This window comes from Streptomyces melanosporofaciens, assembly GCF_900105695.1.
Lineage (GTDB): Bacteria > Actinomycetota > Actinomycetes > Streptomycetales > Streptomycetaceae > Streptomyces > Streptomyces antimycoticus.
This window is the reverse complement of record NZ_FNST01000002.1, coordinates 3886427-3943812: the sequence shown is the minus strand read 5'-3', so window position 1 is coordinate 3943812 and position 57386 is coordinate 3886427. Positions and strand designations below refer to the sequence as shown.

Annotated in this window: 51 protein-coding genes, 1 pseudogene and 1 riboswitch (2 of these 53 running past the window's edge); of the genes and pseudogenes, 17 read left to right on the top strand and 35 right to left on the bottom strand. The window is 70.2% G+C overall.

What is annotated here, in order from left to right:
• Positions 1–597: the 3' portion of a M28 family metallopeptidase gene (locus tag BLV72_RS19620; protein ID WP_093463798.1), read on the top strand. Its footprint begins 345 nt before the window's first position; only the last 597 of its 942 coding nucleotides appear in the window; its start codon lies off the left edge, out of view; the stop codon is at positions 595–597.
• A gap of 59 nt (positions 598–656) precedes the next feature.
• On the opposite strand, the gene BLV72_RS19615 is transcribed toward BLV72_RS19620, so the two are convergent.
• The 6 genes from BLV72_RS19615 to BLV72_RS19590 form a co-directional block, all read right to left on the bottom strand.
• Entirely contained in the window at positions 657–1664 is a 1008-nt protein-coding gene (locus tag BLV72_RS19615; protein ID WP_208905674.1) for an ABC transporter permease, read from the bottom strand.
• Positions 1651–2634, bottom strand: coding sequence for an ABC transporter ATP-binding protein (locus tag BLV72_RS19610; protein ID WP_093463797.1), 984 nt, complete (start codon positions 2632–2634; stop codon positions 1651–1653). The genes BLV72_RS19615 and BLV72_RS19610 overlap by 14 nt, the downstream gene beginning before the upstream one ends.
• A gap of 50 nt (positions 2635–2684) precedes the next feature.
• The gene (locus BLV72_RS19605) at positions 2685–3923 is read right to left on the bottom strand and encodes a LolA family protein (protein WP_093463796.1); all 1239 of its coding nucleotides are present in this window, start codon (positions 3921–3923) and stop codon (positions 2685–2687) included.
• 405 nt (positions 3924–4328) lie between these two features.
• Positions 4329–5339: a polyprenyl synthetase family protein gene (locus tag BLV72_RS19600; RefSeq protein WP_093463794.1), complete on the bottom strand. Its 1011-nt coding sequence runs from the start codon at positions 5337–5339 to the stop codon at positions 4329–4331.
• Positions 5340–5735: 396 nt separating this feature from the next.
• On the bottom strand, positions 5736–6935 hold the full coding sequence (locus BLV72_RS19595; RefSeq protein WP_093463792.1) for an FAD-dependent oxidoreductase: 1200 nt from the start codon (positions 6933–6935) through the stop codon (positions 5736–5738).
• Positions 6936–6958: 23 nt separating this feature from the next.
• Positions 6959–8197 (bottom strand): carboxylate--amine ligase, encoded by a 1239-nt coding sequence (locus BLV72_RS19590; protein WP_244320857.1) that lies wholly within the window; start codon positions 8195–8197, stop codon positions 6959–6961.
• A 222-nt stretch (positions 8198–8419) separates the two neighbouring features.
• On the opposite strand from BLV72_RS19590, the gene fahA reads away from it, so the two are divergent.
• From fahA to BLV72_RS19550, 8 genes and pseudogenes are all read left to right on the top strand, one after another.
• A complete protein-coding gene (gene fahA, locus BLV72_RS19585) occupies positions 8420–9670 on the top strand; it encodes a fumarylacetoacetase (protein WP_093463789.1) in 1251 nt (416 codons plus the stop codon).
• 50 nt (positions 9671–9720) lie between these two features.
• A complete protein-coding gene (locus BLV72_RS19580) occupies positions 9721–10230 on the top strand; it encodes a hypothetical protein (RefSeq protein WP_093463787.1) in 510 nt (169 codons plus the stop codon).
• A 225-nt stretch (positions 10231–10455) separates the two neighbouring features.
• On the top strand, positions 10456–11226 hold the full coding sequence (locus BLV72_RS19575; protein WP_093470439.1) for a GntR family transcriptional regulator: 771 nt from the start codon (positions 10456–10458) through the stop codon (positions 11224–11226).
• Positions 11227–11290: 64 nt separating this feature from the next.
• Positions 11291–11518 carry a 4Fe-4S dicluster domain-containing protein gene (locus BLV72_RS19570; protein WP_014054080.1) on the top strand — a complete coding sequence of 76 codons (228 nt, stop codon included), beginning with the start codon at positions 11291–11293 and terminating at the stop codon, positions 11516–11518.
• 11 nt (positions 11519–11529) lie between these two features.
• Positions 11530–12887 (top strand): annotated as a pseudogene (locus tag BLV72_RS19565) (ABC transporter substrate-binding protein).
• Positions 12884–13786 carry an ABC transporter permease gene (locus tag BLV72_RS19560; RefSeq protein ID WP_244320855.1) on the top strand — a complete coding sequence of 301 codons (903 nt, stop codon included), beginning with the start codon at positions 12884–12886 and terminating at the stop codon, positions 13784–13786. Before BLV72_RS19565 ends, BLV72_RS19560 begins: the two are co-directional and overlap by 4 nt.
• Positions 13783–14574 carry an ABC transporter ATP-binding protein gene (locus tag BLV72_RS19555; RefSeq protein WP_093463785.1) on the top strand — a complete coding sequence of 264 codons (792 nt, stop codon included), beginning with the start codon at positions 13783–13785 and terminating at the stop codon, positions 14572–14574. Before BLV72_RS19560 ends, BLV72_RS19555 begins: the two co-directional genes overlap by 4 nt.
• 70 nt (positions 14575–14644) lie before the next feature.
• Entirely contained in the window at positions 14645–17425 is a 2781-nt protein-coding gene (locus tag BLV72_RS19550; protein WP_093463783.1) for a fumarate reductase/succinate dehydrogenase flavoprotein subunit, read from the top strand.
• Positions 17426–18019: 594 nt separating this feature from the next.
• Here BLV72_RS19550 and nuoN read toward each other — a convergent pair.
• From nuoN to BLV72_RS19480, 15 genes are all read right to left on the bottom strand, one after another.
• On the bottom strand, positions 18020–19672 hold the full coding sequence (gene nuoN / locus BLV72_RS19545) for an NADH-quinone oxidoreductase subunit NuoN (protein ID WP_093463781.1): 1653 nt from the start codon (positions 19670–19672) through the stop codon (positions 18020–18022).
• A complete protein-coding gene (locus BLV72_RS19540; RefSeq protein WP_093463779.1) occupies positions 19669–21333 on the bottom strand; it encodes an NADH-quinone oxidoreductase subunit M in 1665 nt (554 codons plus the stop codon). The genes nuoN and BLV72_RS19540 overlap by 4 nt, the downstream gene beginning before the upstream one ends.
• Before the next feature lie 3 nt (positions 21334–21336).
• A complete protein-coding gene (gene nuoL, locus BLV72_RS19535; RefSeq protein WP_093463777.1) occupies positions 21337–23277 on the bottom strand; it encodes an NADH-quinone oxidoreductase subunit L in 1941 nt (646 codons plus the stop codon).
• A gap of 16 nt (positions 23278–23293) precedes the next feature.
• On the bottom strand, positions 23294–23593 hold the full coding sequence (nuoK, locus tag BLV72_RS19530) for an NADH-quinone oxidoreductase subunit NuoK (protein WP_014054072.1): 300 nt from the start codon (positions 23591–23593) through the stop codon (positions 23294–23296).
• Positions 23590–24510, bottom strand: coding sequence for an NADH-quinone oxidoreductase subunit J (locus BLV72_RS19525; RefSeq protein ID WP_093463775.1), 921 nt, complete (start codon positions 24508–24510; stop codon positions 23590–23592). Before BLV72_RS19525 ends, nuoK begins: the two co-directional genes overlap by 4 nt.
• Positions 24507–25121 (bottom strand): NADH-quinone oxidoreductase subunit NuoI, encoded by a 615-nt coding sequence (gene nuoI, locus BLV72_RS19520; RefSeq protein ID WP_093463773.1) that lies wholly within the window; start codon positions 25119–25121, stop codon positions 24507–24509. Before nuoI ends, BLV72_RS19525 begins: the two co-directional genes overlap by 4 nt.
• Complete coding sequence (gene nuoH, locus BLV72_RS19515; protein ID WP_093470437.1) at positions 25114–26442, bottom strand: NADH-quinone oxidoreductase subunit NuoH; 1329 nt, start codon at positions 26440–26442, stop codon at positions 25114–25116. The genes nuoI and nuoH overlap by 8 nt, the downstream gene beginning before the upstream one ends.
• Before the next feature lie 26 nt (positions 26443–26468).
• Entirely contained in the window at positions 26469–28958 is a 2490-nt protein-coding gene (locus BLV72_RS19510) for an NADH-quinone oxidoreductase subunit G (protein ID WP_093463772.1), read from the bottom strand.
• Complete coding sequence (gene nuoF, locus BLV72_RS19505; RefSeq protein ID WP_093463770.1) at positions 28955–30337, bottom strand: NADH-quinone oxidoreductase subunit NuoF; 1383 nt, start codon at positions 30335–30337, stop codon at positions 28955–28957. The genes BLV72_RS19510 and nuoF overlap by 4 nt, the downstream gene beginning before the upstream one ends.
• Positions 30337–31146, bottom strand: a complete 810-nt coding sequence (gene nuoE, locus BLV72_RS19500; RefSeq protein ID WP_093463769.1) for an NADH-quinone oxidoreductase subunit NuoE — start codon at positions 31144–31146, stop codon at positions 30337–30339. Before nuoE ends, nuoF begins: the two co-directional genes overlap by 1 nt.
• Before the next feature lie 17 nt (positions 31147–31163).
• Positions 31164–31313: a hypothetical protein gene (locus BLV72_RS47990; protein ID WP_167746382.1), complete on the bottom strand. Its 150-nt coding sequence runs from the start codon at positions 31311–31313 to the stop codon at positions 31164–31166.
• On the bottom strand, positions 31310–32644 hold the full coding sequence (locus tag BLV72_RS19495) for an NADH-quinone oxidoreductase subunit D (protein WP_093463767.1): 1335 nt from the start codon (positions 32642–32644) through the stop codon (positions 31310–31312). Before BLV72_RS19495 ends, BLV72_RS47990 begins: the two co-directional genes overlap by 4 nt.
• The gene (locus BLV72_RS19490) at positions 32644–33387 is read right to left on the bottom strand and encodes an NADH-quinone oxidoreductase subunit C (protein ID WP_093463766.1); all 744 of its coding nucleotides are present in this window, start codon (positions 33385–33387) and stop codon (positions 32644–32646) included. The genes BLV72_RS19495 and BLV72_RS19490 overlap by 1 nt, the downstream gene beginning before the upstream one ends.
• 91 nt (positions 33388–33478) lie before the next feature.
• A complete protein-coding gene (locus BLV72_RS19485; protein ID WP_093463764.1) occupies positions 33479–34033 on the bottom strand; it encodes a NuoB/complex I 20 kDa subunit family protein in 555 nt (184 codons plus the stop codon).
• Positions 34034–34065: 32 nt separating this feature from the next.
• Positions 34066–34425, bottom strand: coding sequence for an NADH-quinone oxidoreductase subunit A (locus BLV72_RS19480; protein WP_014054062.1), 360 nt, complete (start codon positions 34423–34425; stop codon positions 34066–34068).
• Positions 34426–35138: 713 nt separating this feature from the next.
• On the opposite strand from BLV72_RS19480, the gene BLV72_RS19475 reads away from it, so the two are divergent.
• Positions 35139–35954, top strand: a complete 816-nt coding sequence (locus BLV72_RS19475; RefSeq protein WP_093463763.1) for a C40 family peptidase — start codon at positions 35139–35141, stop codon at positions 35952–35954.
• Between the two features lie 74 nt (positions 35955–36028).
• On the opposite strand, the gene BLV72_RS19470 is transcribed toward BLV72_RS19475, so the two are convergent.
• Positions 36029–36448, bottom strand: a complete 420-nt coding sequence (locus tag BLV72_RS19470) for a CBS domain-containing protein (RefSeq protein ID WP_014054060.1) — start codon at positions 36446–36448, stop codon at positions 36029–36031.
• Between the two features lie 253 nt (positions 36449–36701).
• Here BLV72_RS19470 and BLV72_RS19465 point away from each other — a divergent pair, with 253 nt between their 5' ends.
• Positions 36702–37484: a VOC family protein gene (locus tag BLV72_RS19465; protein WP_093463761.1), complete on the top strand. Its 783-nt coding sequence runs from the start codon at positions 36702–36704 to the stop codon at positions 37482–37484.
• A 126-nt stretch (positions 37485–37610) separates the two neighbouring features.
• Here the strand turns inward: BLV72_RS19465 and BLV72_RS19460 are convergent, their stop codons facing one another.
• From BLV72_RS19460 to BLV72_RS19435, 6 genes are all read right to left on the bottom strand, one after another.
• The gene (locus BLV72_RS19460) at positions 37611–38921 is read right to left on the bottom strand and encodes a geranylgeranyl reductase family protein (RefSeq protein ID WP_208905673.1); all 1311 of its coding nucleotides are present in this window, start codon (positions 38919–38921) and stop codon (positions 37611–37613) included.
• Positions 38922–39127: 206 nt separating this feature from the next.
• Complete coding sequence (locus BLV72_RS19455; protein WP_093463760.1) at positions 39128–39820, bottom strand: demethylmenaquinone methyltransferase; 693 nt, start codon at positions 39818–39820, stop codon at positions 39128–39130.
• Positions 39821–39874: 54 nt separating this feature from the next.
• Complete coding sequence (locus BLV72_RS19450; protein WP_059145054.1) at positions 39875–40324, bottom strand: imidazolonepropionase-like domain-containing protein; 450 nt, start codon at positions 40322–40324, stop codon at positions 39875–39877.
• Complete coding sequence (gene mqnC, locus BLV72_RS19445) at positions 40324–41523, bottom strand: cyclic dehypoxanthinyl futalosine synthase (RefSeq protein WP_093463758.1); 1200 nt, start codon at positions 41521–41523, stop codon at positions 40324–40326. The genes BLV72_RS19450 and mqnC overlap by 1 nt, the downstream gene beginning before the upstream one ends.
• 105 nt (positions 41524–41628) lie before the next feature.
• Positions 41629–43422, bottom strand: a complete 1794-nt coding sequence (locus BLV72_RS19440; RefSeq protein WP_093463757.1) for a serine/threonine-protein kinase — start codon at positions 43420–43422, stop codon at positions 41629–41631.
• An 80-nt stretch (positions 43423–43502) separates the two neighbouring features.
• Entirely contained in the window at positions 43503–44360 is an 858-nt protein-coding gene (locus tag BLV72_RS19435) for a menaquinone biosynthetic enzyme MqnA/MqnD family protein (RefSeq protein ID WP_280143057.1), read from the bottom strand.
• Positions 44361–44716: 356 nt separating this feature from the next.
• Between BLV72_RS19435 and BLV72_RS19430 the strand changes: the two genes are divergently transcribed.
• Positions 44717–44920, top strand: coding sequence for a cold-shock protein (locus BLV72_RS19430; protein ID WP_030834854.1), 204 nt, complete (start codon positions 44717–44719; stop codon positions 44918–44920).
• A gap of 119 nt (positions 44921–45039) precedes the next feature.
• Here BLV72_RS19430 and BLV72_RS19425 read toward each other — a convergent pair whose 3' ends face one another.
• The gene (locus BLV72_RS19425) at positions 45040–45486 is read right to left on the bottom strand and encodes a cupin domain-containing protein (RefSeq protein ID WP_093463755.1); all 447 of its coding nucleotides are present in this window, start codon (positions 45484–45486) and stop codon (positions 45040–45042) included.
• A gap of 187 nt (positions 45487–45673) precedes the next feature.
• Here BLV72_RS19425 and BLV72_RS19420 point away from each other — a divergent pair, with 187 nt between their 5' ends.
• Both BLV72_RS19420 and BLV72_RS19415 read left to right on the top strand, forming a co-directional pair.
• Positions 45674–46765, top strand: a complete 1092-nt coding sequence (locus tag BLV72_RS19420) for an AraC family transcriptional regulator (protein WP_093463753.1) — start codon at positions 45674–45676, stop codon at positions 46763–46765.
• Between the two features lie 99 nt (positions 46766–46864).
• The gene (locus BLV72_RS19415; protein ID WP_093463752.1) at positions 46865–48034 is read left to right on the top strand and encodes a lipase family protein; all 1170 of its coding nucleotides are present in this window, start codon (positions 46865–46867) and stop codon (positions 48032–48034) included.
• A gap of 30 nt (positions 48035–48064) precedes the next feature.
• Here BLV72_RS19415 and BLV72_RS19410 read toward each other — a convergent pair whose 3' ends face one another.
• Entirely contained in the window at positions 48065–48679 is a 615-nt protein-coding gene (locus BLV72_RS19410; RefSeq protein WP_093463750.1) for a TetR/AcrR family transcriptional regulator, read from the bottom strand.
• Positions 48680–48900: 221 nt separating this feature from the next.
• On the opposite strand from BLV72_RS19410, the gene BLV72_RS19405 reads away from it, so the two are divergent.
• Together BLV72_RS19405 and BLV72_RS19400 are read left to right on the top strand one after the other, a co-directional pair.
• Positions 48901–49917, top strand: a complete 1017-nt coding sequence (locus BLV72_RS19405; protein ID WP_093463749.1) for an alpha/beta hydrolase — start codon at positions 48901–48903, stop codon at positions 49915–49917.
• A gap of 2 nt (positions 49918–49919) precedes the next feature.
• A riboswitch (guanidine-III (ykkC-III) riboswitch) is annotated at positions 49920–49989 on the top strand.
• A 31-nt stretch (positions 49990–50020) separates the two neighbouring features.
• Positions 50021–50356: a DMT family transporter gene (locus BLV72_RS19400; protein WP_093463747.1), complete on the top strand. Its 336-nt coding sequence runs from the start codon at positions 50021–50023 to the stop codon at positions 50354–50356.
• 13 nt (positions 50357–50369) lie between these two features.
• Here the strand turns inward: BLV72_RS19400 and BLV72_RS19395 are convergent, their stop codons facing one another.
• From BLV72_RS19395 to BLV72_RS19375, 4 genes are all read right to left on the bottom strand, one after another.
• Positions 50370–53057 (bottom strand): HD domain-containing protein, encoded by a 2688-nt coding sequence (locus BLV72_RS19395; RefSeq protein ID WP_143059793.1) that lies wholly within the window; start codon positions 53055–53057, stop codon positions 50370–50372.
• 9 nt (positions 53058–53066) lie between these two features.
• Positions 53067–53513 (bottom strand): hypothetical protein, encoded by a 447-nt coding sequence (locus BLV72_RS19390; RefSeq protein WP_244320850.1) that lies wholly within the window; start codon positions 53511–53513, stop codon positions 53067–53069.
• A 789-nt stretch (positions 53514–54302) separates the two neighbouring features.
• Complete coding sequence (locus BLV72_RS19380; RefSeq protein WP_093463743.1) at positions 54303–54635, bottom strand: hypothetical protein; 333 nt, start codon at positions 54633–54635, stop codon at positions 54303–54305.
• 431 nt (positions 54636–55066) lie between these two features.
• Complete coding sequence (locus tag BLV72_RS19375) at positions 55067–56251, bottom strand: helix-turn-helix domain-containing protein (protein ID WP_093463741.1); 1185 nt, start codon at positions 56249–56251, stop codon at positions 55067–55069.
• 132 nt (positions 56252–56383) lie between these two features.
• Between BLV72_RS19375 and BLV72_RS19370 the strand changes: the two genes are divergently transcribed.
• Positions 56384–56947, top strand: coding sequence for a flavoprotein (locus BLV72_RS19370; protein ID WP_093463740.1), 564 nt, complete (start codon positions 56384–56386; stop codon positions 56945–56947).
• 85 nt (positions 56948–57032) lie between these two features.
• On the opposite strand, the gene BLV72_RS19365 is transcribed toward BLV72_RS19370, so the two are convergent.
• On the bottom strand, positions 57033–57386 hold the end of the coding sequence (locus tag BLV72_RS19365; protein ID WP_093463738.1) for a dicarboxylate/amino acid:cation symporter. Its footprint extends 978 nt past the window's final position; 354 of the gene's 1332 nt are visible here — the last part of the coding sequence; its start codon lies beyond the right edge, outside the window; it ends in the stop codon at positions 57033–57035.

The window sequence follows — 57386 nt, the reverse complement described above, 5'->3', positions numbered from 1 at the left end:
TTCTCCGGCGCCCATCTGGACTCGGTCACCGCGGGCCCCGGGATCAACGACAACGGCTCGGGCTCCGCCGGCATCCTGGAGACCGCGCTCACCGTCGCCCGCCAGGGGGCGAAGCCCACCAAGCACCTGCGGTTCGCCTGGTGGGGTGCCGAGGAGCTGGGGATGGTCGGCTCCCGCTACTACGTCAACAACCTGCCGTCAGCCGAGCGGGCGAAGATCGACGGCTATCTCAACTTCGACATGATCGGCTCGCCCAACCCGGGCTACTTCGTCTATGACGACGACCCCGGGATCGAGTCGGTGTTCAAGGCGTTCTTCTCCGCCAAGGGCGTTCCCACCGAGATCGAGACCGAGGGCGACGGCCGCTCGGACCACGCGCCGTTCAAGAACGTGGGCATCCCGGTGGGCGGTCTCTTCAGCGGCGCCGACTACATCAAGACCTCCGCCCAGGCCCAGAAGTGGGGCGGCACCTCCGGTCGGGCGTTCGACAGCTGCTACCACCGCTCCTGCGACACCAGCAGCAACATCAACGACACCGCGCTGGACCGCAACAGCGACGCCATCGCCTACGCGGTGTGGACGCTCGGCGGCGCCTGATCCCGGATGACGCGTCGTGTTCGGCTCGGTGTTCGGCTCGGTGTTCGGCCCCAACCGGCTCAGGCCGTGATGTCCTTCGCGGTGAACCGGGCCCAGGCCGCCGAGCCGAACACGGCGACGTACAGCCCCTGCAGCCCCAGATTCTTGACCAGCTCGTCCCAGTAGACCGGCTCGCGCAGGAGATCGGCGAAGCTGAGCCAGTAGTGCGGGAAGAGATACGGGTGGATCGCGTGGAGCTGCGGGATGCTGTCGAGGATCTGCGCGGTGACCACCAGCCCCACGGTCGTGGCCATGGCCGCGATCCCGCTGTTGGTGAGGGTGGAGATGAACAGCCCCACCGTCGCGATCCCCACCAGCGACAGGGCCACCAGGGCCGCCACACCGAGCGCCCGGAGCAGCGCTTCCTCGAACGAGACGGTGATGCCCGAGATCAGCGTGACATCGCCGAGCGGGAACAGCAGCGCCCCCGTCACCAGGCCCGACAGCGCCACGATCAGGGTCGCGATCAGGCAGAAGGCCATGGACGTGGTGAATTTGGCCAGCAGGAGACGGGTCCGCCCGGCGGGGGCCACCAGCAGATAGCGCAGCGTTCCGGCGCCCGCCTCACCGGCGATGGCGTCACCGGTGATCACACCGATCACCATCGGCAGGAAGACGGGCAGCGTCGCCGCCAGCGACGCGAAGACCAGGAAGATCCCGTTGTTGGTGATCTGGGAGAAGAAGGCCGGGCCCTGCCCGTCTCCGCCACGGCCGCCGCCGAGGCCGTCGCCGTCGCTCGTTTCGATCTTCACGGCGACGCCGATGAGGATCGGGATCAGCGCGAGCACCCCGAGCAGGGCCAGGGTCCGCCAGCGACGGAGGGTGGTGGTCAGCTCGGAGCGGAAGAGCGCCAGGGCCCAGAGGGGGTTCGGGCGGGGCGCGTTCGGGGCCTTTCCGCCTGCCTTTGGGCCAACGGCCTTCTCGCCCGTACGGGTGGCCGATGCGCCGGTGCCGACCGTGTCCGATGCGCCGAGGTCAACCGTTCCCGCGCTCTCGGCCCGCGGCTCCAGTTCCTCAGCCCGCGACATCGAAGCCCTCCCCGGTCAGTGCCACAAAGGCGTCCTCGAGCGAGGCCCGTTCGGCCCCGAAGGCCCGGACCCGCACCCCGGCGCGGACGAGGGCGGCGTTGAGATCGGCCGGCTCCAGTGGCGCGTCGTCCGCACCGGGGCCGGGCACCGGCAGTTCGCCGGAGACGCGCTCGTCCAGGATCACCAGATCCGTCACGCCGTGCTCCTTCAGGATCCGGACCGCGTCCGCCGGGTCCGGGGTGGTGACGACCAGCCTGCCGCGGCTGCCCGCCGCCAGCTCGGCCACCGTGCCCTGGGCGATCAGACGGCCCTGGGCCATCACGGCGGCATGGGTGCACACCTGTTCGATCTCGTCGAGGAGATGCGAGGAGAGGAAGACGGTGGTGCCCTCCTCGGCCAGTTCGCGCACCAGGGAACGGATCTCGCGCATGCCCTGCGGATCGAGGCCGTTGGTCGGCTCGTCCAGGACCAGCAGCTCACGCGGCTGGAGCAGCGCGGCGGCCAGGCCCAAGCGCTGCTTCATACCGAGCGAGTAGGCGCGGGCCTTCTTCCCCGCCGCGGCGGCCAGCCCGACCCGGTTCAGGGCGGCCTCGACGCGGGGGACACGGGTGCGGGGATCGGCCGTGGGGTCCGCGGCGTCGTAGCGCAGCAGATTGTCGCGGCCGGTCAGAAAGGGGTAGAGGGCGGGGCCCTCGATGAGGGCGCCCACCCTGGGCAGCACGCTCCGGGCGGCGCGCGGCATCGGCTCGCCGAGCAGCCTGGCTCTGCCCGAGGTGGGCTCGATCAGGCCCATGAGCATGCGAATCGTCGTCGTCTTCCCCGAGCCGTTGGGCCCGAGGAAGCCGAAGACGCTGCCACGCGGCACGGACAGGTCGAGTGCGTCGACCGCGAGCTGTCCGCCCCGGTAGCGCTTGGTGAGCCCGCGGGTCTCCACCGCGGTGTCGTTCCCCTCGGTGGACCGCTGCTCCACGGGCTCCCCTTCGTTATGCGTCGTGTTCTACGCCGTGCGCGCCCAGCGCCTCACTTGGCCGCGTTGGCGGCCTTGACCAGGGCGTCCTTGTCGACCGCACCGACGAACACCTTGCCGTCGTCGGTGAGCAGCGCGTTGACCAGACGGGTGCTGACCACGGTGCCGGAGCCGAAGTCGCCCTTGACCTCCTTGCCGAAGCCGCCGAGGAGTCCGGACGCCGCACCCGGGCCGCTGTCGCCGCCGGGGGTCGTGGACGCCGCGCCGCCGGGGGTGTCGAGCCGGGCGACCGAGTCCCAGCCGTCACCGACGACCTTCAGCCCGGACAGGGCGCCCTGGGCGTCCTTGAAGTCCTTGGCGCCGAAGTCCTTGGCCTTGGGCCGGTCGGCCTTGGGCTCCTCGGTGACCTTGGCGCCCTTGGGCAAGGTGAAGTCGAAGGTGCTCGCCTTGGGCTTACCGAAGTCGACCTTGGTGTAGCCGACGTCGATGGCCGCCTTGCCGCCGCTCTTCGGGGAGAGCGTGAACTTCAGCGGGACACCGTTGTCCGCGTCCACCGCGATACGGACGGATCCGATCGTGGAGTCGCTGTCCGCCTTGGGCTTGATCAGCAGGTCGTACGCGTCCCGTCCGGCGACCCGGGAGGTGCCGTCGACCGTCACATCCGTGGTGTCGTCCACGGAGGAGAGCACCGTCTTGGCGATCTCCTGGGGCGTGGCGCCCCGCAGGTCCTTCGGCAGCTCCTGCCGGTGGTCGCCCTTGGCCTTCGCCTCCTCGGGGGCGGTGGCGTGGTAGGCGGAGTTGCTCCCGCTGTCGTACGCCCAGATCTCGTCGCCGTTGTGGATCATGCTGTACTCGGCGGCGTTCTCGACGATCGACACCCGCTGCTTGCCGGGGCCGTCGGTGGCCACCCGCAGGGTGTGGGAGCCGGAGACCAGCTCCATCAGCCGGGATTCGGGCGAGGCGGACTCCTCGCCGCCCTGCGCCCCGCCGAGGTCGGCGAGGGAGCCGCCGCCGGGGAGCGAGGGGATGCCCAGATCGGTGGTGATCTTCACCGAACCGGACATCTGCTGGGCGTCCGATGCCGCCATCTTGCTGATCAGCTCTTGTGCCGAGATCTTCGGCAGGTCGGGGTCACCGGTGCTGGCCAGCGCCGGGACCAGTCCTATGGTCGCCGCCGCGATGCCCGCGACCGCGACCGGGGCGGCGTACCGGGTGACCTTCTTCCCCCGGGATGGCCGCTCGTCATCCCAGAAGCCGTCGTCGGCGACCTGTGTCGGTCGGATCCGTGCCATGTGTGCTCTACCTCCGTCGTCGGCGGCGGTTCGTCAGCTTGCACTCGTCCACCCTCTCGGGCCATTGTCACCCGATCCCGCCATGTGGTGGTCTTTTCATCCCACCAAATCGTGTGACGTGGCGCGTCAGCCCGCAGGATCACCTGGGTGTACTGCTCGGGGATGACACCGCTCCCCCGGGAGTCAGGGTCGGCTCCCCGGAGCCGGGGCCGGAGCCGGGGCCGGTCGGGGCGGAACGGTGGCCTGGGCGGGGGCTGGGCGGGGGCGTCAGCCGGGTCGATGGGCTGGGGCTGGGCGGGGGGGCGTCAGCCGACCGGTGGATGGGAGGCTGGGCGGGGGCGTCAGCCGATCGGTGGGTGGGGCCTGGGCGGGACGTCAACCGGCCGCTGGGCGGGAGGCCGGGCGTCAGCCGGCCCGGTGGACCACCGCGTCGCACAGCCCCTCGAGGGCCGCCTTCGCCGGGCCCTCGGGCAGCGGCGCCAGCATCGAACGGGCCTCCGCCGCGTAACGGACCGTGACCCGGCGGGCCTGCTCCAGCGCCGGATGGGCACGCAGCCGCCGCAGCACCTCGGCGAGGCGCGCGTCATCGCTGAGATCGCCCGCGAGCAGCTCGCACAGCTCGCGGTCCTCGGCCGAACCGGTCGCCTCGGCCCGCTCCCGCACATAGAGCACGGGCAGGGTGGCCACGCCCTCGCGCAGATCGGTGCCGGGGGTCTTGCCGGACTCATGGCTGTCGCTGGCGATGTCCAGCACATCGTCGGCGAGCTGGAAGGCCATGCCGAGCCGCTCGCCGTACTGGGTGAGGATGCTGACGATGGACTCGTCGGCACCCGACATCATCGCGCCGAACCGGCCGGAGACGGCGATCAGCGAGCCCGTCTTGCCGGCCAGCACATCCAGATAGTGCTCGACCGGGTCACGGCCGTCGCGGGGGCCCGCCGTCTCCAGGATCTGGCCGGTGACCAGCCGCTCGAACGCCTCGGCCTGGATCCGCACCGCCTCGGGGCCGAGATCGGCCAGGATGTGCGAGGCCCGGGCGAAGAGGAAGTCGCCGGTGAGGACCGCCACCGAGTTGCCCCAGCGGACGTTGGCGCTGGAGACGCCGCGCCGCACCTCCGCCTCGTCCATCACATCGTCGTGGTAGAGCGTCGCCAGATGGGTGAGCTCGACGACCACGGCCGAGGGCACCACTCCGGGTGCGTGGGGATCGCCGAACTGCGCGGCCAGCAGCACCAGCAGGGGCCGGAACCGCTTCCCACCGGCCCGCACCAGATGCTGGGCGGCCTCGGTGATGAAGGGCACATCGCTCTTGGTGGCCTCCAGCAGGCCCTCTTCGACCGCCGTCAGCCCGGCCTGGGTGTCGGCTTCCAGAGTCCGGTCCCGCACGCTCAGCCCCAAGGGCCCGACGAAGCTCACGGGGTACTCCTGTCTGCCTACGAATGACGCGAATGTCGACGTGTCGCTGCCTCCACCAACAGGCAGCGTATCCGGTCGGGTATCGATCACTGTGGGCGCCTTCCCGCCTTGTGCGCCTCTCACCGTTCTCTCCCGAACCGGTTACTTCACATCGCAGTACCGCGATCGCAGCAGATCATTCATCCCCCGGCCCCCGACAAGTCGGCCAACCCGGCCCGCTGACGGATCAACCGGCCCGGCCTGCTGACCGGCCAACGGGCCCGGGCCGGACCGGACCGGACCGGACCGGGGACGGCCGTCGGCCGGGGAAGGCCAGGGACCAGGGCAGGCCATCGGCCAGGGACCAGGGCAGGCCATCGGCCAGGGCAGGCCGATGGCCGCGGGCTCGGCGGTCGCTCATCTGTGCGCGGCGGCCACCGCCTTCGCCAGCCGTGGCGACGCGTACTCCGTGCCGCAGACGAACCGCATCACCGGGCCGAAACTCGCCGCCGCGGGCAGCCCGGTGAAGTACAGCCCGGGGACCGAGGAGCCGTATCCGGCGTCGAGCCAGGGTCCCCCGGCGCCGGTGACCAACTCGGAGCGGAGCCCGGGCCCGAGGAAGTCCAGCGCGGCGACGCTCATCCGGTAGCCCGTCGCGGCCATCACATGGTCGGCGGCCAGCTCACCGACCCGGCCGCCCCCGCGCAGGCCGACCACCGGCCGGCCGTCGGACCGCACCGTGACCCGGCTGATCTGCCGCCCCTGGGTGACCCGCACCCGCCCGGCGAACCGATCCCTCAGCCACCAGGCGCCCTTGGGCCCCAGCACCCTGCGGACCAGATACTCCCGGGCCGGGGCTGGCAGCCGCCGGAAGCCCACGGCGTGGTACGACAGCGCGTACAGCGACCAGGCGCGGCCGAACGGCGACTCGGGCCGCAGCCTGGGCTGGTGGTCCGGCGGGGCACCGAAGGCGACCGCGCGCGGTCCGCGGGCCACCACCCGCACCGCGGCGCCCGCCTCGGCCAGCAGCACCGCGCTCTCCAGCGCCGACTGCCCGGCCCCGACGACCACCACCTCACGCCCCTGGAAGCGCCCGAGGTCACGGTGTTGCGAACTGTGCGAGACGGGGCCGCCGGGAGCGGGCCCGTCCGGTACGGCGGCGGCCAGCTCACGGGGGAGGTGGGCGAGCCCGCTGAGCCCGCTGGCGACGACGACGGCGCGCGCCGTGAACTGCTCCCCCGAGTCCAGCTTCAGCTCGAACCGGCCGCCCCGCCGGTCGACCGAGACCACCCGCACCCGCTCCAGCTCCGGCACCAGCCGCTCCTGGAACCACAGTCCGTAGGCCGAGAAGGTCTCGACGGGGATCAGGTCCCAGTCCGACTCATAGCGCGGGCCGCCCGTCGCATGGCAGAAGTCCAGCAGGGTGTGGCCCGGCTGCGGTGCGTCGATGTTCGAGGCGACCGGTGTGGATTTGAGCAGCATGCCCGCGGGCATCCGCTCGCGCCAGCTCACCATCGGATCCCCGAAGACACGGACCGGCAGCCCCCGGGCGCGCAGATGAGCGGCGGTCGACAGACCGTACGGACCGGCCCCGATGACCACTACCGGATCGTTCATGAATCCCCCAAGGTGTTCAGCGTTCACTTGGCGCGCCACAGCCGGTAGAGCTGGGCCGCGCCGGGCCGCAGCGAGCGGGCCAGCATGGTGAAGAACGGCTTCATGTCGTCCCGCGCGGCCCAGGCGAGCTCGGTCCCGCTCGCCCTCGCCGGGGCGTGCGGGGTGGTGTATCCACTGCGGCGATAGGCGAGCAGCGCGGGCAGGTCGATGTTCTCGACCGTGAACCGGCGGTCCGGCCGCTGCCCGGCCCCCGGGACCGCGCGCCCCGTCAGATCGAGATGCTGGGCCCGGACCACATCGATCCCCACCGCGCTCTCGAAGAGCCGGAACTGGGCGCCCATCCGCGGATTGAAGTCCAGCAGCTTGTACCGTCCGTCGCGCCGGTCGAAGCGCCAGTCCAGATCGACGATGCCGCTGAAGCCGATCCGCTGGACGAACTGGCCCGCCATCCGCGCCAGCTCCTCGTTCTCCACCACATAGGCGCAGGCCGTCATCCCCGCGTGCGGCGGCCAGGACCGCACCTTGACCCCGGTGAACATCGCCAGCGGTGTGCTCCCGGCGTCGAAGTACCCATGCACGATCCAGTCCTCGGCCTCCTCGCGCGGCAGATACTCCTGCAGGACCACCCCGGGCCGCGGTCCCCACCGCCGCGCCAGCTCCATCAGCTCCCGCGGGCCCTCGATCCGGGTGGTGCCGCCCACCGCGGGCTTCTTCCGCCGCTCGAACGCCTCCCGGTTCTTGGCGACCACCGGAAACCGCGCGCTCGCCGCGAACGCCTTGACGTCGGCATAGGTGTCCGGGAAGGCGCCCTCGGGCGTGGGCACCCCGTGCTTGACGCACAGCTCGTGCAGCCCCTGCTTGCTCGCCAGCCGCCTGGGCAACTCGGGCTCGGCGCGCGGGAAGAGGAAGCCGCCCTCCCCGGCGAGCCGATCCGCGTGCTCGGCGATCAGCACCGCCGCCTCTTCGTCCGTCGGCAGCAGAACCGTCGGCCGGCCGATCGCCCGCCCTATCCGCAGCAGCCCCTCCACCAGCCGCTCCGGCCGCTCGCTGCCGGTGGTCGGCCAGACGAAGGGCCTCGCCAGATAGCGCGAGAGCGCCGCCGGGGTCCAACGGTCCTCGGTGACCGCGTACATGGGGACGCCGAGACGCCCCAGGGACCGGATGGCCCCGACGCCACCGTGATGCAGCGGATAGTGGCCGATCTTCACGACCAGAGCGGGTACGGAACGGTCCACCGCGAATGGCACGGCACTGCTCGCCACGAGCCCCCCTTGGTCACCGCAGCGCAGTGGCCCCCCCACTGTGCGTGACCCCGAGAAAGGACGCTACTTCGGAATCGCCGCCTCCAGCAAGGATTTTCCGGACATTGCCATCTCTTTAGGGGGTAGTCGACACGGTGCCACCTTCCTTTCCTCCCCGCACTCCCCTCGCCTTAGGGTGTGCTGCACCCCCAGCAGTGACCAGGAGAAGGCGAGGCAGCCCCGATGCCGCAGCGATCCCCGCTGGACCTGCCCGAAGGCGACCCCTTCGGCCCGCACAACCTTCCCTATGGCGTCTTCACCACGCCGCACGCTCCTCATCTGCGGAAAATCGGGGTGCGCTACGGAAACCATGTGCTGGACGCCGGCGCCGCCGCGGCCGCCGCCGCCTCTCCGCACACCGAACAGCTGGGCGCCGACACCCTCAACCCGCTGATGGCCGCGGGCCGCCCGGTCTGGCAGGCCGTCCGCGCCGAGGTGCTCGACTGGCTCACCGACCCCGCGCACCGGTCGACCATCGAGCCTCTGATGCACCCCCTCCCCACCGTCGCGCTCCATCTCCCCTTCGAGGTGGCCGACTACGCCGACTTCTATGCGAGCGAGCACCACGCCACCAACACGGGCAGGATCTTCCGCCCCGACGGCGAAGCGCTCAGCCCCAACTGGAAGCACATGCCGATCGGCTACCACGGCCGGGCCGGCACCCTCCTCGTCTCGGGCACGCCCATCGTCCGCCCACAGGGCCAGCGCCTGCCCCCGGCCGATACCTCCGCACCACACGCTTCCTCCCCCACTCCGGTCTTCGGCCCCTCCCTGCGCCTCGACTTCGAGGCGGAGGTGGCCTTCGTCGTCGGCGCCCCTTCCACTGTGAATACACCGGTCGGCCTCTCCGGGTTCCACGACCACGTCTTCGGCGTCTGTCTGCTCAACGACTGGTCCGCACGCGACATCCAGGCATGGGAGTACCGCCCGCTCGGCCCGTTCCTCGGCAAGTCCTTCGCCACCTCCCTCGCCGCGTGGGTCACCCCGCTGGAGGCCCTCACCGCGGCCCGCACCAGCCCGCCCGCCCGCGACGTCCCGCTCCTCCCCTACCTGGACGACAGCGCCGCCGAGCCCGGTGGGCTCGATCTGCGCCTCGAGGTCGCCCTCAACGGCCACACGGTCTCCCGCCCGCCCTTCTCCACCATGTACTGGACCGCGGCCCAGCAGCTCGCGCATCTGACGGTCAACGGCGCCTCGCTGCGCACCGGCGACGTCTTCGCCTCCGGCACGGTGAGCGGTCCGCGCCCGGACGAGCTCGGCTGTCTCCTCGAACTCACCTGGGGAGGCCGCCGGCCCCTGCGGCTCCCCGACTCCACCCGGACGTTCCTGGAAGACGGTGACGAAGTGACCATCACGGCCTGGGCGCCGGGCCCGCAGGGGGTCCGTATCGGGCTGGGCGAGGTGACCGGCCAGGTCGTCCCGGCCACGCCCTGACCCGGCTGCTAATTTGTCGTGCTCCCGCCCTGACGATCGAGGAGAGACACGTGAACAAGGCAGTGGGCATCGCCGGCACGGTGGCGGCGGCCGCCCTGCTACTGACCGCATGTGGCAGTGACGGAGGCGACGACAAGAAGGACACCTCCAACGATCCCTCCTCCGCGTCGAGCGCCCCGGCGGAGGGGGGCGCGGACGCGAAGGTCTCCGGCACCTATGTGGCGAAGTCCGGTGACGAGGCCGTCATCCTGTCCATCAGCGGCAAGCAGGCCGTCCTGATGGCCGGCAAACACATCTGCAACGGCGAATACGCCGACATGGGCGGGAAGATGCTCATGCTCAAGTGCGCCGACGGCAACACCGAGCGCAGCGCCGGCAAGGTCACCCTGGGCGCGGACGGCAAGACCCTCACGGTCGACTGGGACGCGCTCGCCAAGAACGACACCTTCGTCAAGGCGACCTCGCCCAGCGACCTTCCCTCGGGCCTGCCGACGTCGCTCCCCTCCGGCCTCCCGACCGATCTGCCCAGCGGTATCCCGACCGACCTCCCGACCGGCTGAACCACCGCGCCGGCCCCCGTCCGGCGCCCCGGGCCCCTGGTGCACCACCGCGCCGGGGGCCGCCGCGCGCAGTGGCAGATCTTGCCGCCGCGACGGCGAAACCGCAGGCAGCGGCGGTACGAAGGCCGTCGCCAGGTGGCGCAACACTTCGGCAACACCATCGGCCCGGCCCCGTCGGTATGGTCCCCGTACGACCCGCCGACCAGCAAACCCCGGAGCCGGCCGATGCCAGCCGAACGCCCCCGCGAGCACGCCCCGCCGGTCGCCGCCGCGCGCCGCCGCCGGCTGCGCGCCGACCGGGCACGGCAACTCGCCGATCTGCTCCGCCACCAGGTCCTCACCGGTGGCTTCCCCGGAGGCGTACTCCCCCTGGAGGACGCGCTCGGCCAGGACTACGGCGCCTCCCGCAACACCGTGCGCCAGGCGCTCGACCTGCTGCGCGCCGAGCGCCTGGTGGAGCGGCAGCCCGGGGTGGGCACGGTCGTCGTCGCGGAGAAGTACCCGCACGGCCTCGACCGGCTGATGGGCCTGGCCGAGACCCTTCACGAACACGGCCGGGTGACCAATGAGGTGCGCACCGTCGGCCCCGTCCCCGCGCCCGCCTGTGTCGCCGACCGGCTGTGCGTCCCCGCCCGTACCGATGTCCTCTATGTCGAGCGGCTGCGCCGGCTCGGCGGACTCCCGCTCTCCCTCGACCTCACCTACCTCCCGATGGACATCGGCGCCGACCTGATCGGCGCCGATCTGGAGAACACCGATGTCTTCCGGCTGATCGAGAAGATCACCGGACAGGCCCTGGGTACCGCCGAGATCACCCTCGAGGCCGTCAACGCCGACGCCCACTCGGCCGCCGTTCTGCAGGCCCCGCGCGGTGCGGCGGTCCTGATGCTGGAGCGGCTCACCCATCTGTGCGATGGACGCCCGGTGGACCTGGAGTTCATCCGGTTCCGCGGCGACCGGATCACCATGAGCGGCCAGTTGCGCCGCGCCGCCTGAGCCGCCCCGACCGCCTTCCCCGCGACCACCTTTCCGCTCCTTCACGCCCTTTCTGGAGACAGCCATGCCTCTGGCGCCCCAGCGTGCCGATGTGCCCGTGACGATCGACGAGTCCAAGTGCATCGACGGCTGCACCCTGTGCGTGGACATGTGCCCCCTCGACTCCCTCGCGATCCACCCCGACAGCGGTAAGGCCTACATGCACGTCGACGAGTGCTGGTACTGCGGCCCGTGCGCCGCCCGCTGCCCCACCGGCGCGGTCACGGTCAACATGCCCTATCTCCTGAGGTGAAAGGCCCCTCGATGCAGCGCACGATTCTTCCGTCGGCCATCGCCGCCAGCGCCCTGCTGCTGTCCCTCACGGGCTGCGGCGGGAACGCGGAAGCGGGCGGCAAGACCGTGACCGTCACCGTCGGCTACCAGTCCAAGACCATCAACACCGTGACCGCGGGCACCCTGCTGCGCTCGCTCGGCTCCTTCGAACGCGAGCTGCGCGCCCTCGGCCGCCGCGACGGCCATGCGTACAAGGTGAAGTGGGAGGACTACGCCACCGGAGCGCCCATCACCGCCCAGATGGTCGCCGGTAAGGTCGACATCGGCTCGATGGGCGACTTCCCGCTCCTGATCAACTCCGGGCGCGGCACCCAGCTCAACGCACCGACCCGCCTCGTCTCGGTCACCGGCTACAACCTGCGCGGTGGCCTCAATACGGTGCTCACGTCGCCCGGCTCCAAGCTGCGCGCGCTGTCCCAACTGCGCGGCAAGAACGTCTCCACCAGCGTCGGCTCCGCCGCGGACGGTACGCTCGTACGGGCTCTCCAGCAGGCGGGCATCGACCCCGAGGGCGGTATCCACAAGCTCAACCAGCAGCCCGCCGTGGGGGCCTCGGCCCTCGAAGCGGGCAGCGCGGACGCCCTCTCGCAGTTCGTGGCCTGGCCGGGGCTGCTCGCCTTCCAGGGCAAGGCCAAGGCGCTGTACGACGGCGCCCGGCTGAACCTGCCCACCTTCCACGGGGTCACCACGCGCAAGGCGTTCGCCGAGCAGCGTCCGGCCGTCGTCCAGGCGTTCCTCGCCGCCCAGATCGACGCCACCCGCTATCTGCGCGCCCATCCCCTCGACGCCACCCGTAAGGTCGCCACCGCGACCGGGCTGCCGCCCGAAGTGGTCTATCTCTACAACGGCACCGGGGCATCGCGACCTTCGACCCCACCCTCAAGCCACGGCTGACCGCGGCGCTCGAGAAGGACGTCCCGGTGCTGCGCGCCGCCAAACTGGTCGGCCCGGTCGATGTGCCGTCCTTTGTCGACGACCGCTATCTCAAACGGGCGTACGGAAGCGCCGACGCCTATGCGAAGGCGCTGCGCGCGACCCCGCCCGCCTCGCCGAACCAGCTCTGGCTCAAGGGCGAGGACCGGCTGCGCACCTTCGCGACCCCCACCGAATTGCTGCGCTTCGCCGCAGGCCACCGTGACCGCCTCCGGGCCGCCTACGTGCCCGACGCGACCACCGGCACCCGGTGGTTGGCCGACCGGGCGATCTGGGTCCGCAACGGCCACGATCTGCGGGCCTTCGTCACCCCGGACAACGCCCGCACCTGGGTCGCCGCCCACCCCGGCGCCCGCACCATCAGCTACGCCACGGCACTGGCGGCAGCCCGATGAGCGCGCCCACCTCGCCCGTAAGGACCCGTCCCGCCCCGGGAACCCCCGGAGCCCGGGCCGCCGCCGCGCCCCGGCCGCCGCGGCGCCGTCCCTGGGTCCGCTACGCCCTGCGCACCGGTTCGCTGCTGGCCGCCCTCGGCCTGTGGCAGCTGCTCACCACCCTCGACATCAATCTGTGGCTGCGCTTCGCGCAGTTCCCCTCCGCCACCGATGTGGTGCGGGAGTTCGCCGACCGCCTCGGCACCGGCGCCTACTGGCAGGACCTCACCGACTCCCTCACCCGCATCCTCACCGGTTTCGCGCTCGCCGCCGTCCTGGGCGTCGCGGTCGGCACCGCCATCGCCCGCTCCCCGCTCGTCTCCGATCTGCTCGGCCCCGTCCTCGAGGTGTGCCGTCCGATCCCCGCCATCGCGCTGGTGCCGGTGGCGATCCTGATGTTCCCCAGCAATGAGCAGGGGATCGTCTTCATCACCTTCACCGCAGCCTTCTTCCCGGTCATGGTGAGCACCCGGCACGCGGTCCGCGCGCTGGCCCCCGTATGGGAGGAGGCGGTGCTGACCATGGGCGGCGGGCGCGGGCGCGTCCTGGTCTCCGTCGTCCTGCCGGGGGCGCTGCCCGGGATCCTCGGCGGGCTCTCCGTCGGCATCGGCGTCTCATGGATCTGTGTGATCTCCGCCGAGATGATCTCCGGCGCCTACGGGGTCGGCTACCGCACCTGGCAGGACTACACGATCGTCGACTACCCGGGCGTCTTCGTCGGCATGACCACCATCGGCGTGCTCGGCTGGCTCACCTCCACGGCTGTCGAGCTGGCCGGACGGCGGCTGACCCGATGGCTGCCCCGTACGGAGACCACCGGCCGATCGGCGCCCTCGCGCAAGGAGGCAGCCACCCCGTGAGCACATCCGACGTCACCACCACCCCGGCCCCGCCCACCGCCGAAGCCGCCCCGCCGGGCGTACGGCTGCGCCTGGAGGACGCCATCCTCGGCCGCCCCGGCGCACCCGTCCTCCATGGCCTCGATCTGGAGGTCGCGCCCGGTGACATCCTTACGGTCGTCGGCCCGTCCGGATGCGGCAAATCCACCCTGCTGCGCACCCTCGCCGGGCTGCTGCCCGCGCTCGGCGGGCGGGTCGCCCAGGACGGCACGCCGATCACCCGGCCGGACGCCGACCGGGCGCTGATCTTCCAGGAGGACGCGCTGCTGCCCTGGCGCACCCTGCGCGCCAACGTGGAACTCCCGCTCGCCATAAGGGGCGTACCGCGCACGGCGCGGCGCGACCGGGCCGCGGCCTGGCTGGAACGCGTCGGGCTCGCCGAGCACACCGGGCGACTACCGCACCGGGTCTCGGGCGGCCAGCGGCAGCGGGCCCAGCTCGCCCGGGCGCTCGTCGGCGCGCCACGCGCCGTCCTCATGGACGAGCCGTTCGGCGCCCTCGACGCACAGACCCGCGCCGGGATGCAGCGGCTGCTGGTCGAGGTGCTGGAGGGCACCCGCGCCACCGTCGTCTTCGTCACCCACGACGTGGACGAGGCGCTGTTCCTCGGCGACCGGGTGGCGCTGCTGGGCGGCGCGGAGGGCGGCGGCCGGGTGCTGGACATACCGCATCCGCGCGAGCGCACCGCCCATGACGCGGCGGCGACCGTCGCGTTGCGCCGTCAGGTCCTCGAATCCCTCGGCATGTGACCCGAACCCCTCGGTATGCGAAAGGCCCAACTCCGTGAACACAAGGGAGCACAGGGAAGACAGGGAGCACATGGAGACCGCCGCACCCATGGAGATCCCCGCCCTCGACGCGGCCGAGGAGCTGTCCTGCGACGTCCTCGTCATCGGCGGCGGCACGGCCGGCACCATGGCGGCACTCACCGCCGCCGAGCACGGCTCCTCCGTCCTCCTCCTCGAAAAGGCGCATGTCCGCCACTCGGGCGCGCTCGCCATGGGCATGGACGGCGTCAACAACGCCGTCATCCCCGGCCGGGCCGAACCCGATGACTACGTCGCCGAGATCACCCGCGCCAACGACGGCATCGTCGACCAGTCCACCGTCCGCCAGACCGCGACCCGCGGCTTCGCCATGGTCCAGCGGCTGGAGCGGTACGGCGTGAAGTTCGAGAAGGACGAGCACGGCCAGTACGCGGTCCGCCAGGTGCACCGCTCCGGCTCGTACGTCCTGCCGATGCCCGAGGGCAAGGACGTCAAGAAGGTCCTGTACCGGCAGTTGCGGCGGCGTGAGATGCGCGAGCGGATCCGCATCGAGAACCGGGTGATGCCGGTCCGGGTCCTCACCGCCGGCGGCCGGGCCGTCGGCGCCGCCGGATTCCACACCCGCAGCGGCCACTTCGTCACCGTGCGCGCCGGTGCGGTGATCCTGGCCACCGGCGCCTGCGGCCGGCTCGGCCTGCCCGCGAGCGGCTATCTCTACGGGACGTACGAGAACCCCACCAACGCGGGCGACGGCTACGCCATGGCGTATCACGCCGGGGCCGAGCTGACCGGGATCGAATGCTTCCAGATCAATCCGCTGATCAAGGACTACAACGGCCCGGCCTGCGCCTATGTCGCCAATCCCTTCGGCGGCTACCAGGTCAACCGGCACGGCGAGCGGTTCGTCGACTCCGACTACTGGTCGGGGCAGATGATGTCGGAGTTCGCGGCGGAGGTGGCGAGCGAGCGCGGCCCGGTCTATCTCAAGCTCAGCCATCTCCCGGAGGAGTCGGTGGCCGCGCTGGAGTCCATCCTGCACTCGACCGAACGCCCCACCCGCGCCACCTTCCACGCGGGGCGCGGCCATGACTACCGCACCCATGACGTGGAGATGCACATCTCCGAGATCGGGCTGTGCGGCGGCCACTCGGCCTCGGGGGTACGGGTCGACGCCCACGCCCGGACCACCGTCCCGGGGCTGTACGCGGCCGGCGACCTGGCCTGCGTACCGCACAACTACATGATCGGCGCCTTTGTCTTCGGCGATCTGGCGGGCGCGGACGCCGCCCGATACAAGGCGTACCAGGGCGAACTGCCCCCGGATCAGCTCGCCGACGCGCATGAGCTGATCTACGCCCCGCTGCGGAACCCCGAGGGGCCGCCTCAGCCACAGGTCGAGTACAAGCTCCGGCGCCTGGTCAACGACTATGTGGCCCCGCCCAAGAGCGGCGCCCGGCTGTCGCTCGCCATCGAGGCGTTCGAGCGGATGCGCGGGGACATCGACACGATGGGCGCCGGTACGCCCCATGAGCTGATGCGCTGCGCCGAGGTGACCTTCATCCGCGACTGCGCGGAGATGGCCGCGCGCTCCTCGCTGGCCAGGACGGAGAGCCGGTGGGGGCTCTATCACGAGCGCACAGACCATCCGCTGTGCGACGACGAGGACTGGCTGCACCATCTGGATCTGCGCAAGTCGGCGGCGGGGGCGATGGAGTTCACGGCGCGTCCGGTCGCGCCCTATCTCGTCCCGGTGGCGGAGTACGCGCCCACGGGCGGACCGTCCCGCCCGCTGGGCGAGGTGCGGCCGGAGCAGGTGGCCACGGCGGGGCCGCGCGAGAGCGCTCCGCGGCCGGGGGCGGGGGCGAGGGCGGGGGCGGGGCGCTTGGATGAAGGCCGTAAGGAGGTCACGAGCGCCTCTGCCGTCCGTACGGCCCTCACCGCCGCCTCTCCGCGCATCCTCGAACTCCTTGCCCTCGCCGAGGAGCAGCCGGAACTCCCCGCTCTCCAGCCCTATCTGGCCGACCCCGACCCCGCGGTGCGCCGGGCCGCCGTCGCCACCCTGACCGAGACCGCACCGCCGGGCACCGGCCCTGCCCTCGCGGCCGCCCTGGCCGACGCGGACGGCGGCGTACGCGCCGATGCCGCGGCCTCGCTGCGGGAGCTGGTCGAGGTGCTGCCCCCGGACTCCGCGTTGCGTGAACCCCTGGTCCACGGGTTGGACGTGGCCGATCCGGTGGTGCGGGCGGCGGCGCTGGACGTCCTGCGCGCGCTGGGCCTCGGCGACGCGGAACTGTTCGCCCGGGCGCTGACGGACACGGCGATCGGGGTCCGTATCCAGGCCGTACGGGGGCTGGTGTCGGTGGACGCGCTCACCGCGCTGGCGCCGGGAGCCGCGGACGCGTCGCGAGAAGTGCGGGTGGCGACGGCGGGGGCGCTGGGCACCCTGGCCCCCGGCGGCGGCCGGGCGGCGGATGCCCGGCGGCTGCTCACGCCGCTGCTGCGGGACCCGGACGTCCTCGTACGGGCCGCCGCCCTGGAGGCCCTGGCCTCGGCGGGGTGTCCCGCGCCACTGGACGCGGAGGTGGTGGCGGCACTGGGCGACGCCGCCTGGCAGGTGCGCAAGGGGGCGGCGACGGCGCTGTCCGCGGCGGCGCCGGAACTTGGCGTACCGGCGCTGGGGCGGGCTCTGGCCGACCCACATGCCGATGTGCGGAAGGCGGCGGTGCTGGCGTTGCTGCCGTTGGCGGAGCGGGAGGTGGGGGCGCGGGAGGCGCTGGCCTCGGTTCGGGCCGATCCGGACGCGGACGTGCGGGCCTACGCGGCAAGGGCCTAGTCTTCCCCCCGCCCCGCCCCTTCCCGAATCAGGGGGCTGCGCCCCCAGCCCCCGCCGGGGCTCCGCCCCGGACCCCGCTCCTCAAACGCCGGAGGGGCTGGAATTGCCCCGCCCCGGACCCCGCACCCCAAACACCAGAGGCTGGAAACGCTCCGGCCGGGGCTCCGCACCCCAAACACCAGAGCCTGGAAACGCTCCGGCCGGGGCTCCGCACCCCAAACACCGGGGGCTGGAAACGCTCCGGCCGTCGCGCCGCCCCATCGGCCGGACTGCCGCCACCGCCCGCACCGGGCTGGGCCCGCGGCCATACGGGCCAACGGCCGCGGGCCCCGGCGGGGACGCCCTTGCCGCACCCGGCGGGCGGGGCCCCCGCGGCGCGAAGGTGGTGCCGCGCCGCACCCCGTGCGCGGGGCCCTGGGGCGCAGCCCCAGGTTTCGGGAAGGGGCGGGGTGGGGGAAATTCCGGCGCCTACGCACCTCGCCCCTTCCCACAGCATCCGATATACGGGACCGCCGGCGGGGCTGGGAAATGCTTCGGCCGGGCGCGGGCACCGTCGTGGTGTCCGCGCCCGGCCGGGGGCGGGAAGGAAGAGGGCTAGCGGACGAAGACGCCCGCCTGGCTCGCCAGGTCCAGGAAGTACTGCGGGGCGACGCCCAGGACCAGCGTGACCGCCACGCCGATCGCGATGGCCGACGAGGTCAGCGGGGACGGCACGGCCACGGACGGGCCGTCCGTGCGCGGCTCGCTGAAGAACATCAGCACGATCACCCGGATGTAGAAGAACGCGGCGATCGCCGAGGAGATCACACCGATCACGACCAGCGCGCCCGCCCCGCCGTCGGCCGCCGCCTTGAAGACCGCGAACTTCCCGGCGAAGCCGCTGGTCAGCGGGATACCGGCGAAGGCCAGCAGGAAGACCGCGAAGACAGCGGCCACCAAGGGCGAACGACGGCCGAGCCCGGCCCACTTGGACAGATGGGTGGCCTCGCCGCCCGCGTCCCGCACCAGGGTGACCACCGCGAAGGCGCCGAGGGTCACGAAGGAGTACGCGGCGAGGTAGAAGAGGACGGAGGAGACGCCGTCGGGCGTGGTGGCGATGACACCGGCCAGGATGAACCCGGCGTGGGCGATCGACGAGTACGCCAGCAGCCGCTTCACATCGGTCTGGGTGACGGCCACGATCGCACCGCCCAGCATGGTGACGATGGCGACGCCCCACATCACCGGCCGCCAGTCCCAGCGCAGCCCCGGCAGTACGACATACAGCAGCCGCAGCAGCGCGCCGAAGGCCGCGACCTTGGTGGCCGCCGCCATGAAGCCGGTCACGGGAGTGGGGGCGCCCTGGTAGACGTCGGGCGTCCACATGTGGAACGGCACGGCGCCGATCTTGAACAGCAGCCCCATCAGCACCATCGCCCCGCCGATCAGCAGCAGCGCGTCATTGCCCATGGTCCCGGCGAGCGCCGGGGAGACGTTCCGGACCTGACCGTCGACGACGTCGGCGATCCCGGAGTAGGTGACCGTGCCCGCGTAGCCGTACAGCAGGGCGATGCCGAAGAGCAGGAACGCCGAGGAGAAGGCGCCCAGCAGGAAGTACTTGACGGCGGCCTCCTGCGACAGCGCGCGATGGCGCCGGGCGAGGGCGCACAGCACGTACAGCGGCAGGGAGAAGACCTCCAGCGCCACGAAGAGCGTCAGCAGATCGTTGGCGGACGGGAAGACCAGCATGCCGCCGACCGCGAAGAGGACCAGCGGAAAGACCTCGGTGGTGGTGAAGCCCGCCTTGACGGCGGCCTTTTCCGCGTCGCCGCCGGGCACGGCGGCGGCCTGCGCCGCGAAGGAGTCGACGCGGTTGCCGTGCACCAGCGGGTCCAGCCGCCGCTCGGCGAAGGTGAACACCGCCACCAGCGCCACCAGGAGAATGGTCCCCTGGAGGAAGAGCGCCGGTCCGTCGACCGCGATCGCGCCCATGGCCGCGACGTGGGCCTTGCTGGTGCCGTAGTCCCCGGCGGCGAGGCCGATGACGGCGGCGAAGGCCGCGGCCAGGGCGACCACGGAGACGAACAGCTGCGCGACGTACCGCTGGCGGCGCGGCAGGAGCGCCTCGATCAGGACGCCGACGATCGCGGCGCCGAGCACGATCAGCGTGGGCGACAGCTGGCCGTACTCGATATCGGGCGACGGGATCTTGTCGGGCGCCGCCGCCGCTGTTGTCCACAGGCTGTGGACAGTGGCCGCGTGGGTCACTTGGCACCTCCGGAAGCACCGTCGTGGGAAGCACCCTCGGACTTCGGGCTGTAGTTGAACCAGCCCGCGTCGGTGACGGGGTGATCGGGCCTGGGATCCTTCTTGTCCACCACGGACATCGTGTGGTCGACCGCCGGGTTGACGATGTCGGCCAGCGGCTTCGGGTAGACGCCGAGGAAGATCAGCAGGGCGATGAGCGGGGCCACGACGACCAGCTCACGCACCCGCAGATCGGGCATGGAGCGCACCTCGGCCTTCACCGGACCGGTCATGGTGCGTTGGTAGAGGATCAGGACGTACAGCGCCGCCAGCACTATTCCGACGGTCGCGATCACGCCGAACACCGGGTAGCGGCTGAACGTGCCGACCAGGACCAGGAATTCGCTGATGAAGGGAGCGAGTCCGGGCAGCGAGAGGGTGGCGAGCCCGCCGATCAGGAAGGTGCCGGCGAGCACCGGGGCGACCTTCTGCACACCGCCGTAGTCCTCGATGAGCCGCGAACCGCGCCGGGTGATCAGGAACCCGGCCACCAGCATCAGCGCGGCCGTGGAGACGCCGTGGTTGACCATGTAGAGCGTGGCGCCGCCCTGGCCCTGGGTGGTCATCGCGAAGATGCCCAGGATGATGAAGCCGAAGTGGGAGATCGAGGCGTAGGCGATCAGCCGCTTGATGTCCCGCTGGCCGATCGCCAGCAGCGCCCCGTAGATGATGCTGATGAGCGCCAGGATCATGATCGCCGGGGTGGCCCACTTGCTGGCCTCCGGGAAGAGCTGGAGGCAGAAGCGGAGCATCGCGAAGGTGCCGACCTTGTCGACGACCGCGGTGATCAGCACGGCGACCGGGGCGGTGGCCTCCCCCATCGCATTGGGCAGCCAGGTGTGCAGCGGCCACAGCGGCGCCTTCACCGCGAAGGCGAAGAAGAAGCCGAGGAACAGCAGCCGCTCGGTGCCGGACGCCATGTCCAGATGGCCGCCCGCCCGCGCCTGGACGATCTCCTGCAGCGAGAAGGTGCCGGTGCCGAGCTGATCGGCGGTGACCGCGTACAGGCCGACCACCGCGGCGAGCATGATCAGCCCGCCCGCCAGGTTGTAGAGCAGGAACTTCACCGCGGCGTACGAGCGCTGAGTGGCCGTCTCCTCCTCGGAGCGGCCCCCGGCCCGGTCCCCGAAGCCCCCGATGAGGAAGTACATCGGGATCAGCATGGCCTCGAAGAAGATGTAGAAGAGGAAGACGTCGGTGGCCTCGAAGGAGATCACCACCATCGCCTCGACCATCAGGATCAGCGCGAAGAAGCCCTGGGTCGGCCGCCAGCGGCTGTTGGGCCGGGCGCCTTCCAGCGGATCGGCGTCATGCCAGCCCGCCAGGATGATGAAGGGGATGAGCACCGCGGTGAGCGCGATCAGCGCGACCGCGATCCCGTCCACGCCCAGTTCGTAGCGGACGCCGAAGTCCTTGATCCAGGCATGGGATTCGGTGAGCTGGAAGCGGGCGCCGCCGGGGTCGAAGCGGACCAGCACGACCGCGGCGAGGGCGAGCGTGAGCAGGGAGAAGCCCAGCGCCACCCACTTGGCGGCGGCGCGCTGGGCGGCGGGCACGGCGGCGGTGACGACCGCGCCGAGCGCGGGCACCACGGCCGTGGCCGTCAGCAGGGGAAATGACATGACTCAGACCGCCCTCATCAGCAGGGTCGCGGCGATGAGCACCGCCGTACCGCCGAACATCGAGACCGCGTACGTACGGGCGTAGCCGTTCTGCAGCTTCCGCAGCCGGCCGGAGAGTCCGCCGACTCCGGCCGCGGTGCCGTTGACCACCCCGTCGACCAGCTTGTGATCGACATAGACCAGCCCGCGGGTCAGGTACTGGCCGGGTTTGACGAGCGCGACATGGTTGAAGTCGTCCTGCAGCAGATCGCGCCGGGCGGCGCGGGTGAGCAGGGAGCCGCGGGGGGCGGTGCGCGGCACCGGCCGGCGTCCGTACTGCGCCCAGGCGAGCGCGACCCCGATCAGCAGCACCACCATCGTCCCGCCGGTGACCGCCGCGGCGCTGAGCGGGGAGTCGCCGTGGCTGTGGCCGGTGACCGGCTCCAGCCACTTCAGGAACGAGTCGTTGAGGCTGAACAGCCCACCCGCGAAGACCGATCCCACGGCCAGGACCATCATGGGGATGGTCATGGACGAGGGCGACTCGTGCGGATGCGGCTCGGCGTGCGCCCCGGCCGACTCGGCGGCGGGCTCGGCGCTGGGCTCCTCGGGCGAGGGCGTGGTGCCCCAGCGCTTCTCACCGAAGAAGGTCAGCAACATGACCCGAGTCATGTAGTACGCGGTGATGGCCGCGCCCAGCAGGGCCGCGCCGCCGAGGATCCAGCCCTCGGTGCCGCCCTTGGCGAAGGCCGCCTCGATGATCTTGTCCTTGGACCAGAAGCCGGAGAGCCCCGGGAAGCCGATGATCGCGAGATAGCCGAGCCCGAAGGTGACGAAGGTGATCGGCATGTACTTGCGCAGGCCGCCGTACTTGCGCATGTCGACCTCGTCGTTCATGGCGTGCATGACCGATCCGGCCCCGAGGAAGAGCCCCGCCTTGAAGAAGCCGTGGGTCACCAGGTGCATGATCGCGAAGACATAGCCGATAGGGCCGAGCCCGGCCGCCAGGATCATGTAGCCGATCTGCGACATGGTGGACCCGGCCAGGGCCTTCTTGATGTCGTCCTTGGCACAACCGACGATCGCACCGAAGAGGAGCGTGACCGCGCCGACGGTGACCACCGCGGTCTGGGCGTCCGGGGCGTTGTCGAAGATCGCGCCGGAGCGGGTGATCAGATAGACGCCCGCGGTCACCATGGTCGCCGCGTGGATCAGGGCCGAGACCGGGGTCGGGCCCTCCATCGCGTCCCCGAGCCAGGACTGCAGCGGCACCTGGGCCGACTTACCGCAGGCGGCGAGCAGCAGCATCAGCCCGATCGCGGTGAGCTTGCCCTCGCTCGCGTGGTCCGCGTCGGTCAGCACCGGGGCGAAGGTGAAGGTCCCGAAGGTCGTGAACATCAGCATGATCGCGATCGACAGGCCCACATCGCCGACGCGGTTGACGATGAACGCCTTCTTCGCCGCCGTCGCCGCGCTGGGCTTGTGCTGCCAGAAGCCGATCAGCAGGTACGAGGCGAGACCGACGCCCTCCCAGCCGACGTACAGCAGCAGGTAGTTGTCGGCGAGGACGAGCAACAGCATGGCCGCGAGGAAGAGGTTGAGATAGCCGAAGAAGCGGCGGCGGCGCTCGTCGTGCTCCATATAGCCGATCGAATAGATGTGGATCAGCGTGCCCACACCGGTGATCAGCAGGACGAAGGTCATGGACAGCTGGTCGAGCTGGAAGGCGACGTCCGCCCGGAAGCCGCCCACCGGGATCCAGCTGAAGACCTTGCTGTGCAGGGCCCGTTCGTGCTCGCCGCGGCCGAGCATCTCGGCGAAGAGCACGGCGCCGATCACGAAGGAGGCGGCGGCGAGCACCGTGCCGATGTAGTGGCCCTTGCCGTCCAGCCGCCGCCCCCCGCACAGCAGCAGGGCAGCGCCGAGAAGCGGCGCCGCGACAAGCAATCCGATGAGGTTCTCCACTTGAACGCGACCCCTTCTAGAGCTTCATCAGGCTGGCGTCGTCGACCGAGGCCGAGTGGCGGGAGCGGAAGACGGACACGATGATCGCGAGACCGACCACGACTTCCGCCGCGGCGACGACCATCGTGAAGAAGGCGATGATCTGGCCGTCGAGATTGCCGTGCAGCCGGGAGAAGGTGACGAACGCCAGGTTGCACGCGTTCAGCATCAGCTCGACGCACATGAAGAGGACGATCGCGTTCCGCCTGATCACAACGCCGGCCGCACCAATGGTGAACAACAGGGCGGCCAGGTAGAGGTAGTTGACCGGATTCACTTGGCGACTCCCCTCGAGTTCGCGCCGGCCGCGGTCTCACCGTTCTGGCCGTTCGCGCCGTTCTCGCCGTGCTCCGGCTCGGCGGCGTCCTCGGCCTTCTTGCCGGTGTCCTTGGCGTTACGGCCCAGCCAGCGCTGCGAGCGCTGCTCCAGCGCCGCCAGCTCGGCCAGCGCCTCGCTGGAGACGTCCCGGATCTGACCGCGGCCGCGCAGCGTCGCGTTGACCGTGAGCTCGGACGGGGTGCCGTCGGGCAGCAGACCGGGGATGTCCACCGCGTTGTGCCGCGCGTACACACCGGGGGCGGGCAGCGGCGGCACGTTCCGCCCGGTGCGCACGCGCGCCTCGGCCTGCTCGCGCTGGGTGCGGGCCCGCTCGGTGCGCTCGCGGTGGGTCAGCACCATCGCGCCGACCGCCGCGGTGATCAGCAGCGCGCCGGTGATCTCGAAGGCGAAGACGTACTTGGTGAAGATCAGCGCCGCCAGGCCCTCGACATTGCCGCCGGAGTTGGCCTGGCCCAGGCCGTTCCACGTCTTCAGCGAGGCATTGCCGATCCCGGCGCACAGCAGGATGCCGAAGCCGATCCCGCACAGGGCGGCGAGCCAGCGCTGCCCCTTCAGGGTCTCCTTGAGGGAGTCGGCCGCGGTGACGCCGACCAGCATCACCACGAAGAGGAAGAGCATCATGATCGCGCCGGTGTAGACGACGATCTGGACGACGCCCAGGAAGTACGCACCGTTGGCGAGGTAGAAGACCGCCAGGACGATCATGGTGCCCGCCAGGCACAGGGCGCTGTGCACGGCCTTGCGCATCAGGATCGTGCACAGCGCGCCGATCACGGCGACGGTGCCGAGCACCCAGAACTGGAGGGCCTCACCCGTGGAGGTGGTGGAGGCCGCAGCGGCCAGAGTGCCGCTCATGCCTGCACCCCCTGCTGCGGGTCCTGCGACTCCTCGTTCCCCGCGGCCTGGTCGGACAGGGTCTCGCCCTTGCTGGCCGCGACCTGCCGGGAGGTGCCGGGCGCCGCCTCGGTCACCAGACCCCGGTAGTAGTCCTGCTCGTCGGTGCCGGGGTAGATGGCGTGCGGGGAGTCGACCATCCCGTCCTCGAGGCCCGCGAGCAGCTCCTCCTTGGTGTAGATGAGGGAGGCGCGGCTGCGGTCGGCGAGCTCGTACTCATTGGTCATGGTCAGCGCCCGGGTGGGGCACGCCTCGACGCACAGGCCGCACAGGATGCAGCGCAGATAGTTGATCTGGTAGACGCGGCCGTAGCGCTCACCCGGGGAGTAGCGCTCCTCGTCGGTGTTGTCCGCGCCCTCCACATAGATCGCGTCGGCGGGACAGGCCCAGGCGCACAGCTCACAGCCGATGCACTTCTCCAGCCCATCCGGATGCCGGTTGAGCTGGTGGCGTCCGTGGAAGCGGGGCGCGGTGGGCTTCTTCTCCTCTGGGTACTGCTCGGTGAGCCGCTTCTTGAACATGGCCTTGAAGGTCACGCCGAAGCCGGCCACCGGATTCTGGAAGTCAGACACCGTCGGCCTCCTTTCCGTCACTGGCAGTGTCGGGCCCACCACTGACAATCAACTCGCGCTCGGTGCGCGGACGTCGGCGGGGGACGGGCGGCAAGGTCTGGCCGGGCAGCGGCGGCACCGGGAAACCTCCCGCCATCGGATCGAAGGCGGGCTCCGGTCCCTGTTCCGCTCCGGCCTCGGCCTGGGTGGCCGAACGGTCGCGGAAGAAGTCGACCACGAAGGACAGCAGCAGCAGCGCGATCACCGCGCTGCCCACGTACAGCACGATGTCCTGGTAGTCGTAGTTCTCGTTGCGCAGCGCCCGGACGGTGGCGACCAGCATCAGCCAGACCATCGAGATCGGGATGAGCACCTTCCAGCCCAGCTTCATGAACTGGTCGTAGCGCACGCGCGGGAGCGTGCCGCGCACCCAGATGAAGACGAACAGCGAGGTGACGACCTTGCCGACGAACCACAGCATCGGCCACCAGCCGTGGTTGGCGCCTTCCCAGAAGGTGCTGATCGGCCAGGGCGCCCGCCAGCCGCCGAGGAAGAGGGTGACGGCGACCATCGAGACGGTGACCATGTTGATGTACTCGGCGAGCATGAACATCGCGAACTTGATCGACGAGTACTCGGTGTTGAAGCCGCCGACCAGGTCGCCCTCGGACTCCGGCATGTCGAACGGCGCCCGGTTGGTCTCACCGATCATCGAGACGATGTAGATGAGGAACGAGACCGGCAACAGCACCGCGTACCAGCGGTCATGCTGCCCTTCGACGATCTGCGAGGTCGACATCGACCCGGAGTAGAGGAAGACCGCCGCGAAGGAGAGCCCCATCGCGATCTCGTAGCTGATCATCTGGGCGCAGGAGCGCAGGCCGCCCAGGAGCGGATACGTCGATCCGGAGGACCAGCCCGCGAGCACGATGCCGTAGATGCCGACCGAGGCGGTGGCGAGGATGTAGAGGACGGCGATCGGCAGATCGGTCAGCTGCATCGTGGTGCGATGGCCGAAGATCGAGATCTCGCCGCCCGAGGGGCCGAACGGCATCACCGCGACCGCCATGAAGGCGGGGATGGCCGCGACGACCGGCGCCAGGACGTAGACCACCTTGTCCGCGCCCTTGACGACCACGTCCTCCTTGAGCATCAGCTTCACGCCGTCCGCGAGGGACTGCAGCATGCCCCAGGGGCCATGGCGGTTGGGCCCGATGCGCAGCTGCATCCAGCCGACCACCTTGCGCTCCATGACGATGGAGATCAGCACCGTCACCATCAGGAACGCGAAGCAGAAGACGGCCTTGATCAGGACCAGCCACCACGGGTCGGTGCCGAACATCGACAGGTCCTCTGCGGCGAGATACCTCACTGGGTCACCTCCGTCGCGGGGGCAGTGATCGTGACGACATCACCGGGGCGGGCTCCTAGATCGCGGTGGACACCGCCGCCGACGGAGGCCAGCGGCAGCCAGACCACCCGGTCGGGCATCGGGGTGATGCTCAGCGGCAGTTGGACCGAGCCGGCCGGGCCGCTGACGCGGAGGATCTGACCGTCCTCGACCCCTGCCTCGCCCGCCGTGGCGGCCGACAGCCGGGCCACGGCCGCGTGGCGGGTCCCGGCCAGCGCCGGATCGCCCTCCTGCAGCCGGCCCTGGTCGAGCAGCAGCCGATGGCCGGCGAGCACCGCCTCGCCCTCGGCCGGCCGGGGCAGCGGACCGCCCGTCTCCAGCGAGGCGGTGGCGCGCGGGCCCTGCCAGGTGCCGAGCCGGGTCATCTCGGTGCGTACGGCCTCGACGTCCGGCAGGCCCAGGGGCGCGTCCAGCGCGTCGGCCAGCATGTGCAGCACCCGGGCGTCCGGAAGCGTATGGCGGCGGGTCATCTGGTCGGGCTTGAGCGCCGCCTCGAACGGCCGGGCCCGGCCCTCCCAGTTGAGGAAGGTGCCGGACTTCTCGACGACCGCCGCGACCGGCAGCACCACATCGGCCAGCTCGGTGACCTCCGAGGGCCGCTGCTCCAGACTGACCACGAAGTCCACCGCGTCCAGGGCCTCCAGCGCCCGCGCCGGATCGGGCAGATCGGCGACCTCGACGCCCGCGACCAGCAGCGCACCGAGCCCGCCGACCGCCGCGGCCTCGATGATCTGGCCGGTGTCCCGGCCCACCTGGTGCGGAAGGTCATGGGTGCCCCAGACGGCGGAGACCTCCTCGCGGGCCCGCGGGTCATGGGCCGGGCGGCCACCGGGCAGCAGCCCGGGAAGGGCGCCCGCCTCGATCGCGCCCCGCTCCCCCGCGCGCCGCGGAATCCAGGCGAGTGTGGCCCCGGTGGCGGCGGCAGCCCGTACGGCGGCGGTCAGCCCGCCGGCCACGGACGCCAGCCGCTCGCCCACGATGATCACCGCGCCCTCTTCGCGCAGCGCCTCGGCGGCCCGCTCCCCGCTCTCGTCCAGACCGGTGCGGCCCGCGATGGCGTCCAACCACTCGGGCTCGGTGCCGGGGGCGGCCGGCAGGAGCATGCCGCCCGCCTTCTCCAGGCCCCGGGTCGCGTGGGTGGCCAGCGAGAAGGTGCGCTGTCCGTGCTTGCGGTGCGCCTTGCGCAGCCGCAGGAAGACGCCGGGCGACTCCTCCTCGGACTCGAAGCCGACCAGCAGCACGGCCGGGGCCTTCTCCAGCGTGGTGTAGGTGAGCCCGCCGCCGTCCAGGTCACGCCCCCGGCCCGCGATATGGGTGGCCAGGAAGTCGGCCTCCTCATCGCTGTGCGTACGGGCCCGGAAGTCGATGTCGTTGGTGTCCAGGGCGAGCCGCGCGAACTTCGCGTAGGCGTACGCGTCCTCGACGGTCAGCCGGCCGCCGGTGAGCACGCCGGTACGGCCGCGCGCCATGCCGAGCCCCTCGGCCGCCGCGTCCAGCGCCTCGGGCCAGCTCGCCGGCTCCAGCTTCCCCGTCTCGCGGTCGCGCACCAGCGGGGTGGTGAGCCGCTCGGGCAGCTGCGCGTAGCGGAAGCCGAAGCGGCCCTTGTCGCAGATCCACTCCTCGTTGACCTCGGGGTCGTCCGCCGCCAGCCGCCGCATGACCTTGCCGCGCCGGTGGTCGGTGCGGGTCGCGCAGCCACCCGCGCAGTGCTCGCACACGCTGGGCGAGGAGACCAGGTCGAAGGGGCGGGAGCGGAAGCGGTACGCCGCCGAGGTCAGGGCGCCCACCGGGCAGATCTGGATGGTGTTGCCGGAGAAGTACGACTCGAACGGGTCGCCCTCGCCGGTGCCCACCTGCTGCAGCGCGCCCCGCTCCAGCAGCTCGATCATCGGGTCGCCCGCGACCTGGTTGGAGAAGCGGGTGCAGCGCGCGCACAGCACACAGCGCTCGCGGTCCAGCAGCACCTGGGCCGAGATCGGGACCGGCTTGGCGAAGGTGCGCTTCTGGCCCTCGAAGCGGCTGTCGGCCTGTCCGGCGCTCATCGCCTGGTTCTGCAGCGGGCATTCACCGCCCTTGTCGCAGACCGGGCAGTCCAGCGGGTGGTTGATCAGCAGCAGCTCCATCACCCCGCGCTGTGCCTTCTCGGCCACCGGCGAGGTGAGCTGCGTCTTGACGACCATCCCGTCGGTGCAGGTGATGGTGCAGGAGGCCATCGGCTTGCGCTGGCCCTCCACCTCGACGATGCACTGGCGGCAGGCGCCGGCCGGGTCGAGGAGCGGATGGTCGCAGAACCGCGGGATCTCGATGCCGAGCAGTTCGGCGGCACGGATGACCAGCGTCCCCTTGGGGACGGAGATCTCGATCCCGTCGATGGTGACGGAGACCAGATCCTCGCGCGGCACCGCAGCCTCCCCACCCGACGAGGGTGCGTTGGTGGTCACGGTCATGCGTTCACCCCCAGGTGAGTGGAGCGCGGCTCGTCGGCCCAGACGGTCGACTTGGCCGGGTCGAACGGACAGCCCCCGCCGGTGATGTGCTGCTCGTACTCCTCGCGGAAGTACTTCAGCGAGGAGAAGATGGGGCTGGCCGCGCCGTCGCCGAGGGCGCAGAAGGACTTGCCGTTGATGTTGTCGGCGATGTCGGCCAGCTTGTCGAGGTCGTCCATGCGCCCCTTGCCGGCCTCCAGGTCGCGCAACAGCTGCACCAGCCAGTACGTGCCCTCGCGGCAGGGTGTGCACTTGCCGCAGGACTCATGCGCGTAGAACTCGGTCCAGCGGGTCACCGCCCGCACCACGCAGGTGGTCTCGTCGAAGCACTGGAGCGCCTTGGTGCCCAGCATCGACCCGGCCGCGCCCACGCCCTCGTAGTCCAGCGGGACGTCCAGGTGCTCCTCGGTGAGCAGCGGGGTGGACGAGCCGCCCGGGGTCCAGAACTTCAGCCGGTGGCCGGGGCGCATCCCGCCGCTCATGTCGAGCAGCTGGCGCAGGGTGATCCCGAGCGGACCCTCGAACTGCCCGGGGTTGGCCACATGGCCGGACAGCGAGTAGAGCGTGAAGCCCGGGGACTTCTCGCTGCCCATCGAACGGAACCATTCCTTGCCCTTGTTGAGGATCGCGGGAACAGAGGCGATGGATTCGACGTTGTTCACCACAGTGGGGCACGCGTACAGACCGGCGACCGCGGGGAAGGGGGGCCGCAGCCGGGGCTGGCCGCGGCGTCCCTCCAACGAGTCCAGCAGCGCGGTCTCCTCACCACAGATGTACGCGCCGGCGCCCGCGTGCACGGTGATGTCGAGACCGGGAAGTCCGTCCACCCCGAGCTTGTCCCGCCGCCGTTCCGCCGTGCCGAGGTAGCCCGCCTCGTACGCCTCGCGGACGGCCTCGTGCAGCCGCCGCAGCACGGGGACGGTCTCGCCGCGCAGATAGATGAAGGCGTGCTCGGAGCGGATGGCATGACAGGCGATGACCATGCCCTCGATGAGCGAGTGCGGATTGGCGTAGAGAAGGGGGATGTCCTTGCAGGTGCCCGGTTCCGACTCATCGGCGTTGACGACGAGATAGTGCGGCTTGCCGTCGCCCTGCGGAATGAACTGCCACTTCATTCCGGTGGGGAAGCCGGCGCCGCCGCGTCCGCGCAGTCCCGCGTCCTTCACCAGCGCGATCACCGCGTCGGGGTCCATCGCGAGGGCCTTGGCGCTCCCCTGGTAGCCGTCGTGCCGCAGATAGGTGCGCAGGGCCCAGGAGTTCGGCTGGTCCCAGAAGGCGGAGAGCACGGGTGCCAGCAACTTCTCGGGGCTGTGCCCATTGATCTCGGTTGTCACGGTCATCACTCCCCCTCCTCGGCGACCGGACCTGCGGGGTGGTGCGGATCGGAGGCGGAGGTCCGCTGCGGCGCGTCATGCGAGCTGGGATGCGTCGGCGGCGCCTCGTCCTGCGGGACGTCCGCGGACCTCGGCGAGACGACCCGGCCGGGCGCGGCCTCCCCCTTGGCCAGCCGCAGGCCGACCAGCGAGGCGGGCCCCGCGGAGCCGCCGGCCTCGACGGCGCCCGGACGGGCGTCGGGGAAGCCGGCCAGGATCCGGGCGGTCTCCTTGTAGGTGCACAGCGGCGCGCCCCGGGTCGGCTCGACGGTCCGGCCCGCCCGCAGATCGTCGACCAGCCCCTTGGCCGACTCGACGGTCTGGTTGTCGAAGAACTCCCAGTTGACCATCACCACGGGGGCGTAGTCGCAGGCCGCGTTGCACTCGATGTGCTCCAGGGTGACCTTGCCGTCCTCGGTGGTCTCCCCGTTGCCCACCCCCAGGTGGCTCTGCAGCTCCTCGAAGATCGCGTCGCCGCCCATCACCGCGCACAGGGTGTTGGTGCACACCCCCACCTGGTAGTCGCCGGAGGGCTTGCGCCGGTACATCGTGTAGAAGGTGGCGACGGCGGTGACCTCGGCGGTGGTCAGCCCCAGCACCTCGGCGCAGAACCGCATGCCGGTGCGGGTGACATGGCCCTCCTCGGACTGCACCAGATGCAGCAGCGGCAGCAGCGCGCTGCGGCTGTCCGGGTAGCGGGCGATCACCTCCCGGGCGTCCGCCTCGAGCCGGGCACGTACCTCGGCGGGGTAGTCGGGGGCCGGCAGCTCCGGCATCCCAAGCTGTACGTCTGTCACTGTGCCTCATCGTTCCCTTCTCCGCCCGCGCGGCGCAGAGGTGCGGCCATCGTCGTCATCTGCGGCCCGGCGTCCCGCCCGTCTCCCGCCACCGCCCTCAAGCGGCTGCGCTGCGCGCAGGCACCATTCACGCGTGCGTCGGTCACCGGTCCACTCCTCCCATCACGGGGTCGATGGACGCGACGGCCACGATCACATCGGCGACCTGGCCGCCCTCGCACATCGCCGCCACGGCCTGCAGATTGGTGAAGGACGGGTCGCGGAAGTGGACGCGGAACGGGCGGGTGCCGCCGTCGCTGACCATATGGGCGCCCAGTTCCCCCTTGGGCGACTCGATCGCCGCGTACGTCTGTCCGGGCGGCACCCGGAATCCCTCGGTCACCAGCTTGAAGTGGTGGATCAGGGCCTCCATCGAGGTGCCCATGATGTTCTTGATGTGGTCCAGGGAGTTGCCGAGGCCGTCCGGGCCGAGCGCGAGCTGTGCGGGCCAGGCGATCTTCTTGTCCTCGACCATCACCGGACCCGGCTCCAGCCGCTCCAGGCACTGCTCGACGATCCGCAGCGACTGGCGCATCTCCTCCAGCCGGATCAGGAAACGGCCGTAGGCATCGCAGGTGTCGGCGGTCGGCACCTCGAAGTCGTACGTCTCATAGCCGCAGTACGGATCGGACTTGCGCAGATCGTGCGGCAGCCCGGTGGCACGCAGTATCGGGCCGGTCGCGCCGAGCGCCATGCACCCGGCGAGGTCGAGGTAGCCCACGTCCTGCAGCCGGGCCTTGAAGATCGGGTTCCCGGTGGCGAGCTTGTCGTACTCGGGCAGGTTCTTGCGCATCGTCTTCAGCAGGGCCCGGATCTGGTCGACCGCACCCGGCGGCAGGTCCTGGGCGAGCCCGCCGGGCCGGATGTACGCGTGGTTCATCCGCAGGCCGGTGACCAGCTCGAAGATGTCCAGGATCAGCTCACGGTCGCGGAAGCCGTAGATCATGATGGTGGTCGCGCCGAGCTCCATACCGCCGGTGGCGATGGCCACCAGATGCGAGGAGAGCCGGTTGAGCTCCATCAGCAGCACCCGGATGACCGAGGCCCGGTCCGGGATCTGGTCCGTGATGCCGAGCAGCTTCTCGACGCCCAGGCAGTACGCCGCCTCGTTGTAGAAGGGCGTCAGATAGTCCATGCGCGTCACGAAGGTGGTGCCCTGCGTCCAGTTCCGGAATTCGAGGTTCTTCTCGATTCCGGTGTGCAGATAACCGATTCCGCAGCGGGCCTCGGTGACCGTCTCGCCGTCGATCTCCAGGATCAGCCGGAGCACCCCATGGGTGGAGGGGTGCTGCGGACCCATGTTGACGATGATCCGCTCGTCGTCGGCCTTCGCCGCGGCGGCCACGACCTCGTCCCAGTCGCCGCCGGTGACGGTGTAGACGGTGCCTTCGGTCGTCTCGCGCGCGGAGGCGGAAGGCGTTGCGTGGGGGGCAGTCATCAGCTGTACGACCTCCGCTGGTCCGGAGCAGGGATCTGGGCGCCCTTGTACTCGACGGGGATGCCGCCGAGCGGGTAGTCCTTGCGTTGCGGGAAGCCCTGCCAGTCGTCGGGCATCATGATCCGCGTCAGCGCGGGATGACCGTCGAAGATCAGGCCGAAGAAGTCGTAGGTCTCGCGCTCATGCCAGTCGTTGGTCGGATAGACATCGACGATCGACGGGATGTGCGGATCGCTGTCGGGGGCGCTCACCTCCAGCCGGACCACCCGGCCATGGGTGAGCGACCGCAGGTGGTAGACGGCGTGCAGCTCCCGGCCCTTGTCGCCGGGGAAGTGCACCCCGCTGACGCCGGTGCACAGCTCGAAGCGGAGCGCCGGGTCGTCGCGCAGGGTCCGGGCGACCCGCGGCAGGTGCTCGCGGGCGATGTGGAAGGTCAGCTCACCGCGGTCCACGACGGTCTTCTCGATCGCGTTCTCCGGGAGCAGCGACTGCTCCTCGAGCGCGCCCTCGAGTTCGTCGGCGACCTCGTCGAACCAGCCCCCGTACGGCCGGGTGGCCTGGCCGGGCAGCCGTACGGGGCGCACCAGCCCGCCGTAGCCGGTGGTGTCGCCGCCGTTGTTGGCGCCGAACATCCCGCGCTGGACGCGGATGGGCTCGCCCTGGTCGCCGCGGCGGCCGGGGAGGTTCTCAGCGTTGAGGTCCTTGTCCGGGTTGACCCCGTTGGACCCATTGGCCTCGGTCAACGCCTTTTCCCTCCGTTCGCTTCTCCGCCCACCAGGCGCAGAGGTGCGGCCTTCGTCGCCGTCTGCGGCCCGGTGGCCTCGTGTGCGTCGCTCACCGAAGAAGCCCCTTCATCTCGATCATCGGCAACGCCTTGAGCGCCGCCTCCTCCGCCTCACGGGCCGCACGCTCGCGATTGACGCCGAGCTTCTCCTCGCGGATCTTCTGGTGCAGCTTGAGGATCGAGTCCATGAGCATCTCGGGGCGCGGCGGACAGCCGGGCAGATAGATGTCGACCGGGACGATGTGATCGACGCCCTGCACGATCGCGTAGTTGTTGAACATCCCTCCGGAGGAGGCGCAGACGCCCATGGAGATGACCCACTTCGGGTTCGGCATCTGGTCGTAAACCTGGCGCAATACCGGGGCCATCTTCTGGCTGACCCGCCCGGCGACGATCATCAGGTCGGCCTGGCGGGGCGAGCCGCGGAAGACCTCCATGCCGAAGCGCGCGAGGTCGTAGCGCCCGGCACCCGTGGTCATCATTTCGATGGCGCAACAGGCCAGCCCGAAGGTGGCCGGGAAGACGGAGGACTTACGGGCCAGCCCGGCGGCCTGTTCCACGGTGGTGAGCAGGAACCCACTCGGCAGCTTCTCTTCGATACCCATGCGATGTTTCCCCTATCTCCTCTTGAGCCCCTTTAGTCCCACTCCAGGCCGCCACGCCGCCATACGTAGGCGTAGGCCACGAAGACGGTGAGCACGAAGAGGAGCATCTCCACGAGCCCGAACAGGCCGAGGGCGTCGAAGGTGACGGCCCAGGGGTAGAGGAAGACGATCTCGATGTCGAAGACGATGAAGAGCATCGCCGTCAGGTAGTACTTGATGGGGAAGCGCCCACCGCCGGACGGATGCGGAGTCGGCTCGATGCCGCACTCATAGGCCTCGAGCTTGGCCCGGTTGTAGCGCTTGGGGCCGATGATCGCGGCCATGAGCACCGAGAAGATCGCAAAACCTGCCCCGAGGGCTCCCAGTACGAGGATGGGCGCGTATGCGTTCACCGTCCTCGCTCCCTTCAGTCGACGATGACTGCTTGGCGGACCGCACGGACATGCCGGTCACCCCACGAAGATCGCGCACATGTGAGGCAGTTCACAAGCCCGTTTCGCCTGCATCCTATGCCCGTCGGTCTGTGATCTGCGACACGGGGTACGACAACGTCTTTGTGATCTCCACCACCTGACGAAGGATCATGAAGTCGGATGAGCGGTGATCTTGTACGTGAAGCATCCGAACGACCACGAGAAGTGACATTCGGAGACGTCATGGCAGGTGAGCGCGTTGCGCTCCTACCAAGACATGGTACATACATGCAAATTTGCAGTGGACTTTGTCAGCTGATAGGCGTCCACCATCCTCATGGGTGACCCTCGCCCCGGGCGGCGATCGATCATGGGTCGGTCGCCGATGGATCACCGGTTCGCGCACGCGTTCACGAGCGGCTCGGAGCGAGTGAGGTATCCCACGCCCGGACCGGTTGTGGATCTAGATTTCCCGGGAACCCTTTGTATGCCGGGCGCATCAGTGGTAGATCGCCCGCAGACACCGCATGGCCGCCAAATGCCGTGCGTAGAGACATGATCGAGAAATTCGGGCATGGCCGCCGACGGAGCCGTGAAGATCATTTGGTCCGATTTCTGGGCGTGTGCACGTCAAATGTGGCGCACCCCACTTTTGTTGATCTGGGCCTTAGGGCCCTGGTAGCCAAGGACCTATGTCCCCAGTCGCACACATACCCAGCCACCGGAAGCCCCGCCGTGCCGCGTCCACGCGTGCACTCCGCGCAGGGATGACCGGTGGCTTCCTCACCCTCGCGGTGGCCGGTGCCGCCGTGCCCGCCTCCGCCGCGGAGTCCAACGCCGCCCCGGCCGAGTCCACCCTGGAGATGCCGACCGTCAGCGCCACGCTGGCGAGCACGGCCGCCCAGACCGCGGACGCCACACAGCAGGCCGCATCCGACTACGAGCTCCAGGCACAGCAGGAGCAGGCGGCCGCCCACGCGAAGATCGCCGCCAAGAAGGCCAAGGCGGAGGCCGACCGTAAGGCGAAGGAAGCCCGGGAGGCGGCCCGTAAGGCGGCCGCCGAGCGTGCGGCCGAGGCCAAGGCCCAGGCGGCGAAGGCGTCGCGCTCCGCCGAGCGCACCACGCTGTCCACCACCAGCGTCAGCAACGCCACCGGCAACACCGCCACGCTGATCAGCTTCCTGAAGGCGCAGCTGGGCAAGGCCTATGTGCTCGGCTCCAGCGGCCCGTCCTCCTACGACTGCTCCGGGCTGACCCAGGCCGCCTTCAAGCAGGTCGGCGTGAGCCTGCCGCGCGTCTCCCAGGACCAGTCCACCACCGGCACCCCGGTCTCGCTGGACTCCCTGCAGCCGGGCGACCTGCTCTACTGGGGCAGCGCCGGCAGCGCGTACCACGTCGGCGTCTACGTCGGCGACGGCAACTTCATCGGCGCCCAGAACTCGAGCACCGGGATCGTCGAGCGCCCGCTGGACTACGACATGCCCACCGGGGCCGTGCGCGTCCTGTAAGGCGCACCTCCCGACACAGGGGCGTGGGGCCGCCGTTCCACCGCGGACGGCGGCCCCACGCCCCCATCGCGCGCCTACTGCGCGTAGACCTTCTCCAGGAACTCGCCGAGGAGGTCGTCACTGAGGTGGTGCGCCAGATCCGCCTCGGAGATCATTCCGACCAGCCGCTTGTTCTGGTCGATCACCGGCAGCCTGCGGATCTTGTGCTCCTCCATCTCCCGCAGGACGTCCGTGACATCGGCGTCCGCGGGAATCCAGCGCGGGGTGCCCTCGGTGAGCTGCCCGACGGGCGTCCGGGACGGATCGCAGTTCTCCGCGATGCATCCGACGACGATGTCCCGGTCGGTGACGATGCCGCACAGCCGCTCGTTGCTGTCGCTGACCGGCAGGGCCCCCACGCCCAGGTCCCGCATCATCTGGGCGGCACGCAGCACCGACTCGTTCTCCGGAATCCACTGCGCGCCCGGGTGCATGATGTCCGCTGCCTTCGTCATGGTGTACCTCCTGCCAGGCCCACCGGCGGTGGAACCGGCCCTGTGAGCCCCATCGATCCGGCGTCACCGCGGCTGGCGCGCACGGCGCCCCCGCCTTCATTGTCACCACCGCCCCGCCCCGACGTCATGTCGAGCCCGGCGGCGGCTGTCGGTGCCCGGTGCCAGACTGAGTAACGAGGCAATCCCTGACAGAACGAGGCAATCGCCAGCAGAACTTCCCGCGTCCTCGCGCTCGACCGTCGAAGGAGCGCCCATGCTCACCACCGACTACGTCCCCGGCACCCCCAACTGGCTCGATCTGGGCGCCCCCGACACCGAAGCGGCCGCGGCCTTCTACGGCTCCCTGATGGGCTGGCGCTTCGAATCGGCCGGCCCCGAGGCGGGCGGGTACGGCTTCTTCACCCTGGACCGCAAGACCGTCGCGGCCGTCGGGCCGCTCACCGAGGAGGGCGCACGGCCCGCCTGGACGCCGTACTTCCACACCCCTGACGCCGAGGCGACCGCAAAGACCGTCGAGCAGGCGGGCGGCACGGTGCGGCTCGCGCCGTTCGACGTCTTCGAGGAGGGGCGGATGGCCCAGTTCACCGACCCCGGCGGCGCCCGTTTCGCCATCTGGCAGCCCGGCAGGACGGCGGGGCTGGACGCGGTCAACGACCCCGGCACCCTGTGCTGGACCGAGCTCCACTCCCCCGATCCCCCCAGGGACCTGGCCTTCTACCGCAAGGTCTTCGGCTGGGACGCCGAGGAGATGTCCTTCCCCGGCGGGTCGTACACGGTGCTGATGACCACCGGCGCCGGCCGGGAGGGCTCCTTCGGCGGCGTCGCCCAGCTCCAGGAGGGGCATTCGACGCCGCCGCAGTGGCTGCCGTACTTCGAGGTGGCGGACTGCGACGCGGTGGTGGCCAAGGGGCAGGACCTGGGCGGTTCGGTGCTGATGCCGGCCATGTCGGCCGAGGGGATCGGCCGGATGGCCTGGCTGGCGGATGTGGTCCGGGCGCCGTTCGGCGTCATCGCGAGCGGCGGCCCGGGGGCCTAGCGGCCGGACCGCCGGACGTACGCGCGGCCGGGGCGTCCGGACACGGGCACGCGGCCGGGGCGTCCGGACACGGGCACGCGGCCGGGGCGTCCGGACACGGGCACGTGGCGGCGTCCGGACGGGCCATCAGGCTCGCGGGGTCACCTTGGTGAGGCCGTTGATGATGCGGTCCATCGCGTCGCCGCCCGTCGGGTCCGTCAGATTCGCCAGCAGCTTCAGGGTGAACCGCATCAGCATCGGATGCGTCAGCCCGCGCTGCGCCGCCAGCTTCATGACCTTCGGATTGCCGATCAGCTTCACGAACGCCCGGCCCAGCGTGTAGTAGCCGCCGTAGGTGTCCTTGAGGACCTTCGGGTAGCGCTGGAGGGCCAGTTCGCGCTGGGGGGCGGTGGCGCGGGCATGGGCCTGCACGATCACGTCCGCGGCGATCTGCCCGGATTCCATCGCATAGGCGATGCCCTCGCCGTTGAACGGGTTGACCATGCCGCCCGCGTCACCGACGAGCAGCAGCCCGCGGGTGTAGTGCGGCTGCCGGTTGAAGGCCATCGGGAGCGCGGCGCCGCGGATCGGGCCGGTCATGTTCTCCGGGGTGTAGCCCCAGTCCTCCGGCATCGAGGCGCACCACGCCTTGAGGACCTCGCGCCAGTCGAGCTCCTTGAAGGAGGACGAGGTGTTGAGGACGCCCAGGCCCACATTGCTCGTGCCGTCGCCCATTCCGAAGATCCAGCCGTAGCCGGGCAGCAGCCGGTCCTGCGCACCGCGCCGGTCCCACAACTCCAGCCAGGACTCCAGGTAGTCGTCGTCATGGCGGGGCGAGGTGAAGTACGTCCGCACGGCCACGCCCATCGGACGGTCCTCGCGCCGGTGCAGCCCCATGGCGAGCGAGATCCGGGTGGAGTTGCCGTCGGCGGCGACCACCAGGGGCGCGTGGAAGGTGACGGGCGTCTTCTCCTCGCCCAGCTTCGCGTGGACCCCGGTGATCCGGCCGGTGCGCTCGTCGGTGATCGGGGCGCCCACATTGCAGCGCTCGTACAGCCGGGCCCCGGCCTTCTGTGCCTGCCGCGCCAACTGCTCGTCGAAGTCGTCGCGCTTACGGACCAGGCCGTAGTTGGGGTACGCGGCCAGCTCCGGCCAGTCGAGCTGCAGCCGCACCCCGCCCGCGATGATCCGCAGGCCCCGGTTGCGCAGCCAGCCCGCCTCCTCGGAGATGTCGATGCCCATGGCCACGAGCTGCTTGGTGGCGCGCGGGGTCAGGCCGTCACCGCACACCTTCTCGCGCGGAAAGGCCGTCTTCTCCAGCAGCAGCACATCCAGCCCCGCCTTGGCGAGGTGGTAGGCGGTGGTGGAGCCGGCCGGTCCGGCGCCGACGACGATCACATCGGCGCTGCGCTCCGAGATCCCAAAGGACGCGCTCTCGGTGGGTGCGGTCTCGCTCACGCGGGGTCTCCCCAAGCCTCGGTAACGGCGTGCCGGTCACGCCGGGCACTGGACACCTGCAGTCTATGTGCGGCCAAACTCCGGCACTCGCGAAGGGGCGCGAAGGGCAGCAAGGTGCCGTCCGCCACGGCCCGGCCGAGGACCGCCCATGGCCGCCTTACGGCTCGTACGGCCGCTTTACGGCACCTATGGCGTTCGTGGCCGCCTTACGGCTTGTACGCCCGGTGGAGGGCCACCACGCCGCCGGTGAGGTTGCGCCAGGCCGGCCGCTCCCAGCCCGCCGACCGCAGCCGGGCGGCGAGACGGGGCTGATCGGGCCAGGCGCGGATGGACTCGGCGAGGTAGACATACGCGTCCGGGTTGCTGCTGACCGAGGTCGCGATCGGCGGCAGCGCGCGCATCAGATACTCGCTGTAGACCGTGCGGAACGGCTCCCATGTGGGATGGCTGAACTCGCAGATGACGACCCGTCCGCCGGGCCGGGTCACCCGCAGCATCTCGCGCAGCGCCCCCTGCGTGTCCTGGATGTTGCGCAGCCCGAAGGAGATCGTGACGGCGTCGAAGACCCCGTCCGCGAAGGGCAGCCGGGTGGCGTCGCCCGCCGTCAGCGGCAGCCGCGGATGGCGCCTCTTGCCCTCCCGGAGCATCCCGAGCGAGAAGTCGCACGGCACCACGTACGCGCCCGCCGCCTGGAAGGGCAGCGAGGACGTCCCCGTACCGGCGGCAAGATCGAGCACCCGCTCACCGGCGCGCGCGTCCACGGCCCGGGCGACCGCCTTGCGCCACAGCCGGGCCTGCCCGAGCGACAGCACATCGTTGGTGAGGTCGTATTTGGCCGCCACGCCGTCGAACATGGCGGCGACTTCGTGCGGCTGCTTGTCCAGGGATGCTCGGCTCACGCCCCCATTGTTCACCTCCCGCGCACCGCGCCCCCGCCCGGGGCCCGGTGTGCCTCAGCGGCGCCGGTGCACCAGCCGCCCCGCCACCACCGTGGCCAGGCATGCGCCGTCCGCGTCGAAGACGGCCAGGTCCGCGCGGCCCGCGGGGGCCAGGACGGGCGGCCGGGGCCGGTCCAGGACGGTGATACCGCCCCGGTGGGCGGCGGCGCGCAGCTCGGCGTCCCCGAGGTGGTGCGCGAGGACGGCGGTCGCGCCCCGCCGCAGCAGGGCGTGGATCCGCTCCCGCGGGCTGGGCGCGTCCGGCACCGGGCCCTCGTGGACGAGGGCCGGGCCGAGCTCCCCGGGCCACTCCCGCACCCGGGCCCGCGGATAGCTCCGCCGCAGCTCCTCCAGGGGGCCGATGGCCGCGATGCGGTCGCCGTCGACCGCGACGGCGGCGTCGTGCAGCGGCGCCGCGTCGTCGGGGGTGTGCCGGACGACGGGCGCCGCGTGGAGCGTGAGCATCAGGACGCCTGGATCACCGTCAACTCGGGGTGGGCCGTGCCACCGTCGATCGCCGTCGAGGACAGATGCGAGACGACGTGGTCGTCGACCGGGTCGTTCGCCGGGTCGTCGTGCACCACCAGGTGCTCGTACGTCGTCGCGCGCTGCGCGGGGACCCGGCCGGCCGCGCGGATGAGGTGGAGCAGCTCCATCCGGTTGGAGCGGTGGCGGGCGCCGGCCGAGGAGACCACGTTCTCCTCCAGCATCACCGAGCCGAGGTCGTCCGCCCCGTAGTGCAGGGCGAGCTGGCCGGCCTCCTTGCCGACGGTCAGCCAGGAACCCTGGATATGGGCGACGTTGTCGAGGAAGAGCCGGGCGATGGCGATCATCCGCAGGTACTCGAAGACGGTCGCCTGCGTCTGGCCCTTCAGATGGTTGTTCTCGGGCTGGTAGGTGTACGGGATGAAGGCGCGGAAGCCGCCCGTACGGTCCTGCACATCGCGGATCATGCGGATGTGCTCGATCCGCTCGGCGTTGGTCTCGCCGGTGCCCATCAGCATGGTGGAGGTGGACTCCACGCCGAGGTTATGGGCGATCTCCATGATCTCCAGCCAGCGCTCGCCCGACTCCTTCAGCGGTGCGATGGCCTTGCGCGGCCGCTCGGGCAACAGCTCGGCGCCCGCGCCCGCGAAGGAGTCCAGACCGGCCGCGTGGATACGGCGGATGGCCTCCTCGGCCGAGACGCCCGAGATCCGCGCCATGTGCTCGACCTCGGACGCCCCCAGCGAGTGGATCACGAGCTGCGGGAACGCCTTCTTGATGGCCGAGAAGTGCTTCTCGTAGTACTCCACGCCGTAGTCCGGGTGGTGACCGCCCTGGAACATGATCTGCGTGCCGCCCAGCTCGACGGTCTCCGCGCAGCGCCGCAGGATGTCGTCGAGATCGCGGCTCCAGCCCTTCGCGGTGTCCTTCGGCGCGGCGTAGAAGGCGCAGAACTTGCACGCCGTCACGCAGACGTTGGTGTAGTTGATGTTCCGTTCGATGATGTACGTCGCGATGTGCTCGGTGCCGGCGTAACGACGGCGCCGGACCGCGTCGGCGGCGGCCCCCAGCGCGTGCAGCGGAGCCGAGCGGTAAAGGTCGAGCGCCTCTTGTGGGGTGATCCGACCCCCGTCGGCGGCGCGGTCGAGGACTACCTGCACCTCTGCGTTTGCGGTCACCGGGGCGTACCTTTCGGAGGTTTATGGGTGGACCGACCCAGCGTACGCCAGCGCCTGTACGCCTGTACGAGTACGTGGCGGGCGCATCGGTGCCGCCCGCCCCGCTCAGTGGAGCTTGCGCAGCGTGCCCGTGGGGTCACCCGCCTGCTCGTCCTTCGCCTTGTAGCTGAGCGCCCCGTCGGAGGTGAGGGTGAACTGCTCGTCCGTCGAGGCGTCGCTGCACCCCTGCTGGGGCTCGGAGCCCTTCAGGCGCGCGTCGAGGTGGAGTTGTTTCGGGGCGGCCGAGACCAGCTTCCAGGTGCTGTCGCAGCGCAGCACCGACAGCTTGACCCGGCCGCCGGCGACGTCCTGTCCGGTCCGCCCCTGCCGGAAGGTGATGGTCAAGGTGCCCACCGGGATGCCCGAGTCGGAGGTCAGATCGCCCTGCCAGGTGCCGAGGAACGCCTTGGGCACGGCACCCTTCCCGGAGCCGTCGGGAGCCCCGTCTCCCGGGTTCCGCTCGGTGGCGGAGGCGTGGGGGTCCGCGGCGCCCTGGTCGTTGTTGTCGGCGGAGCCGCCGGGCAGCACCTTGAAGAGCACGGCGGCGGTCGTCGCCACGGCCAGAGCGCCCGCGACGGACAGCACCAGCGTGCAGCTCAGCGCCTTGGGGCGCTTCTTACCGCCGACGGCGGCGGAGAGCGCGACACTGCGGCCGCCCGGTTTCGACGACGGCGGGGACGGCGGGGAGGGAAGCGGGGGCCCGGCCGGCCGGTCCTTCGGGGGCAGCCCGTTGGCGTACGACGGGTCGGGCGGGCCGAAGGCGCCCAGCAGGGGTGAGCCCGGGGCCGGGGCGGGCGGCGGGGTCGGGGAGTCCTCAGTGGGCGGCTGGGTGGTGGAGGGCCCGGCGGCGGGCGGCTCCGTGGCCGAAGGCCCGGCCGAGGACGGCCCTATGGCGGGCGGCACTGTGGCGGACGACCCTATGGCGGGCCGCTCGGCCGCCGGCGGCAGGGCCACGGCCTCCGCCTCCAGGTCGAGCAGCTCCACCACCTGGCGGCTCACCCGCTCGACCAGCGCCCCCGGCAGCCAGCCCGGCCGCGCGAGCCCCGAGGCGCCGTCCTCGGGGGCGAGGCGCCGCACGATCCGCTCGGGGGTGGGGCGGTCGGCCGGGTTCTTGGCGAGGCACGCGGCGACCAGATCGCGCAGGTCCCCCGTCAGCTCGGGGCCGAGCTTGGGCTCGTCGTGCACCACCTTGTAGAGCAGCGCGGCCGAAGTGTCGCCCGGGAACGGTGGCTTGCCGGTCGCCGCGTACGCCAGCACCGCGCCCAGGGAGAAGACATCGGCGGCGCCCTCGACGCCCTCGCCCAGGATCTGTTCGGGCGCCATATAGCCGGGCGAGCCGATGGAGGCACCGGTCGAGGTCAGCGAGACCGTGCCCTCGGTGGCCCGGGCGATGCCGAAGTCGATCAGCCGCGGACCGTCGAGCGCGAGCAGCACATTGGACGGCTTGACGTCGCGGTGGACCAGGCCGAGGGCGTGCACCGCGGCCAGGGCCTCGGCGAGCCCCGCGCCCAGGGCCCGCACCGCCGATTCGGGCAACGGCCCCTCGTCGGACACGGCCTGGTTGAGCGGAGGGCCCGCCACATAGCCGGTGGCCACCCACGGAATGCGTGCCTCCGGGTCGGCGTCCAGGACCGGCGCGGTGAAGGCGCCGCCGACCCGGCGCGCGGCGTCGACCTCGCGCCGGAAGCGGGCGCGGAACTCCTCGTCCAGCGCGAATTGGGCGTGCACAACTTTCACCGCTACCGTGCGCCCGCCCGCGCTGCGTCCCACAAAGACCCGGCCCATCCCACCCGAACCGAGCCGTCCGAGCAGCCGGTACGCGCCGATGACCTGCGGATCGTCCGCTCCCAGCGGATCCATCGCGTTGCCTCCCCCTCCATGCGCCGATCCAGCTTAGGGGGTGTTCCCGCCATCCACGCAGGTCGGTGCGGTCCGGAAGGTCAGGTCAGGAGATCGACCCGGACGTCCGCCGGGTATCCGGTCGTCGGACCCGTAAGGCGGGCGAACTCCGCGATGCCCTTGAGCTGCTCCGCACCGAGGCTGAAGTCGAGGGTGGTGAAGTAGCGCTCCAGCACCGACGCCTCGAGCTGCTCCCAGCGCGCCGCCTGCTCGGCGACCTTGCCGACCTCCTCCAGGGAGACGTTCCGCGACTCCAGGAACGCCTGGTGCACGCCCCGGACGATCTCCGGCTCCCGCTCCAGGTACTCGCGGCGGGCCGCCCACACCGCGAAGACAAAGGGGAGCCCGGTCCACTCCTTCCACATCTGCCCCAGATCGTGGACCTGGAGGCCGAGCCGGGGCGCGTCGTGGAGATTGGCCCGCAGCGCGGCGTCGCCGATCAGCACCGCCGCGTCGGCCTCCTGCATCATCAGGCTGAGGTCGGGCGGGCAGGTGTAGTAGTCGGGCGTGAGCCCGTACCGCTCGGCGAGCAGCAGCTGAGCCAGGCGTACGGAGGTGCGCGAGGCGGAACCGAGTGCGATGCGCGCCCCGTTCAGCTGCTCCAGCGGCACCTTCGAGACGATCACGCAGGACATCACGGGTCCGTCGCAGCCCACCGCGATGTCGGGGAGCGCGACGAGATCGTCCGCATTGCGCAGATACTCCACCAGGCTGATCGGGCCGATGTCGAGATCGCCACGGACCAGCAGGTCGTTGAGGGCGTCGGGAGATGCCTTGGTGAGCTCGAAATCCAGGAGGGATCCGGTCCTGGCGAGGCCCCAGTACAACGGCATGCAATTGAGGTACTGGATGTGCCCCACTTTTGGCCGGCTGAGCCGATGACCGACAGGGGGCCTGATGCTTTCGGAGGCGTCCTGGGTACTCCGCGAGGGGGAACTCGGTGAATTGTCCACGTCTCGGAGGCTAGCCCCGCTCACCCTCGGGAATGGCGGCGGGGTGGTCGGCCGGCCTTGCGCTGACTGACCGGTAAGCGCTCGACCTGCGATCTTATCCATCCTGGAAGCCAGGGAAACCCCTCGTTTTCGTGATCTTCGGCTCTTTCCTCGTGCACACGGAGCGTGCTAGGCTCGCCGCAAGTTGCAGTTTGGTTTCCTTGCAGTACAGAGCCTGCGGAGCATGTAACCGCAGGCTTTTGTAGTTTTCAGACTTCTTGCAGGTTCTGGAGCAGGGCAACCCTTTGGCCCAAGGAGGGCTTATGGCTACCGGAACCGTCAAGTGGTTCAACGCCGAGAAGGGCTTCGGCTTCATCGCCCAGGACGGCGGCGGCCCCGATGTCTTCGTTCACTACTCCGCGATCAACGCGACCGGCTTCCGTTCTCTTGAGGAGAACCAGGCCGTGACCTTCGACGTCACTCAGGGTCCGAAGGGCCCCCAGGCGGAGAACGTCAGCGCCGTCTGATCCAGCAGCACCACCTAAGGAGCCCTGCTCCCCGCCTGGCGGGAAGCGGGGCTCCTGCCTTTCCGCCTCTTCTCCGCCCTTTCCGGCCTTCCGCCTTTCCCGGAGCCTCGCGGGGACGGTCAGTCCTCCAGCAACCGGAAGTCGGCGAAGTCGAAGCCCGGGGAGACCACACAGCTCACCAGGACCTCCTCGTCCGCCACCGGACGGGCCGACTGCCAGGTGCCCGGCGGGACGACGACCTGGGGCCGCTGGCCGGCGGCGATATCGGGGCCCAGGACCAGCTCCGTGGGGGCCGCCTCCGGGCCGTCGCCCGTACCGCCCAGCCGGAGCCGCAGCGGGCCGCCGCTGTGCCACAGCCACAGCTCGGCCGAGCGCACCACATGCCAGCGGGACTCCTCACCGGGAGTCAGCAGGAAGTAGATCGCCGTGGCCGACGCGCGCTCGCCCTCGTACCCCGGCGGCCGCACCGTGACATCGCTGCGCCAGGTCTCCCGGTACCAGCCGCCCTCCGGATGGGGCTCGAGACCGAGCAATTCGGCTGTCGCGGGCCGCCGGGTCGTGGTCATGTCCCTCACCGCTCTCACAGGTCCGTCACGGGCCGTCGAGGATAGCCCGTAAGGCGCTCACGCCCCCTCGGCTCAAGGCACTCACCCGGCATGAAGGAGTTCGAGGCACCCTTAAGGTGTTCACGCCGTGTAGGGGTCCAGCGACGCACCGCTGACGCAACGGCCTGATCGGGCTACGGTTTTGACCATGGGGCGCGGGCGGCGGACGGTGACGGTGCACCATGTGCGGGCCGCGCTGCGCGGTGCGCAGCGGCTCGGCCTCGACACCGTCCCCCTGCTGCAACGGGCCCGGATACCCCCGCTGCTGCTCACCGACGACCGCGCCCGCGTCTCCCCCGAGCAGTTCGCCCGGCTGGTGCGCGCCCTGCACCGGGCCACCGGGGACGAGTTCCTGGGGCTGGGGACCATCCGCAGCCGCCCCGGCACCTTCGCGATGATGTGCTACGCCTCGCTGGGCTGCCCCGATCTCGGCACGGCGGTGGAGCGCGGGGCCCGCTTCTACCGGCTCTTCCCCGGCGGACCCAATCTGGCCCTGGAGCGCGGCGCGGACCGTGGCCGGGAGGCGGTGTTCGCCCTGCGCGGCGGGCTGGGCCCGCATCAGGACGGCCTTACGGCGGCCGAGCACCACATCGTGGCCGAATGGCTCATGCTCATCTGGCACCGGCTCGCCGGCTGGCTGATCGGCCGCCGAATCCCGCTGCTGTGGGCCCAGTTCGCCTATCCCCCGCCCCCGTACGCCGACGACTACGAGCCGCTCTTCGGCTGCCCGCCCCGGTTCGGCGCACCGCGCACCGCGGCCGGTTTCGACCGCCGCTGGCTGTCCGCCCCGGTCGTCCAGGACGAGTCCACGCTCCGGACGCTGCTGCGGCACGCGCCCGCCGGGCTGCTCAGCCGCCGCGCCTACGCGACGACCGTGGCCGAGCAGGTGCGGCACGCGCTCACCGGGGCGCTGCGGGCGCGCGGCGGCACGGCGATGAGCCCACGCGGCCGGCGCACCGCGCGGCTCCCGGAGCTTCCCGAGGTCGCCGCCCGGCTGGCGGTCAGCCCGGCGACGCTGCGGCGGCGGCTGCGTGAGGAGGGCACGTCCTTCCAGGAGCTCAAGGACACCGTGCGGCGTGACGAGGCGGTCAGCAGCCTCGCCGAGGGGGCCGAACCCATCGCCGACCTGGCCGCACGGCTGGGCTTCTCCGAGGACACGGCGTTCCACCGGGCGTTCCGGCGCTGGACCGGGTCAACTCCGGGCGCATACCGACATGAGACATGGAGTCAGCAAATCTGAGCGCCGCGGTCAGCCACAGACATTCCGCCCGTCCTTACGGTCCTCCCACAGCGACTCGGCACCACCAGAGCGCACCGCCCGCACCGTTGGGAGAGCCGTATGCGCATCCGCACCACCGTGCTCGCCGCCCTCGCCGCACTGGCCCTGGCCTCGGCGCCGCCCGCCGCCGCGGCCGTATCGGGCGCCCCGGCCGCCGGCACCGGCACCGGCAGACCCGGCGATCTCGTCACCTCCGCCCCCACGGCCTTCCGGACCCTGCCCGGGGTGCCGACCGCGACCCGGGCATGGCACATCGCCTACCGCTCGACCACCGCCACCGGCCGCCCCGACGTCGTCTCCGGCACGGTCGTCGTCCCCGACGACGGCAAACAGGGCCCCCGGCCGCTCCTCACCTGGGGCATCGGCGCCGTCGGCCTCTCCGACGACTGCGCGGTCTCCGGCCGGTTCCCGCAGGGCACCTCGATCGAGGCCCAGCTGATCGACCTCGCACTGCGCCGCGGCTGGGCCGTCGCCGTCACCGACTACGAGGGGCTGGGCACCCCGGGCGACCACACCTATACGGCCGGGCGGTCCGAGGGCCATGCCGTCCTGGACGCGGCGCGCGCCGCCCAGCGCCTTCCGGAGGCCGGACTCTCACCGGAGGCTCCCGTCGGCATCATGGGCTACTCCCAGGGCGGCCAAGCGGCCGGCTGGGCCGCCGAACTGCACGCCTCGTACGCCCCCGAGCTGCGGCTGAAGGGCACGGCCGCCGGAGGCGTGCCCGCCGATCTCCCCACAACGCTCGACTACAACGACGGCGGGGCCGGCGCCGGGCTCGCCCTTATGGCACTCACCGGACAGGACGCGGCCTTCCCCGCACTGCGGCTCGACGCGTACCTCAACGACCGGGGCCGCGGTTATATGGACTTCATGAAGCGGAACTGCGTGGCCCTCAGCACCATCGCCGGGCTCTTCCAGCACATGTCCGAGGTGACCGTAAGGGACCCACTCGCCGACCCGGCCTGGCAACTCGCTTTGCGATTCTCGTACTTGGGCACCCGCTCCCCCGACCGCCCCGTCTACCTCTACCAGGGCCTGGTCGACGAGCTGATCCCGTACCGGGTCGGCGCAGCGCTGCGCACCCGCTGGTGCGCCCGGGGCGTGCCGGTGGAGTGGCAGGACTATCCGCTCGACCATGTCACCACGGCCCTGACCGGGATCCCGGCGGCCCTGGACTGGATGGCCGGGCGGCTGGCGGACGAGCCGACGCGGGGCAACTGCACCGCCTGACGCCCGCCCGACACTACGCCGACCCACACCTCACCCGACCCGATCGGGCGACCATCCCGTCCCCTGCAGCAGATTCCCCAACCCCGCCCAGGCGAAGTTCATCAGGGTGGCCGCGGCCTCCTTGGCCGAGTGCCCGCCCGCTCTTCCGTCCCCCGCCCAGTCCGCGAGCGACTCGGCCGCGCCCACCAGCGCGTGCGCGAGCCCGGACACCTCGGTGCCCGCGAGGGTCCGGGCGCGCGCCGTGCCGCGGGCGTGCTCCCGCGCCGCCGCCCCGATCAGCTGCGTCACGAACTCCACGATCTCCGCCCGCATCGCGGCCACTTCGCGCGCGTAGGGCTGCCCATGCGTACGGGCCTGCACGTGCAACAGCGTCCAGCCCTCGGGATGTTCGGCCGCATGGGCGAAGAAGCCGCTCAGCCCGCTCCACAACTGCCGGTCGGCGGGCGCGTCCCGCTCCACGGCGGCGCGCACCGCGGTCACCAGCGCCGCGGCCTCCCGCCGTATGCACGCCGTGAACAGCTCTTCCTTGGAGTTGAGATAGAGATAGACCAGCGGTTTGGAAACCCCGGCCAGCTCGGCGATGTCGTCCATCGAGGCGTTCTGATAGCCGCTGCGCGCGAAGGCCCGCACCCCCGCGTCCAGCATCTGCTGCTCCCGCACCGCCCGTGGTACGCGCTTGCTCCCCGTCGCCCCGCCCACGCAGGCCGCCCCCTTCGATCGTGCCCCCGCACACATATCGCGGGTAAGCCTACGTGGGACCGCTGTCGGCACTCTTGCCACGGCCGCCCGTCGACATCAAAGTTTCAACTGACCACGCACCGTGCCCCGTTCAGCTCCGTACGCAGCGCCGCGAAGGAGAACGAACGATGCCGAACCGCCGCAGAGCCGTCGCCGCACTCACCGCGCTGGCCGCCGCACCGCTCCTGACGACCACCGCCGAAGCCCGCTCCCCGGAGCCCGGCTCCTCGAAGGCCCGTCCGCCGGAAGCCCTTGCCGGACGCCGGACGCCCGCCCGCGCGCGCCTCATCGCCGCGGACCGCGTCAGCGAGCGCGTCCTCGACCTGACGATCGAATCCCCCGCCCTGGGCCGCGAGGGCCATGCCCGCGTCCTCCTCCCCACCGGCTACGACCGCCGCCCCCACCACCGCTGGCCCGTCCTCTATCTGCTCCACGGCTGCTGCGACCCCGGACCGGGCTGGGAGGCGTGGACCCTCAACACCGATGTCGAGGCCATCACCGCCGGCACCCCGGCCCTGATCGTCTCCCCCGAGGGCGGCCCCGTCGGCTTCTACTCCAACTGGTGGAACGGCGGCCACTACGGCCCGCCGGCCTGGGAGACCTTCCACCTGGCCGAGCTGCGCCCCCTCCTGGAGCGCGCCCTACGGGCCAACGGCCGCCGTGCGATCGCCGGGCTGTCCATGGGCGGCTTCGGCGCCCTGTCCTACGCCGCCCGCCACCCCCGCCTGTTCCGCGCGGCGGCGTCCTTCAGCGGTGTCATCGACGCCACCCTGGACCCCGCCGGCATCCAAGGCATCCTTACGGGCCAGGGCGCCGACCCGACGGCCCTGTGGGGAGACCCCGCCGCCCAGTCCGCGCTCTGGGACGCCCACAACCCGTACGCCCTCATCCCCCGGCTCCCCCGCGGCTATCCGCTCTACGTCGCCTGCGGCAACGGCACTCCCGGCCCCCTCGACCCCCCGGACCGTCCCGAGGACACCCTGGAGCGCGGCCTCGGGGAGATGGCCCAGCGCTATGTGCGCCGCGCCCGCGCCCACGGTCTGGCCGTCACCGCCCATCTCTACGGCCCCGGCACCCACACCTGGCCCTACTGGGAGCGCGAGCTCACCCGCGCCCTGCCCCTCCTCACCGACCCGATCGCCTGACGCCAGGGTTTGCTACGGTCGAAAACAACCCGACGAGACGCGCCGTACCGGGCCCCGCAAAGACGACGCACCCCGTAACGAGAGACTTCACGGAGGTGCCGTCATGGCATGGGTCCTGCTGCTCATCGCCGGACTGTTCGAAATCTGCTGGTCGATCGGCATGAAGCTGAGCGACGGCTTCACCCGGCTGTGGCCCAGCGTGTTCACCGTCGCCGGTCTGATCGTGAGCATGGGGCTGCTGAGCGTGGCGGTGAAGAGCCTGCCCATCGGCACGGCCTACGGCGTCTGGGTCGGCATCGGCGCGGTCGGCACCGCGCTGCTGGGCATGCTCCTCTTCCATGAACCGGTCACCCCGGCCCGGATCTTCTTCCTGCTTCTGCTGGTGGTGGCCATCGTGGGGCTGGAGGCCACGGCCGGCGAGTGCACACCCCAGTTGTGAGAGGACACGGCCCTCAGCTGGAGCTCCCGGGGCGGCGAAGCAGGTAGCCGGAAACTGGGCCGAGGTTCTCCTCATCCATCGAATAATGGTCCGACCAGTGACGCTGCTCAAGTGGCGCGAGTAGGGCCTCTATGGTGCACGACCACCCTTGGCACACGCCGCGCAGAAACAGACCGAAGAGATCACCGGACATGCGCCACCAGAATTTCTGCCACGTAAGCGTGCGCTGGTGGCGCGCGTGCTCGTATTCGGAGTCGCGATTCAAAATGTCCGGAAACATATCATATATCGGCGACACATAACCCGTTTGCCGAATCACGACCCAATGGTCGGGGAGTTGTACGTCCTGACCCGACACGTAGTGGAAGATGTGCGGCGGACTCGGTCGCCAGCTCAAAGGAACCCACGATATAAAGATTTCGTTGCGTTGCTCCACCCAGGCACTTATGTCGGCAGGGCGGAGCAAGCCCTGCGTGGTGATAGCGAAAGCGACGTCATCGGCCAGGAACCCGAGGGTCCTGTAAAAAGTGTAGGCCAGATCGAGCTGAATCAGGTCACCGAAGTGCTTGGAATCGCGAAGCCATTGCTCCTGGGCGCGCATCCAGTGCCTGACCTGCTCCCGGTCGGCAACCAAGTTTACCTTGTCCCGCGAAGCCCGACTGGGTTCGCCAGCAAGGTATCCCGCGAAGGCCATCGCATCATCAGCCCGGAACCCATTTACCGTGACGATTCCACGCAAGTCACCCTGCGCATAGGAGAAAAGATTATTCCAGATCGTGGCCAGACCAATGCGCCGCCCCGAATCGTCCAGCAGTTCGGCCGCCCGTTCGACGAAATGATCGCGCAATCGGAGACGCTGCTCCTCTCGCCCGACCTGCCAACTTTCCGTCAGAGGCGGGTACAAACGGTCGAAGACCTCATCGGGTGCGCCTGTGGCCAAAGCAAAGGGTGCAATGACGCGAGGGTTAACTACATCGAGTTCCCAGACACGAATAGGGACCGCGTTTTCCAAGACCAATCGCTGGATCACTTGCAGGAGCCGGTCATCGCTGGTTCTGCGCAACAGTCCTTGGGCGTCATAAGGATTTTCCTTCAGCGTGACGCGCACAGTTGTGCCTAGCGAGGCTCGCGTCTGCGTAGGTAAAGGCGTCAGCAGTGGCCGACGGGAGGAACTCTCGAAGGAGAGACGACGGGCATCTGACATGGAGGCGTCGTAGCGGCGGGTGATCAACTCGACTTGATCACCCAGCAAAAAGACAGAGAAGAAGCCGATACCGAACCGTCCATTGGGCTGAAATCCCCCGCTCGCCAGGCCAGGAAGCCGACCGCGGACCCGGGTCGAACTCCAGCCGCTGGTGCCGAAGTCAAGCAGGCCGTGGACGAGAGTTTCTTCGTCCATGCCCACCCCGTTGTCACTGATCTCCAAGCACCAAGAGTCGCTATTTTCGGTGAGACGAACATCAACGCGCCCGCCAGTGAAGTCAGGCTCCAGTGCGCAGCGGGCCAGTACAGCGTCCTGAGCGTTCTGAATCAGCTCGCGTACGGCCACCTCGAGTTCCTTGCCGTACAGCTGCTCACCACCCAGAGTCCCGACCAGGGCGGGGACGTCCGTGACCTTGACCACCGCGTCGATCGGGCGCCAGTCCGACACAGGGAAGAGCTCAGCGAAGCGCTCGGGGGAGTCGACTCCGGCCACCGCGCGGGCTGCGAGCCGACTGCGGCCGAGGTCATGAAGGAGGGCATCAACCTTCTTGAGCTCCTCGTCGATGCCGCGCAAATAGTCGAGGGCCAACCACCAAGCAGCGGCATCGTCGGAGGAGAAAGGGCGCAGCGATGTATAGGTGATCCGGTCGCCGTTCAAGTGGGGACGGCTGACGTGTTCCTGGAAACGCCAGTGCTCCCGGGCAATGCCTTGCGGTTTACGTAAAGCAAAGAGAAACGTGGGGGCCCGACGGCTGTCGATCTGAGCTGCGTCGGCGAGCCTCAGGATACTGGCCAGTTTCAGTGGTTCGATAATCCACTCTGCCGGCTGCCAGGGCAGGGATCCTTTCGCCTGGCGAAACCGGTCGGCGAGCATATGCACCGGCCACCAGTGGCTGGCTGCCAGATCTCCAATCAGCGGACCATAGGCTTCGCGGAGCTGGAGGTCCTGGATGAGAAATATCTCGTTGCCTGTGGTAGACCGCCATGGCTGGTCCACCAGCCGCAGGGCCTGCTCCGCATGAGTCTCCCGGATCGCGGTCGCCAAGCACACTTCCGCGATCTCGGCAGGCGGTGCGTCCAGTTTCTCTTGATCCGGCCAACATCCATGCTGTTGAAAATAGGCTACGGACACCAGATCACGCCACCGCTGTTCACCAAACGCAGAGGGCACACTCATCCCATACGCGGCCGATCCCATTGCAGCATCATGCAACGCAAAGGCGCAGCCCAGTACGTATGCCTCCGCTGGATTCAGTGCAACCTGATCACCGCACATGAGACTGGCCGTCTCCCACAGCGCGTCCACGTGACTGATGTCATGCACAGTAAAATCGGGCAGACTACGCGCGTTTTCAGAAAGGAGCACCGCTGCCGTGTCTCTCAGTGCCATATAAGACACGCGGAGCCGCTCACGTTGACTGCGATGATCATCTGCACGCGAGCGCGCAGCGAGAGTCTTCTGCCAGAGAGGTGTGCTGGCGTAGTCGTACTCAGGCACTGTAGACGATCACCTCATAGCCGGCAGAAGAAAGATCCCGGCAAGCACCCACATGGTGATCACCGATACGGCGATGAACAACAACACGTACGTCTCGTACCAACGGAAGAGGTTGCCCGGATTCGGACGCTTACGGAAGCCGGGGGCAACTATCTCGTCGGTGATATCGCACTCCTCGTTCCGATAATCAAGCCAGGCCAGGGCGCCCACCACAATGAGCGTGCTGGTGAACGCGGCTACCACCGTGGCGAGGATCAGCAAACCGATAACTCCGCCCCGCGCTACGTCCGGCGCGACCTCCCACTTCCGGTACCCCACAAAGAGCGCGAGGGCTGCACTGACCAACGCGGTGGCAAGTGTCTGATAAATGGTGAGGAAACGGTGAGCGTTCTCATTGACAGCGTGGATCTGCTGAAGTATGTAGCGGTAGCGCTCCAGTGCGAATTCGTTTCGCACTGCCCTCGCTTCCACGCTCGGTTCCCCCGATGCCACCATTCCCCCCGGGCCGATTGACTACTCGTCAGCATAGTGTGCCAACGTCGTTGACTGCCCCCTCATCGCCAACACTTCCCTTCCGTTGGAAGCCTTCAAGTTTGCCCAGGGTCAACCTCTCCCAGGACAGACCGGTTCGATTCGATCAGTGCTCCCCACTTGGGCCTCCGTCCGAACAGCACAGTGCCCCCGGACCGAGGGGAGGTCCGAGGGCACCGCTGGCTGGTAGGGACGTTACGCGGTGGCCAGCCGGGGGTCCCGGCTCGTCGCGGTCGTCCAATGGGGAGGCTCTGGCGTAGGCGTACACCTCCTGGCCGAGGATCTTCTCGCGGGCCGAGGGGCCCGCCATGTGCGTAACCGCACCCCGTCTATGTACGGAGAGATCAACGCCGGAACGGCCATGGTCGAGCCGGAGCGACCCCAGCCGAACCACGCCAGAAGTTGTCCGGGAAAAGGGTGGTCCGGCCTCGCTTCTTCGGTTGTTCCGTGATCCCGCTCGGGCGGCTTCAGTACTTCTGTCGACCACCCGGGTAACGGACCGGCTTTCGGCACTCCGGCGCGGGCTCGTCGCCGAGCGCGTAACACAAGGCGGCGTGCAGATGCTCCGCTTCCGCCACTGTCAGCAGTAGCGAAGCCATGGACGCGCGGCCGGGACGGAGAACGTGAAGCGGCAGTTCAAGCAGACCGTCTTTCCCCCCGGACGCAGACCACGTCCCGGTGCGGGGCCGACCTGCCAGCCCTCTGACGCCTGACTCATCCGTCCCCCTCGTTCGCTTGAGTCGGCCCGTCGCTCTCGCACTCGCCGGACACCGGCAGACGCCCACCGCGACTCTCCGCGATCCGGAGAGCGTCTTGCAGTGCCTCGATGAGGCGGTTCGAGAGGTAACGGAGCTCTCGGGCATCCGCCTTCCGGTCGCGGAGCAGTAAGCGGGCGTGACCGATGAGTTCAGCGCCCATCTGAAGCTGAACGGCTTCCATCTCGTCGGCCAGGCGCGACAGATATCCCGCGCCGTCCGCGTCCGACACCAGGTAGCACGGCTTCCCGGCAGGGCCGGGCCACGGCAGCAATCGCGGTTGCGCACTCACCTGACCACCACCATCCCGTGCGGCGCGCACAACAGCTCCACCCGAGGCACGTTCTTCCGACGCTCATGTGCCACCAGATACTGCCGGACAAGCTGCACGTCCTCACCACGCGGTACAGGCTTACGCGGTACCTGGTCCACATGAGGCAGCCGCAAGGTCGGGGTATCAGCGCAGTTCACCGGCTGATTTACCTGGACCGTGCGATGACGTCCGTGGCCGGGCTGTAGCAGTCTCATCAACTGCTCGAAGATCCTGCCGATACAGTGCCGCATGTCGACCTGCTTCCTCAGGTTGGCCACGCCCCGGGGCGCACGCCCGCGTCGCCGGGGTCCTGTGGCGGGTGTAAACCGGCTGAGTATTCATGCTGGTGACATGCGAAGCCCCCAACTTTCACAGTTGAGTGAAAGCCGGGGGCTACTGCCGTGAAAGGGTCAGAGGCCCACCCAGGCGGCCAGGTGATCCAGGGTGTCCGGAGTGCGACGGGACAAGTGGATCAGGCCTCTGATGGTCTCGCGTGCGCCTGCGTGGTACCTGGTCTGCTGTGGCGCCAGTTTCCGCGCCGTCACGATGGACTTCAAGGCTGCTTCGGAGCGCCCCGCTTCCATCTCGGCGCGTGCTCGGTCCACGTAGAAGTGAGCGGCGCGGGAGACAGCCCAGTCCTTCGGTATCCGCACCTTCGCGGCCTCTTGCAGAGCTTCACCGTAGTGCCGCATCTCGACACGAGCTGACACCGCGTGGACGGTGACATTTGTGGGGCCGAAGGACAGCCAGTGCACGTCCGTGGCTTCGCCTGTCCGGTCCGCGTACGACCGGGCCTCGGTGAGGTGGTTCTTCACCGCGTCTTCATCATGGGCGCGGGCAGCGATGATGCTTGCCCCGAGATGAAGCTGTCCGGCGACGGCATGCCGCTCTCGCGTCTGCGGAGACTGCTCCAACAGCCCCTGCCCGGAGGCGACGAGCCGCTGACCGATGGTGTACTCGCCCTCCCGGAAGTAGACCAGGGCCCGCAGGTACTGGCGTACTGCGGAGAGCAACGGATCGGAAGCCCGTGACGCAGCCCAGTCCATACGGTCCAGCGCCACCGTGGACAGGTCGTAATAGCCCAGCTTCACGGCCAGGTCATGCGCGGTGCGGTACGTACTCGACAGGGCAGCCCACAGCTCGGACGACGGCGTCCGATACGCGGCTGTGGTGATCTCCGCCATCGTTCCCGGCAGATCAAGAGCAGCGTCATGGAGCTTCGTGGCCCGGACCTGCTGGCACAGAGCCTGGGCAGCGGTGACGAGCTGAGGAGTGGCGCGCGGTCTGATCGCCGGGTCGGCTCCCAGGTCGTAGAGGTCGAGGGCTTCGCGGATCGGGCGGACCAGTGCCGCCAACCGGTCCTGCTGCAGCTCGGTCACGTAGGGCTGCCCGGTCAGCGCCGTGACGTCGATGCGCAGCGCTCGTGCGACCGCGGCCACCAGGTCGGGGCTGGCCGGTTTGTGCCCGGTCTCGACCTGGGTGAGCAGGCTGTAGGAGAAGGGGACCTTCTGAGCCAACCCTCGCTGAGTCAGCCCAGCCCGTTTCCGGTGATGCGCGATCCGAGTGCCCGTGTGTTCGTCGTCGGGGAGCGGCATGCATGCCTCCCTTTGGTGGCTCACTCCGCGGAACGCTACCCGCCCGGGCATGGCCGACGGCGGCGAATGGCGATCTCCTACCCGCACCGGCGCGGTTTGCGGATGGAGGGTGCCGCACGGTGGACTGCCCGCATGACCGCGAGCCCTGTCCTCTACCTGTTCGGAAGCGCCGCCCCGCCGGTGCTGAACATCGCCGGCGTCATCGAACGGGCGCAGGCCGACGGCTGGGATGTCTGCCTCGGATTGACCCCCACGGCCGCACGCTGGCTTGACGGCGACCTGTCGGCGCTGGAGGAGCTGACCGGGCACCCGGTGCGCAGCCAGTACAAGCTGCCCTGGGAGCCGGACGTCTGGCCTCCCGCTGATGCCGCCGTCCTGGCGCCCGCCACCTTCAACACGATCAACCAGTGGGCCCTGGGGATCACCGAGAAGTTCATCGTCGGATTCGTGGCCGAGGCCATCGGCAAGGGCATCCCCACCGTGGCCATGCCATGCGTCAACGCCGCCTATGCCCAGCACACTCAGTTCGACACCAGCGTTGCCACGCTCCGCGCGATGGGCGTACGTGTGCTGTACGGGGAGGGCGGATTCGTACCCAACAAGCCGGGCCAGGGCCGACCGGAGAACTACCCGTGGCGCCTGGCCCTGAATGCGGCATCGATTGCCTCCAGCGAGGGCAATGCTGATCGACTATGAACTGCCCCGACTCTCGCCGAGCACGTCGCCCCACCCTCAGTGGAGAGTGGGGCGACATTGCCGTTGGCACCAGGCGGCACGAGTGTTACGCGGCGGCGAGCCGGCGCTCCGGCTCGTCGTAGTCGTCCAGCGGGGAGGCGCTGGCGTGGGCGTACGCCTCGTGGTCGAGGATCTTCTCGCGGGCCGAGACGATCACCGGGATCAGCGACTGGCCGGCCACGTTGGTGGCGGTCCGCATCATGTCCAGCACCGGGTCGATGGCCATCAGCAGGCCGACGCCCTCCAGGGGGAGGCCCAGGGTGGAGAGGGTCAGGGTCAGCATGACCGTGGCGCCCGTAAGGCCGGCGGTGGCGGCGGAGCCGATGACCGAGACGAAGGCGATCAGGAGGTAGTCGCCGATGCCGAGGTGGACGTCGAAGATCTGGGCGATGAAGATCGC

Bases quoted from the DNA above. Each gene is read 5' to 3' on its own strand.
- BLV72_RS19400 (WP_093463747.1), top strand. From the start codon at position 50,021: ATGGCATGGGTCCTGCTGCTCATCGCCGGACTGTTCGAAATCTGCTGG.
- BLV72_RS19370 (WP_093463740.1), top strand. From the start codon at position 56,384: ATGACCGCGAGCCCTGTCCTCTACCTGTTCGGAAGCGCCGCCCCGCCG.
- BLV72_RS19470 (WP_014054060.1), bottom strand. From the start codon at position 36,448: ATGACGAAGGCAGCGGACATCATGCACCCGGGCGCGCAGTGGATTCCG.
- BLV72_RS19510 (WP_093463772.1), bottom strand. From the start codon at position 28,958: ATGACCGTGACCACCAACGCACCCTCGTCGGGTGGGGAGGCTGCGGTG.
- BLV72_RS19410 (WP_093463750.1), bottom strand. From the start codon at position 48,679: ATGCTGGACGCGGGGGTGCGGGCCTTCGCGCGCAGCGGCTATCAGAAC.
- BLV72_RS19420 (WP_093463753.1), top strand. From the start codon at position 45,674: ATGGGGCGCGGGCGGCGGACGGTGACGGTGCACCATGTGCGGGCCGCG.
- fahA (WP_093463789.1), top strand. From the start codon at position 8,420: ATGCCGCAGCGATCCCCGCTGGACCTGCCCGAAGGCGACCCCTTCGGC.
- BLV72_RS19595 (WP_093463792.1), bottom strand. From the start codon at position 6,935: ATGAACGATCCGGTAGTGGTCATCGGGGCCGGTCCGTACGGTCTGTCG.
- BLV72_RS19560 (WP_244320855.1), top strand. From the start codon at position 12,884: ATGAGCGCGCCCACCTCGCCCGTAAGGACCCGTCCCGCCCCGGGAACC.
- BLV72_RS19570 (WP_014054080.1), top strand. From the start codon at position 11,291: ATGCCTCTGGCGCCCCAGCGTGCCGATGTGCCCGTGACGATCGACGAG.
- BLV72_RS19425 (WP_093463755.1), bottom strand. From the start codon at position 45,486: ATGACCACGACCCGGCGGCCCGCGACAGCCGAATTGCTCGGTCTCGAG.
- BLV72_RS19465 (WP_093463761.1), top strand. From the start codon at position 36,702: ATGCTCACCACCGACTACGTCCCCGGCACCCCCAACTGGCTCGATCTG.
- BLV72_RS19450 (WP_059145054.1), bottom strand. From the start codon at position 40,324: ATGCTCACGCTCCACGCGGCGCCCGTCGTCCGGCACACCCCCGACGAC.
- BLV72_RS19605 (WP_093463796.1), bottom strand. From the start codon at position 3,923: ATGGCACGGATCCGACCGACACAGGTCGCCGACGACGGCTTCTGGGAT.
- nuoF (WP_093463770.1), bottom strand. From the start codon at position 30,337: ATGACCGTGACAACCGAGATCAATGGGCACAGCCCCGAGAAGTTGCTG.
- BLV72_RS19440 (WP_093463757.1), bottom strand. From the start codon at position 43,422: ATGGATCCGCTGGGAGCGGACGATCCGCAGGTCATCGGCGCGTACCGG.
- nuoE (WP_093463769.1), bottom strand. From the start codon at position 31,146: ATGCCGGAGCTGCCGGCCCCCGACTACCCCGCCGAGGTACGTGCCCGG.
- BLV72_RS19475 (WP_093463763.1), top strand. From the start codon at position 35,139: ATGTCCCCAGTCGCACACATACCCAGCCACCGGAAGCCCCGCCGTGCC.
- nuoH (WP_093470437.1), bottom strand. From the start codon at position 26,442: ATGTTCGGCACCGACCCGTGGTGGCTGGTCCTGATCAAGGCCGTCTTC.
- BLV72_RS19405 (WP_093463749.1), top strand. From the start codon at position 48,901: ATGCCGAACCGCCGCAGAGCCGTCGCCGCACTCACCGCGCTGGCCGCC.
- BLV72_RS19485 (WP_093463764.1), bottom strand. From the start codon at position 34,033: ATGGGTATCGAAGAGAAGCTGCCGAGTGGGTTCCTGCTCACCACCGTG.
- BLV72_RS19375 (WP_093463741.1), bottom strand. From the start codon at position 56,251: ATGCCGCTCCCCGACGACGAACACACGGGCACTCGGATCGCGCATCAC.
- BLV72_RS19540 (WP_093463779.1), bottom strand. From the start codon at position 21,333: ATGTCATTTCCCCTGCTGACGGCCACGGCCGTGGTGCCCGCGCTCGGC.
- BLV72_RS19550 (WP_093463783.1), top strand. From the start codon at position 14,645: ATGGAGACCGCCGCACCCATGGAGATCCCCGCCCTCGACGCGGCCGAG.
- BLV72_RS19615 (WP_208905674.1), bottom strand. From the start codon at position 1,664: ATGTCGCGGGCTGAGGAACTGGAGCCGCGGGCCGAGAGCGCGGGAACG.
- BLV72_RS19495 (WP_093463767.1), bottom strand. From the start codon at position 32,644: ATGACTGCCCCCCACGCAACGCCTTCCGCCTCCGCGCGCGAGACGACC.
- BLV72_RS19575 (WP_093470439.1), top strand. From the start codon at position 10,456: ATGCCAGCCGAACGCCCCCGCGAGCACGCCCCGCCGGTCGCCGCCGCG.
- BLV72_RS19430 (WP_030834854.1), top strand. From the start codon at position 44,717: ATGGCTACCGGAACCGTCAAGTGGTTCAACGCCGAGAAGGGCTTCGGC.
- BLV72_RS19525 (WP_093463775.1), bottom strand. From the start codon at position 24,510: ATGAGCGGCACTCTGGCCGCTGCGGCCTCCACCACCTCCACGGGTGAG.
- BLV72_RS19415 (WP_093463752.1), top strand. From the start codon at position 46,865: ATGCGCATCCGCACCACCGTGCTCGCCGCCCTCGCCGCACTGGCCCTG.